This is a genomic window from Apilactobacillus waqarii (assembly GCF_019061205.1).
Taxonomy (GTDB): domain Bacteria; phylum Bacillota; class Bacilli; order Lactobacillales; family Lactobacillaceae; genus Apilactobacillus; species Apilactobacillus waqarii.
Genome location: NZ_JAHQYH010000004.1, coordinates 1 through 57671 on the forward strand (window position 1 = coordinate 1; position 57671 = coordinate 57671).

A 57671-nucleotide genomic window follows, 5' to 3' on the forward strand; every position below is an offset into this window, starting at 1 on the left:
TTTTCTAGCTACCATTTGAGATCCCATACCGTTTAGGTATGTGTTAATTACATTTAATTTATCTTCTACTTTATATTTAGACACAAAAACACCCCAAAGTTTTGTACAAACTTTGGGGTGCAGTGCACCATTTGGCTGTCTTTTTTATTTTCTAGTAACTAATGGCCTTGTATCCACTTCGTTTCCATAGCTTAGTTAATTCCTTAACTGTAATCGTCTTGTTCAAACCATCTTCTGGATCAAAGTAGAAGAAGACGCGGTGGTTAAAACCAAATAGGACAATACATTGATTGTCTCGTCTGCCCCATAACATCACCGGGCGGTTACGATTAATCTGGCTTCTCACACGACGGTATGACTTCTTGGTCAAATCCTTGTATGATCCAACACTGTTAACTAGGATGCTTTTAAAGGTTGCATCAGATAAGTTATCAGTAATATTGCCTAACTTATCGTAAACGTCAAAATCTGATCTAGAGAAATGAACCAATACTGATAACGCCTTTTCTTCATTAGAAGCTTCGGTATTATCCTTACTAGCCTGTAGATTTAAGATTCTGTAGTTCTTACGAATAAATTTGTTGGGAATCCATCCGGCATCATTTTCGTTTTCAAAGTGAAACCATAGATGTTTTTGGTAAAAACCGATTTGATCAATTTCAAATTTTGCTTTTTCGTCTGAATGATTGAATGCTTTGCGTTGATGCTTCCCCGCTTGCATTTCATTGACGTACCACTTTTCCATCTTACGGTGCTTTAAACGCACGTAAAAATGTGGCACATTTTCGTTTGCAATTGAATTGCTTTTCATTAATTCACCCTCATTTATTTAGGTATAGAATCCATTATAACAATAAAATGGTATAAAACGCACCCTAAATGGTGTTTTATATGATAATATCGTTTCACTGTCCTTATAAATATGGTAACATTGATATGTACCTTTTTGGGGGCGTTATGGATTCGACGGGTATAGTTCGAATTCGGATTGCGTTCGCAGCGGCGTCTGCTCAACCGTCCAGTTTTTAAATTATAACTGCAAACAATAATTCAAACAACGTCGCTTTAGCTGCCTAATAAGCAGTCTACGACAATCCAACTAGCTTTGCCTAGAGGCTAACTTGGGTTTTATAATTGATAGGCTTACGTTACTTGCTCACACCTGAAGTTAAGTAAAAGAGATTAATCAGGTTAGCTGATCATGTTAACCCCGGAATACGGTGCTTTGGTCAGTGAAACTTCAAATAGTATCCCTATGAGCGTAGATATTCGAATGGCGATATGCTCGGACGCGGGTTCGACTCCCGCCGCCTCCATAATATGTAAAAAGGATTGTAATCGTTGATTACAATCCTTTTTTGTTATATAAACCACATACTTCTAAAACGACAAAACTAATGGACGAGATACAGCAGATTTCCTAAACCTCATTGATATGACATACTAAGTTAAAATCAAACAATTAAGTTATTCCGAAAGTTTCATTTCTTGATCCCGCTATCGGGACAGTACATATATAAAGATGACTGCTAGTAACTAGCAGTCATCTTTTATACAAATCTCCATTTCCGCCCAATTATGATATACTTATTCTCATATAAGTATAAGGAAGCGATAATGTGAAGAAAATCATCACTGCTTGTTTAACCGCTGTTGTTGTACTATCAAGTGCTTTCTCGTTTGGGATTACATCATCAGCCAATAGTATTCAGGGTAACAAAGGTATGACATTGGATTGTGCGCGATCGTTTTACTCGCCTAGATTAATCCGTAAATACATTGATACCCTGTCCAAAAATCATGCCGAATTCATGCTGCTACATCTGACAGACAATGAACGATTTGGTGTTGAGAACAGCTATCTGGGTCAAACCACCAAAAAAGCCAAGGTCAAAAATGGTATCTATTTCAATCGAAAGACTCACAAGGCATTCCTAAGTAAAGCTCAACTAAAGAGTCTGATTAATTATGCCCAACAAAGACACATCGAGTTGATTCCAGAAATCGACCTTCCTGGCCACGACAAAGGGATTTTAAAACTGCTTAGTTATACCAAATCAGGTCGTCGTTTAAAGAAACAATTGGTATATCGAGACGGCTATAATGAGTTTAAACTGTCCAAGAAAGGCACTCTAACGCTTTCTAAGAAAATACTATCCGAATACCTACCACTATTGCCTAAGGGTAATCATATTGGCATGGGCGCTGATGAAATCTCTTTGGATAACAAGACTGAAGAAAATAACTTCGTTAAATACATCAACTCAATCGATTCATTTGTGAACCAAAAAGGTTATAAGCTAACCGCCTGGAATGATAGTTTTCATAAACGCACCATCAATAGATATCACAAAAACATTACCGTCTTCTACTGGAGCCAAAACGGCCAACAAAGTGATCCTGATGACAGGAAAGAACTAATCAGATTGAGAGCCACTCTTCCTCAATTAGTCCATCATGGTTTTAAAGTCATTAACTGTAATTTCTACTATCTATATGTAATTAATTTCCCCAAAATGTACACGGCACCATCTCGTTTTCATTGGAAGGAATTGCTGGATAAATGGAACGAACGCGTCTGGGACGACAACAATACATCCGATATTTATAAGGGAAATCAAAAGATTGATTCCGCCCTATGTATCTGGAGTGAACCACACGAAAAATACAGTTCATCCAAGGTATATCAACTATCACAAGAATATCTAAATGAGTTTTTGCAACATCAAGACTAATCTAGTCGATTATTAAATCTTTTGTGTAATAATTATTTTACCCAATAAAGGAGATTGCTTGCCATGCCAAACGATGAAGAAATCAAACCAAGTTCCTACAAAGAATATCTTTCTTACCTTGTCTTCTACAACGGTGATCTTACTGATACCCTAATAAATGATTTAGAAGAAGATTTCGAGTTTTACTACGCTTACGATATCAAGGATTCAAAAAAAGAATTAAACACTGACGACTTACAGACGGTTTACAAAAAAGTCGCTGATGGTGAGTATGAAGAAATCAACGATAAAGAATACAAAGAAGCTGCATTTGAAATCTATGACATCATCCCCAGCTGCATCTATGATTGGATGATTGATTTTTTCTTCTATGACGGCGATGACGTTGATGAATTAAACGAAGAGTTATTAAGAGACTTTCCTGCAATCAAAGCTGCTCATATGGACCGAGCATGGATGAATGAAGATTACACTACTATTCGTGAACACAACCTATTCGATATGCAAGAATTTCCACAACTATAAAAAAGAAGCCATTACGGCTTCTTTTTTATATTAGCAATTAAGTTAGAAAATTCATCTTTCTTTGGTTCGATTAGTAATAAATCTGCATTTTTCATAGTTAAATTCTTTCTTATTTTTAATATTTGAATGATAACATTATCAAGAATTTTATGATAACTGATATTGATAGAAGGAAGGGAAAAACGATTCGTAGAGACGTTGTTACAGGTGGGTTTCAACTCATCGGATCATTTATCAACCTATTCATATTTACATACATAGCATTACCATTAATTATTGGTGACAATACTAATCAAGAGACTATTCTATTGGGTGTATTAATCACCTTTATCAACTTGTTCCAGGTTATCTTTACCTTCATTTCTGCCAGTAAGAAGAAACTATTATCAGCATCGTTTATCATCTTATTGATTGAAATATTCATAATCGGTCTAGGTAGTCACTTTCCGTTTAAAGAAACACTTATCATATCACTATCAACAATTGTTCTAGCAATTCAGATAATGATGTTCGACTAAAAAAGAGCCAGTATGGCTCTTTTTTTAATACAAGCGATTAAAGTAATCCAAGTAGTATTGGTTATTCTTCAATCTAATCTTTGTCACGGAAGTGTTGTCCGGTTCAATCACAGACATTGGATCATCTTGTTGTTTCAATGCCACCAACATGGCTGACTTTACAGTGAAACCATGTGATACCAAGATGAACTTGCCATCTGGATACTTTGCAGCAACTTCTTCCATGAATTCACCGACTCGTTGTTCGACGTGTTCAAAGGTTTCACCATCGGCTAGCGGTGCATAACTAGGTAATACATCCTTTAGTTCTTCATCAAACACTTCCGGATATGTCTTCATCAATTCGGCATTGGATTGACCATCCCATTTGCCATATGATATTTCCAACAATCGTTCGTCTTTTTCGATTGGTAGGCCCACTCCTGCGTTTAAATAATCGGCAGTATCTTTAGTTCTTTGAAGTGGACTTACATAGATTTTATCAGCAAAACTAATGTCAAAATGATCATGTAAATGCTGTGCTTGTTGTTTCCCTAAATCGGATAAGTAGGTGATTTCAGAGTTAATTGTCCCCTGCTTTAACCCCTGTTGATTGGCGAATGTTTTACCGTGGCGAACAAAATAAAACTCAGTCAAAATAAAACTCTCCTTTCAATGAAACACGTATATTTTGATTTATTATAACATTTTTGTTTGCAAATTATTATATCTGTGTTAGAATTTGGTTAAATTAAAGGAGGAGGTAATTAAAAATGTTAAAAAATGCAAATATTAATAATTTAATTGTCTCTTCCTGGTCTACACATCCATTTATGTAGGCCTATTTATACGAAACTTATGCCCTGCATAGATGGTTAACATTTTGTGGGGTCGATAAGACAATACACTTGAACTAGTGGCCTCACAGAACTGTCTCTGTGGGGCTTTTTTATTTCGCTTAATCTATTTTTGGGAGTGAGAATTGTGACTGTATATAATTTTTCAGCTGGTCCAGCCGTAATGCCGAAACCAGTTATTGATCAGATTCAACGTGAGATGCCATCATTTGAAGATAGTGGCATGAGTATTTTGGAGATTTCACACCGCAGCACCCTGTTTGAAAATGTATTAAATGACGCTAAGCAAAACATCAAGGACCTAATGCACGTCCCTGATAACTACCATATTCTTTTCTGCCAAGGTGGTGGAACCGGTCAGTTTGCCGCTGTTCCGTTGAACTTAGCTAACCACAGAGAAAAGATTGCCTTTCTAGATAGTGGTCATTGGAACAAGAAGGCCTATCAAGAAGCAGAACAACTGGGTTATGGAATCGATGTCATCAAAGATGATGGGCAGCTTCCATATCCAAGCGATAACTTTGACGAAACCCTTTATGATTACTTGCATGTAACCATCAACAACACGATTGAAGGTTCTACATACCATCCCAATCATTTACCAAATGTCAAAGACATCCCATTAGTCGGTGATATGTCTTCCAACTTCATGGCTGAATCATATGATGTGAACGACTTTGGTCTTATCTTTGCGGGTGCGCAAAAGAACTTGGCTCCAGCTGGCCTAACAATCGTTATCGTAAGAGACGACCTAATCGACCCAGCCAAACATATCCCAACCATTCTAAACTACGAAGCATATGCCAAGAAGAACTCAATGTTCAACACCCCACCAGTCTTCCCGATTTATGCTGCCAAACTAACCACTCAATGGTTATTGGATAACGGTGGTATTCCTGCAATGGAAAAACAAGACCAACAAAAGAGCAATATGCTATACGACTATCTTGATCAATCAAGCTTATTCCATAACAACGTCAAAAAAGATGAACGCTCATATACCAACATCGTTTTTACAACTAATAACGATAACTTAGACACACAATTCGTCGACTTCGCGGCCGACCACGACCTAATCAGTCTAAAGGGTCACAGAAGCATCGGTGGACTTCGTGCCAGTCTATACAACGCAATGCCAGTCGAAGGTGTTGAAAAACTAATTGATGTCCTAACTAAATTCGAACAAACTCGGGGGTAATAATTATGTATAACGTTAAAACTTTTAATGCCATTTCACAGGATGGTTTAGATAAATTCAGTGACAAATACCAGATTAACCAAAGCGACAATCCAGACGCATACCTAATTCGATCAGCCAACATGTTAGACGCTGACTTCCCTGAAAACTTAAAGGTAATTGTCAGAGCCGGTGCTGGTTTTAATAACCTACCAATCGATCGATTATCCGAACTAGGCATCGCCGCCTTCAACACTCCCGGAAGTAACGCCAACGCCGTTAAGGAAGTCGTCTTATCCATGATCATCGCTTCTGTTCGTCACCTCTTCCCCGTTGCGAACTTCTCAGCCAACAACTTACACGCTGACATCTCAAAGATGAAGAAAATCGATCCTCGTTTCAAAGGAACCGAAATCAGAGATAAAACATTAGCCGTGATTGGTTTAGGCCATGTCGGTTCACTGGTGGCCAACGCCGCAAACGACCTAGGCATGGATGTTGTCGGATACGACCCCTACCTATCATCAGACGCTGCATGGCGCATCGAAAGTGATATCACTCGTGCAAACACCCTAGAAGATGCAATTAAGGATGCCGATATCGTCACTGTTCATGTTCCTAAGAACGATGAAACTACCAATTTAATTGATGAAGAAGCTATCAAACAAATGAAACCTGGTGTAAGTATTCTAAACTATGCCCGTCTAGGCATCGTCAATAACCAAGCAGTCGTTGATGCTTTAGATGAAGGAAAAGTTGCTTCATACATTACCGATTTCGGTGATGACGTCTTAATGAACCGCAAAGACGTTGTCATCACCCCCCACATCGGTGGATCAACTGTCGAAGCCGAAGGAAACGGTGCCGTCAGAGGTGCTAAGATTATCCAACGTTACCTAGAAACTGGTAACCTATCACAATCATTAAACCTTCCTAACATGAACGTTTCAATGCACTCACCTTTCCGTATCACCTTAATTCATAAGAACATCCCTAACATGGTTGGTCAAATCGCCACCAAGGCTGCCGACAACAACTTTAACATCAACCAAATGAGTAATGGTGCTAAAGGTGAAATGGCATACACAATGGTTGATTTTTGCGACGAACCAACTGAACAATTATTAAATGATTTAAAATCAATCAACGAAGTTATTCGTGTTCGTGTTATCAAACGCAAATAAAAAAAGGAAGTCCTCATGGACTTCCTTTTTTATTTATTTGTATTTAGTATCAGCTGATAGAATAACGATGTTTACTTGAACGGTAATGCTGGTTCTAATCACTCTTAGCCCAATTCCATAGTATCTTAATCCATCTGCCTCATTACCTAGTAGTTGGGTCTTGTGGCTATCACCAGAAGCACCATCATCGGTAATCATTTCGTTAAAGTACTTAACGTAATCTGAGATATGGTAGTAGTTCTTATCTAGTGTGGCATAGCCATTTGATTCGTATATGTCGTTTTGATTCTTAACAATCTTCATTCTTTGACCATCTAAGATAGCAGCTTCTTGACGATGACGTTTGCCGTCTCTGGTAGTGTAATGTGAAGCTTCCCCCATGGTTGGATCAACATAGTTGGCACGTTCCTGCGCCACCTTGTCTAATCCACGACTTAAAATCCATGAACCGTTGTCAGTCTTTTTTCTTTGTCCTTGGACGAAGTTAACAAACTTATCTCTAATTCTAGATTTGATTTGACTATCAGATAGTTGAGTGAGTTGGCGACTATCTAAGTCAGAAGAATCATTGATACGTGGTGATAGTTGGTATGTAGACTTGGTAGTCACCTTTCTTTTCACAACATAAAGATCTGATGATTTCATCCAACCCGATTTTTTACCACTCTTGCTTTGAATTAATTTATATGTAGTCTTTTTAACCTTAGCAGTTTTCTTTTCGTATAGTGATTCTTTTCCGAAGTATTTTTTAGCGGATTTAGTTTTAATCTTTTTAATTTTTTGTGTGTCATATAAGCTGGTATCTTTTTTCAAACTAACTTGTGCATCAGATGCATTATCCTCAGCTTTAGCGTGTTGTGTATTTGCCATCATTAGACCTGATGAAACAATTCCAATCATCATTATTGTTTTTAATGCTTTCAGGGGTACTTTCATTTAAGCCACTCTTTTCATTTCTTAATTTTTTCTTAAGTTAACAATTAGAGATTATATAGTGTTTTATAAGATTAAGAAAGATGTAAGATACTTAAATTTTATTTAAGGGTTTTGTATATTTTTATACAACAAATACAATAAATGATACGTTATGAACGTTTTTATAATGATTACCATTATTTTTTATACATTTTTCTAATGAAAAAGTTTTAAATTTTCCTAAATTTTTTTGCATATTTAGCACAAAAAAGACATCGTATTCAAACGATGTCTTTTTATTTATTAAATTCCACGTTGGTAAATCCAACCAATGAACTTACCTTCGTAATAACATTTGTAGTAATAAGTCTTCCAACCATCTTTAATTGCACGACCAGTAATGTGGACGGTCTTACCTGCGTATTCACTTGCTGTTCCCATTGCCTTGAAATCAGCAAAATGACTTTGAGTTACATGGTTATAGAATCTGTAATTACTATTTAGTTTAACTTTTTTGTGCATGTTAACTTTGGAATAACTAATGTGTGGACCTAATCCATTTTGATTGATCCAACCTAATAACTTACCATTTTCGTATGCACGGTAATAAGTACGATCATTTACGGTTGCCTTTAAATCTACCGTTACATTCTTACCATGGAATGTACGACCATAGTGAGTTCTGTGAAGTTCACTAAAGTAGTTGTTTCCAGGAACATGGTTGTAGAAGTTATACTTAACGGCTGTCTTCACAGTCAATGTCTTGTTTTCCTTTGTGTATGTCACATTGGACTTTGGCTTACTTGGCTTGTTATTGTTGCTGTTATTTGTAGCATCAATAAACCAAGAGCTACTCTTTTGTGTTAATACACTCGCATCGACATATTGGTTCAATGCTGGAGAATAAAAGTGATCTGTGTATTGCCATAAAACATGTTCTCTTTGTGGTTCATTTGTTTGGTAAGCTGCTAACCAGTAACCATCATATGAACTAACGGCATCGGCGGCATGAGAAACCATGAAGCTTTGGTATGAGTAGAAAAGAATCTTTCTATTACCAACTAGTGGTCTCAAGGCATCAACCCATGCTTTGGTAGCGGCATTAGTTCCACCTGATTTTACAGTTTGTTGTTCATAATCGTTAACATAGAATCTAGCTTCTGGAGCACGACTGTATAATGTCTTTGCTTCGCTAGCTGCATCTGAAGGACTGGTATATTGACTGAATGAATATACTCCGTATGGAACACCATACTTCTTCATTAAAGCAACGTTGTGGGCAAAGGTCTTATCATGGTAGGCACTACCGAATTGAACACGAAGAATTACGAAAGGAACTTCGTTCTTCAATGTCTTCACTTGATTATCGGTGAAGTTACCTTGCCATTCAGATAAATCGTAAACGTTGTTAGATACGGCATTACTCTTTACTGAAGTAAATGAAATACATAGTACCCCGATTAACGCGACCCCAAAACTCATCAATAAATACTTTAGTTTATACATACTCTCATCCTTTAACAATTATGATTATCTCTATTGTACAATCTAAATATTGCAAGAATGCTATACACAAGTTACAATTTTTCCCAATTTCTTTACAAATTATTAAATATTTGGTTACAAATTGTAAAATTTTTAATCTTGACATTTTTAAAAACAACAAAAGGACGCCAAATTGGCGCCCTTTTTACTTAACATTTAAGATAATTTTACCGGTGTTTTGTTTCTCACGCATGCATGATAAAGCTTGTTCTGACTGGGATAAATCAAACTCGTTGCTGACATGTAATCTGATCTTATTATCGGCTAACAGGTCATAAACATCATTACTGAAATCACTGATTAGTTTGGCCTTGTACTCATTACTTCTTGTTGATAATAATGTTCCGGTAATCGAGATTCTCTTACCAATAATATCCATGATATTAACGTCTTTAATCTCGCTTCCACCAAGGTTACCAATTAAGATAATTTGGCCATCCAGTGCTACTGATTGAATGTTTTGTTGATAGTAACTGGCACCAATGAAGTCTAATATTAAGTCAGCACCATGACCATTAGTAATTCTTTTTACCTCTTCAGCATAGTCAGTATTGCGATAGTCAATTGCGTAATCAGCACCATAGTCTAAACAAATATCGGTCTTTTTGGTACTAGAGGTTGTGATAACGGTTGCCTTAGTAAGTTGTTTAACCAATTGAATCGCTGCGGTACCCACTCCACTAGCTCCGGCATGAATTAATACTGTTTGATTATCTTGTAGCTTTCCAATCGTAAATAGAGTTTGATAAGCGGTTAGAAAACTCTCTGGAATCGTGGCAGCTTTCTTGTAATCAACGTTAGCTGGAATTGGCATTAATCGTTCTGCCGGAACAGCGATGTATTCGGCATATCCACCATCATCAATCAATCCCATTACGCGGCTTCCTTCATTATACTTTGTATTATTTCCGTCAACGACTTCCCCAGCCATTTCCAAACCTAAGACCGTATCGTCAGGTTTAACCTTTTGATCCGCCCATAACAAATCAACGTGATTAACGCCGACTGCATGGATTTTAACTAAAACATCCCCATCTTTTAGTTCTGGCATGGGTGCATCAACCAAGGAATTAGATTTTTTTACGCTGGCAATATTAACCACTTTCATATATATAAACCTCACTCTTTTATTTTTATTTAAGATAGACAACATGTCTAATCAGTGTATTTACTAGTTTCTAAAAAAATATATTAGCTACTTTTAACCCAGTGATTAAATTAAGTTCATTTCGTTTAATATTACGCCTAATATATCTTATACTTTGTTACTAAACTTTTATTTAACGATATCCTCACATCGTGCTATTATCGACTTGAAGCTGATAACTTGATACACCTTTTCAATTCAGCTTATTATCTTAACTTACAAACTAACTCTACATAAAAAGTGCGGCTCAATAACCGCACTTTTTTATTTTAGTGGACCATCAATAAATTGAGCGACTCCGTTTCCGAAGCTCCAGTCCTCATCGGTATTGGTAGTTAGGTTAATCATTAAGTCGGTCTTCTTGATGCCTAGCTTGTCCTCTAGTTGTTCAGCCAAGTCATGGTAGAATTTCAACTTTTGTTCCTTAGTTCTTGGTCTGGTAGTAAGACTAAATACGACAACGTCGTTCGTACGATCAAAGCCTAGTCCGGTATCTAAGATGTTCATTTCAAAATCTTCATGTTGAGTTAGAATTTGGTATCTATCTCCATCTGGAGCACCGAAACAGTCTAGCATGACATTGTAGGAAATATCCATTAGTTGCTTTAAGTAATCGCGGTCGTGCCCCTTGATTACGTCAATATTCATCTTTGGCATTTTGCGTTCTCCTTACATAAAATAAGTTATTTAATGAAACCATTATCCAATATGTACATATCTAATGCAATCAATACGCTTTTTTGTCTTTGACCTACTTTTATATTGTAATTAATGTCAAAATAGTGGTAATATTTAAATGTGAAAATAGTTAATATGATAGAACTATAAATACGGATGAGTAGTTAATGAATCTTATCAGCGAGTTAAGGATAGTGAGAGCTTAATAATACTTTCATCAATGAATAACACCTATTTGTTTTCGTTTTGAATCTTTAGTAGAAACGAACGCACATCAAAGCGTTATTTGATTGAGTGGCCTATTTATAGGCACTTTAGGTGGTACCGCGGAACTTTCGTCCTAATTTCGGACGGAAGTTTTTTATTTACCGCTATTTATAGTTTACGGAAAGGCGTGAATCACATGACACAACTAAGTGTTAAGGATCTATACACTAAAGATCTAGAAGATAACACAACAGTTTCTCTTGAAGGTTCAATTAAGACCATTCGTGGTTCAAAAAACATCAGTTTTATCGAATTAAACGATGGTTCTTGCTTCAAGAGTGCTCAAATTATCGTTAAAAAGAGTAACGAAAACTTTGAACAAATCAGCAAGCTTCCAATCGCTTCAACAATCACTGTTGAAGGTGCCTTTGTGAAGACTCCAGATGCTCCTCAACCTTTTGAAGTGCACGGAGAAAAAGTAGAACTAGTTGGTCGTTCAGACTCTGACTACCCTCTACAAAAGAAGAAGACTTCTTACGAATTCCTACGTACTATCGCTCACTTGCGTCCACGTACTAATACTTTCTACTCAGTATTTAGAATTCGTTCACTAGCTGCATTTGCAGTTCACGAATACCTACAACACAATGACTTTGTTTACGTTAACACCCCAATCATCACAAGTAGTGATACTGAAGGTGCCGGTGAAATGTTCAGAGTTACAACTATGGACATGGACAACCTTCCAAAGGATGACCAAGGTCACGTAGACAACTCAAAGGACTTCTTCAAGACTGAAACTAACCTAACTGTTAGTGGTCAACTTCCAGAAGAAGCATTCACTATGGCATTCAAGAATGTGTACACTTTCGGTCCTACTTTCAGAGCTGAAAACTCACACACTCCTCGTCATGCTTCAGAATTCTGGATGATTGAACCAGATATGGCATACACTCGCCTACCTGGTATGATGGATGTCGCTGAAGGTTTACTAAAATACGTTATCAACTATGTTTTAGATCATGCTAAGGATGAACTAGAATTCTTGGACGAAAACGTTAAACCAGGCCTAATTGAAAAACTACAAAAGACTGCTAGCGAAGACTTCGCTCGTGTTACTTACACTGACGCCGTTAAATTACTTCAAGAAGCAGATGTAGAATTCAAGGTTCCAGTTGAATGGGGAATTGATTTACAATCAGAACATGAAAGATACTTGTGTGAAGATGTATACAAACGCCCTACTTTCTTAACTGATTACCCAAGAGATATCAAGGCATTCTACATGCGTGATAACGACGATGGTAAGACTGTTGCCGCTGCTGACTGTTTAGTACCAGGTATTGGTGAAATTGTTGGTGGTAGTGAACGTGAAGAACGTTACGACGTCTTAAACGACAAGATTAAAGAATTTGACTTAAACCCAGAAGAATACGACTGGTACGAAGACCTACGTAAGTACGGTGAAATCAAGCATTCCGGTTTCGGTATTGGTTTCGAACGTCTAGTTATGTATGTTACTGGTATGGAAAACATCAGAGATGTTATCCCATTCCCACGTGAACCAGGTAGCGCTAAATTCTAGTAATTAAAAAGACAGGCAGATTATTCTGCCTGTCTTTTTATTTTGCCATCAGGATTAATCTCAAAGATGCCTAAATCACCCTCATTACCCAATTGAATCTCTTCTTTTGAGATTGCTTGGACAACGAATAATAAATCATCGACGTCAAAGCCACGTGGCACCATGATTAGTTGATCATCTTCTTTGGCTAAGTAATCCGATAATGCTCTTTCAGCATCAATAAACGTTTCAACTTTGCCTGATTGATTAACCAAGTTAGTGTCTGGAAAGAAGTAACCAAACTCACCTCTAAATTTAACCTTGATGAGATTTTTGTGACGTTCTAAAACTGTAATTACTCTACCCATGTTTTTCCCTTCAATCGTTTTTAATAATCACAATTATACCGATAATTCATGAATGTTTAAAATATTTTAGCTTTTCACCACAAACGTTAAAAATTCTTTAAATTACGCGTCATAATGATTTCGTCGTATTACTTTGAATTATAATTAAGATAAGCCAATTAAAAGAGGTGAAATTCATGAATAGAATCAATGAATTCGATCCATTCTCATTTATTGTCGGTATCTTAGGTGTAATTGCTGGAGTTATTTCAGTATCTAGACCTGATGTAGCATTTAGTACTGTCGTACTTATCGTTGCGGTATTCTCAATCATTAGAGGTATTTTCAAACTTACCCACATGACTGATATCTTCGACTCAAAGGGTTGGATTATTTTTAACAGTATTTTAGATATTTTAATCGGTGTTTTAATGCTATTCAACGGAGCATTCGGAATGCTATACATTGCAATCTTCTTTGCAATCATGTTCATCCTGGACTCATTAACTGCATTATCACTTGCCAAATACGTTAAAAACGTCAGCCACGGTTACTACATTATGGATGTAATCTTTGCTATCCTTGGTGTAATCGTTGGTATTTTATTACTAATTTCTCCAGTAGCATCTGCTCTATCAGTTGCTTTCTTGGTTGGAATTTTCTTCCTAGTGAGCGGTATCTTAATGATCGTTCATTCAATTTAAATCCAATAAAAAAGACCTGCCACTAACTGGCAGGTCTTTTTCTTGTATGTTTTATTATTCTAAGTGACCGATTAGGATTGCGGCAATCACAATCATTAGTAAACCGATAACTGTGAAGATAATTTCTTTTCTGTTTTTGTTTTCCTTTAGGATAATTAGACCACCTAAAGTTGAAACAACAACGTTCATTTGAGTTAATGGGAATGCGTTAGCAACACCGTTTAACTTCAATGAAGTTAAGTATGCTAGAGTACCTAGTCCACCTAGTAAACCAATGATTCCACTCTTAAATGTAACCTTTGATTTTAGGTAACCAAATGCTTCTTTGCCGTTCAATACGAATGTAACGATAACAGCACCCAAGAACATACCGAATGTTTGTGGTAGTAATCCAACTAATCCCGAAGCATTAGTAATTCTTGGGAATACTGAACATGCAGTGTATCCGAATGATCCGATGATTAGTAGAGGCATACCAGCCTTGTAATCAAGCTTCTTTCTAACAACACCCTTGTCCACGTAACTGGTACAAGTAGTTCCTAGAATTAATAGTGCGATACTTAAGAAACCAATTAACTTGGCTAATGGAGAACCCCATTCACCGAAGAAGATAACCCCACATAGTGGAATTTCAATTAATTGAAGACCAGTTGAGATAGGCATTGCAGTAGAAACATTCATCTTAGTGAATGAGCTGAATTGCATGTATTGAGCAACGGCCCATGCAACCCCACCTAAGAATGGCCATAGGAATTCTTGGAATGAAATAGCAGGTCTAGTAAATAGGTAGATAATAATACCAATTGCTAATTGACCATATCCAGTTCCTAACACTTGTTCAACAGGTTTACCACCAAACTTGGTAGCGATTAGTGGTCCTACCCCCCATAGAATAGCGGGTAATATTCCGATTAAGATATCCATCCTAACACTTCCTTTTTATACTCTGATTATAATTATAATATCTATTTTCATTTTAATGAAGTAAATCGAAAGTGATTACTCCACCGTTTAACATTTTTCATTATACATTTATCCTAATACATAGTAAAGCGCTTACATAAAAAATTACCATTTTTACTTTTTCTTAATATTTCCAGTCATTTTTTAGACTCGACCAAATAAAAAGCTAACTATGAAATGCATAATTAGCTCGTTACTCTATAAGTCGTGATGTTTCTTTAAGTAGTAAATCATCCAGTAGATAATAACTACGGTGATAACTAGTGTGAAGAACCATGACCAACTACTGTTAGCGAATGGTAAGACGTTAACGTTCATACCATAGAATCCACTAATAATTGGTGGAATTGCTAGAATTAATGACCAAACAGTCAACACTTTCATAACATCGTTTAGGTTGTTATTAATGATGTTACTGTATGTATCTTCAATTTGACTGACAATTTCGTCTAGCACATCGAACATGTACTTACTTTCTTCATATTCAACAGCGACGTCATCAATGTGTTGATCTTGACGTTGGTTAAATGAAATTGGAATTTCGAAGTTATCACTAGACTTTTGTAGCTGATTGATTGACATGATATTGGCAGCGGTAGCTGTCTTTAGGTATACCAAGTCGTTCTTTAGAATCGCAATTTCGTTTAGATGACGGTTGTTAACACTATTCTTACTACGCTTGTTTTGTAGATTTTCAACAGATTCGTTGATTTGATCTAGCTTGTTCATGTATGGCTTGTTGATTCTTTGTAGCATATTAAACACCATATCGAACTTGTTACATCTAGTTTCTTGTTTGATACGGTATCTTGAATCACTCTTAGTGATAATTAATTCATTGGTAAATGCAATGACAACCGGTGAAGTTTGTACGTTTTCATCCTGTCCACTGATCAGTGCGCGCATAATCATAACAGAATACTTTTTGACCGGATCATATTCGAAACGTGAATGTTCATGGGCATCTAGCATATACCCTTTTAAGATATTTGGTAATTTGTAGTCATCGATGGTTTCAACAACTTCCTTGGTGTTGGCATCGACCATTTCAACCCATGTTGAATCAGTTAGTTGATGAATTTTAATCAATTAAATTGCCCCCTTTTATTTCGCACGCCAATATAATTTATTATTCCAGTATCACTTTCATCAGTCAAACCATAACATTAATCTTAAAAAAAATTTATGATATACTTTTTTAGTATAAATATAGGAAAGGAACTGATTAATTATCAGCAATTATATCAAAGTCGCATTATTGATGGCTTCAAGTCTATTCATGCAATTTCTAGATGCGACAATCGTAACAACCGCCTTACCGTACATCGGAAGAAGTCTCAATGTGCCAACTTCTTCACTTTCATTAACGGTAAGTATCTACTTTATTACCATGGCAATCTTCATCCCATTAAGTGGATGGATTGCTAAACGAATTGGTAAGAAGAACGCCTGGTTATTAGCAACCTTACTATTCGTCTTAAGTTCATTAGGAGATGCTGTTGCACCGACCTTCTCATTTCTATTAGTGAGTCGTTTCATCCAAGGTTTCGCCGGATCACTAATGACTCCAACCGCTCGTTTAATCATGTTGGAAAAAACACCATCAAACCAATTACTTAGAATGGCTAACTACCTAGTATGGCCTGCACTAATCGCTCCTGCAATTGCACCTATCATTGGTGGGTTCTTCGTTAAGTATCTTACTTGGCAATGGATTTTCTTAATCAACGTTCCAATCGGTTTATTAGCAATTATTATCGGTATTAAATTAGTTGAAAAAGATACTCAAAAGAGCCGCACTAAGTTTGATTTCCTAGGTTTTATCGAAATCGCCATCTCATCTGGTTTCATCCTAATCGGAGCTGAAATCGCCACTTATGGTAGAGAATACTGGCCTACAGCTGGTATCTTGGTCCTAATCGGTTTACTAATGATCTTAGTGGTCGGCCATCATTTATCACATGTGGATAACCCACTATTTGATATCAAAGCCTTAAAGGTTAGCTCATTTAGAATCTATCAAACCGGTGGAACCTTCCTATGGCTATCTGTTGGTGCCCTTCCTTACCTATTAACAGTGTACTTACAAACAGTTTTCCACTGGTCAGCATTGGTTGCTGGATACTATGTCATTTTCGTTTTCATCGGAAACATTGGTATCAAGCCATTTACCAACGTAATTATCAGACATATTAAGTATAAAGCTTCATTATTAATAGCATTATTTACTGTCGGTATCAGTACCGCTGCATTGGCATGGATTCAACCCACTACAATCGGTTTCATTATTGCCGGTTTAGCATTCATTTCAGGTTGTGGTCGTTCACTAGCACTTACTTGCTACAACGCAGTTACATTCTCTGAAATTCCAATGGATGAAAGAAACTCAGCCAATACATTAAGTTCTGTATTACAAACCATGGCACAAGGTTTGGGAGTTTCATTAATCACCGTTGTTGTATCAGCACTATCCAGTTTTGTCAGTGTTAATACCGCATACGAATATGGATTTATCTTCTTAGGAATCCTAATGCTATACCCAATCATCGAAGTATTTATTCAACCTCGTGATTTCGGTAGCAAAGCATTATAAAATAAAAAAGATGGTATCTACTCGATACCATCTTTTTTTGTGGAATTTTATCCACGACCATCTTTAAATTCTGGGTATAGTTTCATACCACCATCAACATAAATGGTTTCACCAGTTACGTATGATGATTCTGTAGAAGCTAACCATGCAGCAGCAGCAGCCACTTCTTCTGGTTTACCAATACGATTCATTGGAACTAATTCAGCAGTCTGTGCGTATAGTTCAGGATCTGCGAACTTCTTAGCATTGATTGGTGTGTTAATTGCACCAGGAGCAATTCCGTTTACACGAATGCCTTGTTCAGCATATTCCTTAGCAACTGTTTCAGTGAATAGTTTGCTACCACCCTTAGATGCAGCATAGTCTGCAAAGTGTGGCCATGAAATCAATTGGTGAACTGAAGACATGTTGATAATGTTTCCTTCACGTTTGTGATCTAAGAAGTAATTCAATGCGGCCTTAGTTCCTAAGAAAGTACCAGTTAGGTTAACATCAATTACTCGTTTCCAATCTTCAAGCGCTAACTTGTGAGTTGGAGTTTCCTTTTCCATTCCAGCATTGTTAATGAATAAATCCATATCACCAAATTCTTCAACAGCTGTCTTAACTAACTTGTTGACATCTTCTTCTTTTGAAACGTCAGCTTGAACGGCAACTGCGTCTCCCCCGTTTTCACGAATTTGGTCAACGGCTTCTTGTGCCCCATTTTGATCTGAATGATAGTTGAACACTAACTTCATGTGTTCTTGTGCCAAACGAAGCGCAATGGCCTTTCCAATTCCCTTTGAGGCACCAGTAACTACTGCTACCTTTCCATTTAAATCTGTGTACATTAAAATCATTCCTTTACAAAATAATTCCTTATTTTAATTATGACACAATTTCCACAAAATGAAATTTTCTGACATCAAATTAAGATAATCTTTAACAATGACAACACTAACAATAATATTAAGTTGATTAAAGTAAAGTCCTTCAAGAATTTTCCACTCGCATGTGATGCATTTAGCGATACCTGTTTGTATGCCAATAAATTGGCCAATGAGGCAACCAAAGTCCCAAGTCCACCAATCGACACTCCATAATAGATGGACGTAAAATCAGCGGAAAATTTGGACAATAACACTGCTGAAGGAACATTACTGATGAACTGACTGGTTAGAATTGATGTTAAATAGGTATGAATGCCGTCTTGAGTGAATTGATGAATCAATGAAACCACCAGGTCAATGCGGCTTAACATCCCCACAATCAAGAAAAAGAACACAAACGACAATAGTAGTGAGTAATCAACATCGGCAATACTCTTTGGCGAAAATAATTCAACTACTACTAATGTAATTAATGTATCAATCCAAATTGAAAACAACGCGAACTGTGCTAGCAATACTAACACAAATAATCCGGCAATCATTAATAGATGGACTTTATTAATCCTGACGTCTTTTGTTGGTGTTTCTTGTAGCGGCTTATTTTCACTGAAGAAGATCAATACTGCCATTGAAATCATCCCCATTACCAACAATATTAATGAGTTGGCAAGAAACGATTGAATAGAGACATGGTAAAACTCAACTAAGAACACGTTTTGTGGATTCCCAATTGGTGTAAAAGCACTCCCTAAATTAGCTGCAATCGTAATTAATACGGTCGGATAAACTATCGATAGTTTTAACTGTTTAGCAATCAATATATATAGTGGCACTAGCGTAATGATGGAAACGTCATTGGTCACAAACATCGACAATACAAATGATGTGATTGTAATATAAGCAGTTATTTGGCGTGTTGTTTGGACATGGTTTATAATCGAGTTACTTATGTAAGCTAAAATCTTTGCTCGTTTAACTAGCGAGATGATTAACATTAGGTTAAACAAGATCATGATGGTGTCTAAATCAATGTCTTTAATGTTCATTGGTTTAAATATTAATAGGATTAAAAAGATTACAACTACAATCTTTAAGACCATATCTGAGATAATATTTTTGAAAATTGTTCGTATCAATTTTTGTACACCGTCCTGGTAATAATATTGATGTTACTAACCTATAATTTAACATTTAAAGGAATGTTTTTCAGATTTTTCTTTAAACTAGCTTAAATAAGTGGTAAATTGTACTTTATCAATGTGTGAATTTTACATAATTACTTTTGGAGGATTTAGTCATGAAAGCTAAATTTGATAAGATTTCCATTATGGGAATGCTAATCACCTTAGGAATTGTCTATGGTGATATCGGTACTTCACCTCTATATGTAATGAATTCAATTATTGGTAATGCTGGTAAGATGGCCAACATCAAACCATTCTACATAATTGGATCAATTTCATTAATCATATGGACATTAATGGTGATTACAACAATTAAATACGTATTGATTACAATGCGTGCTGATAACAACGGTGAAGGTGGTATTTTCGCCCTCTTCGCCTTAGTTAGAAGAAAAGCAAAATGGCTAGTTTGGCCTGCTTTAATCGGTGGTGCTGCATTGTTAGCCGACGGTACCCTAACCCCTGCGGTTTCCGTAACGTCCGCTCTTGAAGGTTTGAAAGGCCAACACTTTGGTCCGATTTCATTTAGTAATTCACAACAAAACGTCTTAATCATTACTTCATGTGTACTTTTGGTTTTGTTCTTAATCCAAAGATTTGGAACTGGAATCATTGGTAACTCATTTGGACCTGTAATGTTTATCTGGTTTACCTTCCTAGCCGTAATGGGAATTGTGAACCTACTAAAATACCCAGCCATCCTAGGTGCCTTTAACCCAGTATATGCGATTGAAATTCTATTCAGTCCCGTTAACAAAGCTGGTATTTTCATTCTAGGTAGTATCTTCTTGGCAACTACCGGTGCTGAAGCATTGTACTCAGACATGGGTCACGTTGGTAAGAAGAACATCTATGGTACTTGGCCATTCGTATACTTTGCCCTAATCATGAACTACTTAGGACAAGGTGCTTGGGTTATCAACAATGCTCATAACCCACAATTTGCTAACTTAAGTAACTTAAACCCATTCTATGAAATGCTTCCTGATTCACTTCGTGGATTTGCGATTGTAATTGCTGCTTTAGCCGCAATCATCGCTTCTCAAGCATTGATTACTGGATCATTTACTTTAGTTGATGAAGCAATTGGTCTTAAGTTCTTACCTCGAATGATTGTTAGACATCCAAGTAACGTTCGTAGCCAAATTTACATTTCAACTGTTAACTGGTTCCTATGTATCGTTACCTTCATCGTCGTTTGGTCATTCGGTAGTTCAGAAAGAATGGAATCTGCATATGGTTTAGCAATTACAATTACTATGCTTATGACTACTGTTCTTCTATTCGAATACCTATCAGGTAAGATGAGAAGACTATGGGCTTTCTTCATCGCTTCATTCTTTGCAGTTATCGAATTTACATTCTTCATTGCAAGTATTGTTAAGTTCGTTCATGGTGGTTTCGTTACTCTAATCATCATGGGTGCTATCCTAATCGTCATGATTTTATGGTACTTCGGTAACAAGCGTCGTGACCATTACGAAAAGGAAAGCGAATATGTTTCACTTACTCACTACAAGGATCAACTATCTGCTTTGAGTGAAGACGAATCAATTCCGCTATACACTTCTAACTTGGTATACATGACTAAGATTAAGAACGACTACCAAATCAAGCGTAGTACAATGTATTCAATCTTAGACAAGGAACCAAAGAGAGCTAAGGTATACTGGTTCGTTACTGTTAATGAAACAAGTAATCCTTATGAAAGTAACTACACTGTTGACTTATTGGATACTAAGAACGTTGTTGACGTTCAACTATACCTTGGATTTAGAAAGCAACAAAGTGTAAGTATCTACCTACACCAAATTGTTAACTACCTAATCAAACAAGGTGTTATTGATCCACAAAAGCAAAAGTATACTTCAAATGGTAAACCTGGTAACGTTGGGGACTTCAAGTTCGTTATTATCAACGAACGTCCTTCTGATTTAGCATTGAACTCAGAAATCAATGCCTTTGACAGACAATTAATCTCTGGACGTATCTTCCTACAAAACATCACTGCTTCCCCTATATCATGGTATGGTTTGGAATTCAGTAATGTTATCGAAGAATCTTCACCACTATTTATTACCATGCAACATGATCAATATTTAGTACAAAGAAAGATTTACCACTCAATTCATACAAGACATAACATATAAAATAAAAAGGACTTACCAAATTGGTAAGTCCTTTTTATTGTGCTTATTTCATCATTTCATCAATGGCTACGGCCATACGGCGAACACCTTCGTGAATTTGATCTGATTTCATGTTGGAGAAGTTCATTCTAAATGTTCCAGGAATTACTTCATCAGGATAGAATGGTTCACCTGGTACAAAGGCAACGTTATGCTTTACACAGTTGTTAAATAAGTCCATGGTATTAACGTTTCCAGGTACTTCTACCCAGATAAACATTCCACCTTCTGGATTACTATGCTTAACACCTGCTGGGAATTGTTCATCAATTTCCTTCAACATAAGAGATGCACGTTCGTAGTAAACGTCTGAAATTGCTTTAATATGTTTATCTAAGTCGTTGTCTTCCATGTATTGAGCAACGATAAATTGTGATAAATTATCTGAATGTAAGTCGGCAGATTGCTTCATAACAACGAACATATCGATAAATTTCTTATCAGCCACAATCCATCCTAATCTCATCCCTGGGGCTAAGATCTTTGAAAATGTGTTCATGTACACCACTGTTCCATTCTTATCAAAGTGTTTAACTGGTGGTACAGCAACACCTGAGTATCTGATTTCACCATATGGGTCATCTTCTAGAATGGTTACACCATGTGCTTCTGCTAATTCAACCATTTTAGCACGACGTTCAGCAGTCATGGTACGACCGGTTGGGTTTTGGAAGTTAGGAATTGTGTAGATGAACTTAGTATCTGGATATTCGCTTAGTTTTTCATCTAAGGCATCCATCTTCATTCCTTCTTCATCCATATCAACACCGACAACCTTGGCTCCATAACTTCTAAATACGTCTAACGCACAAAGATATGTTGGTTTTTCAACTAAGATAACATCACCTTTATCAACCATCATCTTAGCAACTAAGTCAATTGATTGTTCTGAACCAGTGGTAATACAAACATTATCCACAGTGGTTGTTACTTCTTTGTTGGTTTGCATTCGCTCAACGATTAATTCTCGTAAATGTGGATTACCGATTGCAGCGGTATATTGTAATGCTTCAGCGCCGTGTTTTTCAAAAACCTTATCGGCTGCTTCATGCATTTCCTTTACCGGAAATAATTCGGGTGCAGGTAGCCCTCCAGCAAATGAAATGATTTCTGGATCACCAGCTACCTTTAAAATTTCTCCCACCACATCATTATCTACATTCGGTACACGACTTGAAAACTTGAAATCCATACAAAATCACTCCATTCTTAATAAAAAAGTAAACGCCAAATTTTGCGTTAACATTAATATAGTACTGTGCGATTAAAATTTCAATAGTTTTCTAATCGTTTTCTAATAATAATATAAATTATCTATCGAAAACAACGTAAATACAGAATAGAAGGATAATTATTTCGATTATCAGTAAAATAATGCGATATAAGGCCCTTTCTCCTTTTTTATGGGTAAATATGTATGTTGTGTACATAAGCACCATTAGAACGCTAATAATTCCAGCTAGAATAAATCCAACGACATACATTACATTTGATCCACTGATTCCACTAATAATAAAAATGAGTGGAAAAATGTATAATGTGATATTTAATAATATTTCCTTAATAATTGTTTTCATGAATAATACTCTCCCATTGTTAATATCCCTAATCCCTTTGTCGATAAGTGATATCGAATTGTTTTAATAATAACACGACAAATGCCGTACTTTTTTAATTTTTTTCAAATTTTTTATTGTCATACTAAATATCATCATTTATAATAAATAGTACATATTCAAGTCATCCCACTAAATGTTGCTCGTTATTTAGCTATTATTTTTTCGCAGCATTAGAAGTGGACACATATTATAAAAGGAAGTCATCAACCTACCGATGACTTCCTTTTTTTGTTATCCAACGTGATTTTCTTTTAGAATCATGGCCACTTCTTTTTCCATTTCTGGTGTCTTAGTCCATTCTTCAAAATGATCCATGCTTTCATCAGGCATTTCAAAATTTTCGTTAATGTAGTTTTCGTAATTAATAACGTGTTCTGAATGCGGAATGTTTAGTTGCAAGATACGTACTTCCTTAATGAAGCCTCGTTCTGCAGCTAGTTCAGCTCTCCCATTTTGAACCATGTTACTAATTTCCATGTACTTGGTACCATCTAGTCTAGTAATTTGTTCAATTAAATCCAATGTTTCATGACTTTTCATTTCTTTAGCCATCTTAATTTAATCTCCCTTCGCAAAAAAAATCCGTTCAAAGAAAACGGATTTTTTTGATTATTTAATAGTTGCCTTTACTGATGATGTCTTCTTTTCAGTATCGGTCTTTTTATGATGTTTCTTTGTAGTCTTCTTGTTATCTTTAGCAACACCCTTAGGTAATACTAACTTCTTAGTTGGTTTTACGATTGATGCTGGGTGTTCAATAATGTGGCTTAGTGGATGTCCTGAAACGTTAACTAAGCAGAAGAATAAAGTAGCGATAGTTACTAACCAAGTAAATAGAACTGATGTCTTAGGCATCTTTTCACTAATTACTGAGCCGTAGAAACGCTTCTTAACCTTAGCGGCAACATGCTTGTCATCTGGATGTTGTGCTTGTTCTTCTTCAGTAACTTGTCTTTGGTATTCATCGATATCAAAGTCTTTTTGAATTTGTTTTTGTTCTGCTTCAAACTTAGCCTTATCTTTCTTAGATAGCTTCTTGAACCATTCAATAAATTCACGGTACTTAGTAGTTACTTCTTGAGTTTCACCGATCATTCTTAGCTTACCGTAGTTAATCCAAGCAACACGGTCACATAGGAATTCGATTTGTTTTAGTGAGTGAGAAACGAAGATAATAGTCTTACCTTGTTCTTTAAAATCAGCAATCTTGTCCACACACTTTTGGTAGAAAGTATCATCCCCAACAGATAATGCTTCATCAATAATCAAGATATCTGGGTTAATGTGGACGGCAATTGAGAATCCTAAACGTGATTTCATACCTGATGAGTAACTCTTAACAGGTTGGTCCACGAAGTCACCAATATCAGCAAATGAAACGATGTCGTCCATTAATGCATCGATTTCTTCGTTAGTTAAACCTTGCATTAATGACTTCAATCTGATGTTTTCTCTACCAGTTAGGTTTTTTCTTAGGCCTGCACTAATAGCAACGATTGAAGTGTCACCCTTTACATCAACATAACCAGTTGTTTGAGGAATAATTCCAGAAATAATGTTAGAAATAGTTGATTTACCTGAACCGTTAACACCGATTAAGCCAAGTGCCTCACCTGGTTTAACTTCAAAAGATACTCCCATTAGTGACCAGAAATGAGGAACATCAGTCTTAATGGAGAAAAATGATTTTAATTTATCAGCTTGTGTTTTGAACAAATCGTACTCTTTAGTTACGTTTTGAACCTTAATCTTATAATCTTCAGTCATTCTTAATACTTCCTATATTTTATTTCGATTTAATCATTATAAAACTAACTACTAATTATATCAAATTAATAAAAAAGTAGTGACTTGGCAGAAATCCAATAATTCTTATGATTTAAAACGATACGATACCAAGTAGTGTTGTACTCCGTTCTAATTCCCTTTAAATTAACGCTAACCTTGTAATCCTTTGGCACCTTCACTTGTGACCAAGCAGTCTTTTGAATGTGCTTAGAAGTACCAGGAATGTGGTTGTATAGAGCAAACTTACCGTAGTTGTTCAAATATGCATGACCTGATGCCTTTGAATAAACAGATGACTTAGTGGTTGTCTTCTTTTTTGCAACCTTCTTAGCCTTCTTTTTTGTAACTTTCTTTTTCGCTACTTTCTTTTCGGCCTTGTTATAAGTAACACCAGTCTTGTTTACCCAAACATCTCCTAGATTGGAAACATTAATACGATACCAAGTGTTTTCCTTACCGTGATAAGTGTAGGTAGCAATTTGGTTTACGTTAAATGTTTGATCCTTATAACTATTAGAGGAGCCTAGTGATTTAGCTAATGTTTGAGAATTGAAAACATTGCTGTATAGTCCACGGTTTGCATGACTTAGCTTGGCCTTCCCATTGTATTGCTTAACGTGAATGGTTGGAAAATCAATGGCCTTAGCACTTACCCAATAACTCTTGGCATTCTTACTAGCCTTGATTCGATACCATGTAGTACTTGCACCCTTGTAGGTACGCACAGCTAAACAATCCACGTAGACGTTACTGCCTTCCTTTAGGTGACTAGGCCAGTTGCCAGTCACATTCTTAGCTGTAGTATCTTTAACGTGAGTATATAAGTTGTAGTTTGCAAACTTAGATGATAATTGGAAAGTTTCTAGCGGATTACCATATGTATAAGTAGCAGTCGCTAGTGTTTTCTTAGGTTTTGTAGTTGTGGATTGAGTGTTAGTAGTATTGTTTGTGTTTGTTGTGTTGCTACTACTATTTGTACTTGGCGTACTTGGAGTATTTGTATTGGTATTAGTTGATGATGTATTACCGTCTAAGGCAGTTAGGTTATAAGTCTTAATTAGATTAATTAACTTAGTAGCATAACTTGGATCAGTTGCATAACCATCCTTTTGGATGTTGGTGGCAGCTTCGATTCCGTCCTTAGCTTGTGACTTAAATACGTTGGCATAACGTGAGTTAACAGTTAAGAAAGTGGCATATCCTTGAAGACTGTCCACCACACTGTTGTAACTCTTGAAATATGCATAGGTGCTGTAAGCCTGGCCCTTGGAGTTGTATTCCGAGGTCTTTAACTTAACACCGGTACCATCAAATGATTTAATACCAAACAAGTTATTGGCAATTTGCGTCAAGTAACTGGTTCCATAACCACTTTCTAGCGCTGCTTGAGCAACCATTGTTGAAGCATATAGATTATTGCTATTGGCAATAGATTGAGCAATTGGTGAAATTGTTGAAATAAAGTTGTCAGCAGTTAATTGTGATCCCAAAATGTTATTGATTGAAGAAGCAGCAGTAACATTTGTATTAACAGTAGCTGCAGTGGCAGTATTATTTGCACCATTGTCTAAATCATCCGCATGTGACACGTAAACATGTCCTGCTGAAATAACTGCACTCGCACTCAAGACATACAGCAATGATTTGACGATCGGTTTTCTTCTCATAATTATTCTCTCTCCATTAAAAATCTTTTTATTCTCTCTTATCTCTTTACGCCTCTTCGGCTAGCACTAAGGCGGTTTTGTTGCTCCTTGAACTTATTAAAAGTCTTGTCCGCCTTAGCTTGTTTATTCGAATTGTTTTTTGTTTTCTTGGTAAATTTCATCAAAAACACTCCCAGTTAATGATTATAACATGTCACAGTAAATTTTTATAAAATCTTATAAGAAAAATTAGTCTCTTTTTAATTTTAATCAAATAAAAAAGAGTGCTCAAGGCACCCTTTTGATTATTAAATTATTGAACAGTAACACTCTTAGCAAGGTTTCTTGGATGGTCAACATCTAAGCCCTTGTTCAAACTAGTGTAGTAAGCCAATAGTTGAGCAGGAATAACACTCAATAGTGGTGTTAATAGTTGATCAACGTCCGGAATAACGATGTCATCGTTATCCTTAGCAAGTGATTCAGTAGCAATGGTAATTGCCTTAGCACCACGCGCCATAGTTTCTTCTAAGTTACTTCTAGTCAAACCAGCAGTGTTTGATTGAGTAATGATACCAACAACTGGTGTGTTTTCTTCAATCAAAGCAATGGTTCCGTGTTTTAATTCTCCTGAAGCAAAACCTTCAGCTAGAATGTATGAAATTTCCTTTAGTTTCAATGATGATTCTAGTGAAACGAAGTAGTCAATTCCTCTACCAATGTAGAATGCACGGTTAGCATTTACGAAGTACTTCTTAGAAATTTCGTTAATCATTTCCTTTTCGTCAACGATTGATTGCATACCAGTAGCAACGAAACCTAATTGTTGCTTCAAGTTGAAGTCCTTAGCTGCCTTAACTTCTGATGATTCACCTAAAGCCTTAGCTAGGATTGCTTCAACAGTGATTTGAGCTGTGTATGCCTTAGTTGATGCAACTGAGATTTCTGGACCAGCATGTAATAGTAGTGTGTAGTTTGATTCACGTGAAAGTGTTGAGTTAGCAACGTTTGTAATTGTTAAACTCTTGTAGCCTAATTGGTTTAGGTTAACTAATACTTCACGACTATCAGCTGTTTCACCACTTTGACTTAGGAAGATAAAGAATGGTTTCTTTGAAAGTAGTGGCATGTTGTAAGCAAATTCTGAAGAAACGTGTACTTCAGTAGGTACTTGTGCCAACTTTTCGAATAGTTCCTTACCAACTAAACCGGCATGGTAACTAGTACCAGCAGCGATGATGTATAAACGGTCTGATTCTTTAATTGAGTCTAATAGGTCATCTTCAATTACTGGATCACCGTTTTCGTTTAGGTATTCAGCTGAAAGCTTTCTCATAACGTTTGGTTGTTCGTCAATTTCTTTTAGCATGTAGTATGGATAAGTACCCTTGTCGGTGTCACTAGCATCGATATCAACGTGGAATGGTTGTCTATCGGTTACGACTTCACCATCTTTGTTTTCGATAGTTACTGAATCTGGTTTAACAGTCACAAAGTCACCGTCGTCCAATTCTAGGAAGTCATGAGTAACATTTAGCATTGCTAGAGAATCTGAACATACAACGTTGCAGTCTTCACCTAGACCGATTAATAGCGGACTCTTGTTCTTAGCAACGTAGATAGTATTTGGTTCTTCTCTATCCATTAATTGGAATGCGTATGAAGCACCCTTTAGTAGTGATAGAGTCTTCTTAAATGCTTCCTTAGCATTTAGATTTTCAGTTACAGCGAAGTGATCAACTAATTGAACAACAACTTCTGTATCTGTTTGTGAAGTGAATTCAACGTCACTTAGGTATTTTTCCTTTAGATCACGGTAGTTTTCGATAACACCATTGTGAACTAGGTAGAATCTCTTGTCTTGTGAGAAGTGAGGATGTGCGTTTTCGACAGTTACTCCCCCATGAGTAGCCCATCTAGTATGCGCAATTCCTGCACTTCCGTTAATCTTCATATCATTTACGGCGTCTCTTAGATTACTAATCGCACCGGTTCTCTTTACAAGGTAATCTTTCTTACCTTCATCGTTTACGTATAATCCAGCAGAATCATAACCACGGTATTCTAGCTTTTGTAAACCATTAACTAAAATATCAACGGCATTTTTGTTCCCTGTTACACCAACAATTCCACACATATTATATTTTCCTTTCACTCTTTATTTATTAATTGTTTTAAATAAATTTATATCTTTTTTATCATTTTCGACATATTCTAGATTACAAGTTTTAATTATCAATGTCAATTGATAAATGTCAAATTGGTATAGTTTATGCAAAAAAAGTAAAAAATTGCGTCATGTTGGTATCAATAAGCATAATAGAAACAAAAATTAAGATTAAATTCGACTCATTTTATACCATTTATAAAATTGGTATGGACAAATTCACGGTAAAAAATGACAATAAAAAAAGCAATCTAATTAGATTGCTTTTAATTTTTTATTCAATTCCAAAACGTTCTTGAACAACGTCTGCAATACGTTTAGTGTAGCCATCTACTAATTCTTGTGTTGGGGCTTCTGCCATCACACGTAGAAGTGGTTCAGTACCACTAGGACGAACTAGAACACGACCGTCACCGTTCATTTCTTTTTCAACTTCAGCGATAACTGCTTTAACTTGATCATCAGCTTGAGCACCATCTTTGTCGCTAACCTTAACGTTGATTAGTTGTTGTGGATACTTAGTTACTTCACCAGCAAGTTCTGATAACTTCTTACCAGTGTCCTTCATTACGTGTAGTAATTGTAAACTGGTTAGTAATCCATCACCGGTAGTGTTGAAGTCTAAGAAGACGATGTGTCCTGATTGTTCTCCCCCTAAGTTGTAACCAGATTTGTTCATTTCTTCAACAACATATCTGTCTCCAACCTTGGTTTGAACATTGTGCATACCGTTTGCTTCCATTGCCTTGTACATACCTAAGTTACTCATAACTGTAGTTACCACAGTGTCTTGTTTTAAACGACCGTGATCTGACATGTACTTACCACAAATGTACATAATCTTGTCACCGTCGACTAGTTCACCGTTTTCATCAACAGCTAAACAACGGTCACCATCACCATCAAATGCTAGTCCAATTTCAGCACCTTGTTCGACAACCATCTTTTGTAGTTGTTCTGGGTGAGTTGAACCAACTTGGTCGTTAATGTTAATACCATTTGGCATAGTTGCCATGGTTTCAAATTCGATACCTAAGTCAGCGTATAAACGAGATACTAAATTGCTTGTTGCACCGTTTGCTGAGTCAACGCAAATCTTCATGCCTGATAAATCATCAGGAACAGTTTGTTCTAGGAAACGAATGTATTTTTGACTACCTTCTGAATAATCATCAACGCTACCTAGACCCTTAGCTGATGGACGTGGTAAATCATCCTTGTCAGCTTCTAGAATTGCTTCAATTTCTTCTTCTAATTCATCTGATAACTTGTAACCATCTGAACCGAAGAACTTGATACCGTTGTATTCCGCTGGGTTATGTGATGCTGTAATCATAACACCGGCAGCAGCACCTTGAGTTCTAACAAGGTATGCAACACCTGGAGTTGTAACAACACCCAATTGAAGAACTTCAATTCCGACTGATAGTAGACCAGCAATTAAAGCACTTTCTAGCATTTGACCAGAAATTCTTGTGTCTCTAGCAACTAATACTTGGGGTTGTCCTTCTGCTTGGCTGTGCTTGGTTAAAATGTAACCACCAGCACGTCCACATTTAAAAGCTAGTTCAGGGCTTAAATCTTTATTAGCTACCCCTCTAACTCCGTCTGTTCCAAAATACTTCATAATTTTATCTCCATTCATCATTCGATTCTTTAAAATCTATTGTGGAATAACTGTTACTTTAATATTTTCAGGATCGAAACCAGTAACGTTATTTAGATTCTTATCTAATTCCACATTAACCACTTTCTTTGATGTAATTCCAGAAACATCAACATAAGCGACTACATTATCAATTGATTCTAGCTCTTTTTTCGTTCCAAAAACCTTCACCTTATCAGTGTCTGATGTTAGTTCATAGTTTTGGTTACTAGAGCCATTTTCAACTTTTAGTTTTAGTGAAACGTTTTTATTATTTCCACTACTTATTGGCAAATTAACAGAAGTTGTTGATGGCGTCAAGATGACGTTAACAATTCGACCCTTTGAGTCTAATGCTTCTAAAACAGCTGAAGAGCTAACTGACTTCTTGGTGTTTTGTGGAATGCTTAGCTTAGCAACAACTTGCTTAATCTTAGCAATTTCGTTGGCTGCTCCAGTCACTTTGACCTTGTTAGTTCCTAGGACTGGTTTGCCAGCTGAATAACCGTCAGCAATGTTAGCTGATTCGTATTCGGCTTTAACTGGGAATTCCACTGTCTTTCTAGGTTGAATATTAACGTAGATATAACTTGGGTTCATGTAGTATCTTAATTCGTTATTTAAACCATCTTGATACAAACGAACCTTATGAGTTCCCACACCTAGTCTGGAAAGATCAGCGTAAACCTTAAAGTTTTGTGTATTGACTGTGGTAGTAACTAACGCTGTGGGTCCTACAATCTTAACTGATACCTTTTCAGGATATCCGGTAACAAAGTATTTGCTGTTATCAACGTTTAATTGTAGTGGCACTGAGATATTAGCTGACTTGTTAGAAGTCAATTGAGTAATGTCTTCAGAGCTACCATAGTTACTGCCTGAACCAAAAAGTTTTGATTGGTTAACATAAGCAAATAATAAGATTGCAAAAATCAATGCCAATAATCTTAGGTACCATGGGCTATTAAACTTCTTCATTACTTTTGCCCCCCTGTTGATTGCTTGATTTTGTCGAACCAATTAAAGATGGTTGTAAATAAGTTCTTATTCATTGAATCTTGCTTAGTAATCAATTGATCACGTAAGAACTTCATATAGTCGTCCTTATTCATTCCACGTAATAACTCGTTGTTCTTCGTAATTGATACTTCCCCTGTTTCTTCAGAGATAACAATGGTTAAGGCATCAGTTACTTCAGAAATACCAACGGCTGCACGGTGTCTAGTTCCCAATTCCTTTGGAATTAGGTTACTTTGTGACAATGGTAGGTATGCAGCTGCTACGGCGACACGGTTATTACTGATAATAACGGCACCATCATGCAATGGTGTGTTTGGAATAAATGTATTAATCAAAAGTTCACCAGTGATATCAGCATCTAACTTAATTCCAGTTTCGATGTAGTCTTCCAATCCGGTATCCATTTGAATGGTCATTAAAGCACCAATTCTACGCTTTGACATATATTGGATGGCTTTATCAAGTTCCAAAATCATCTTTTCATTTTCAACGTTTTGATTTTGTGCGTGCTTAATAATTGAACCACGACCTAAATGTTCTAGGCCACGTCTGATTTCAGGTTGGAAAATAATAATAATCGCGATAACTCCCCAGTTAATAACTTGGTCAGTTAAGTATGATACGGTTGTGAATCCGAAGATTACACTGATAATTTTGACAATGGCAATTACTAAAACACCACGGAATAATTGGACAGCTTTTGTGCCCTTAAGTAAGATAATCACCTCATAGATAATGAACCAAACAACTAAGATATCTAAAAGGTTGCTTAGTGTTAAGATGTTACTCCAATTTATCCCCATACCTATTCCTCCATAATTTCATTCATACTCTATATTATATCACTCATTTTCGTTTATTTTTAGCATTATCATTTTTGATAGAATTTTTAAGTAATAATCATTCAATATTTGCCGTTTAAGGTTTAAAATAGGGTTAACAATATATTGAGGGGTCCAAATCATGTTTAAAAACGCACGTTGGCAAGTACGCCTATTTTTCATTTTGTGGATAATATTTTTATTCGTGGTCGCAAAGCCACCGTTTGAATTTTTAGTATTAAACACCTTCTTGGGTTACATCCCCATTGAACTGAGTTTGGAACTAACAAATAAGTACGTTGAAAAGTCATGGATTTTTTGGCCAATCTTTGCACTTTGGTTAATTTTCTATCCAAATGCTCCCTACCTATTGACCGACTTATTCCATTTATCACTACTTCAACCATATGGAACGAACGGACTACTAAGATTATCAGCTCACATGTGGATGAACTATTCATTCTTAATGATTAGTGCTTTAGGATGTTCAATGCTTGGTTTCTACGGATTATTCCAAATCGTAAACCGTTGCTTCGCATTCTTCTCAATCCATTCTAAAGTGGCGAAAGTGTTGCTAATCTTTGCTTTAAACGTCGTTTCATCAATTGGAATTTACGTTGGTAGATTCCTTAGATTCCACACCATCTACTTATTATTCTCACCTCGCTTGGTGATCAAACAATTAACTGAGATGTGGACGTTGAAAATGTTAGTATTTGTCGTAATCATGACAATCGTTCAATGCTTTATCTACTGGATTTTATACCTAATTCTAAAAGATGTGAAAGAATCAAAAGAATCATAAAAAGACAGTCAATATGGCTGTCTTTTTTTAGTCTGTGCTTAATTCATTATTTTCAACGTAGTTAACCTCTTGTCTTAACTTAGAAGCAAGTTTCAAACTAATCTTATCGTTGATCAATAATTCTTGAATGCCCTTACGGTAAGCTTCTAGTTCACGTTCTTTGGCAATACGGTAGTATTTTTCGTAATCCAATGAACGAGTTCTTAAAGCCAAACTAAGGTTGGTGTATTCATCCACAATTGAGTTAATTACTTTAGAATCACCATGTTCTTTTAGCTTTTGAACGGTATAGTCATTGATCATAATCAACGCCTTTTGAATCTTTAGTTTTTGTTTCTTGTCAGAACGTTGTTTGAATAGCCATAACTTGGTTGTTTGAATGGCTGACATGAATTCTAGTTTTAAGTTGAAATCGTTAAATGCAACTAGGTTCTTCAATTCACGGTGGTTAATTTGATAGTTAATCGCATTGGCTTCCTTGCTAGTAACAACCTTGTCTGCGACTAATTTCTTAACAGCTTGGTGTTCATATTCAACGGCCAATGAACGAATACTCTTCTCTAACTCATCCGGTTTGATTGAAGATAGTTGTCTAATCATCAATTCGCATTGATCGATTAAAATATTGCAAATGTGTTTGTCCGAATGGTCCATTTTTTTAATGTCATCAATCACGTAGTTTAACACGTAGATACGCGCCTTTTCTTCACTCCAATGGTTATCATTGTTGTAAGAAACGACCGGATCGTTTTTTGAAATCAATGGCAACACAATTACCGCAGCTAGTAAACTTAAAACGATGACAATCGATGCAATGAATAGTACTAATTCACGATCAGGAAACGCCTCGTTTTGGACGGTAATCAATGGAATGGAAAGAATTCCGGCCATGGTGATGGCACCACGAACACCTGAAAAACCAACAATATTTGCTGTTCTAATGTCGATTGGTCCAACCTTCTTAGTGGTAATTAGGTTGTGACAGATTTCGTATAGAATAATCCACACAATTCGGATAATTAGAATAATTAACCATGTCACAACGGCATAACCAATTGATTGGAAGGTGTTGAACTTCATGTCGTTAATAACGGCTTCCATCGCAAATGGAAGTTCAATCCCTAGAATCAAGAACACGATTCCGTTTAATAGGTAAACGATAATGTTCCAGGCTTGTTCACTAATCAGTTGTAATTCAGCTGATGATGATTGCGTTGATGTGTTGTTCACATGGTAGACAATTCCGGCTGTGACCACCGCAATTACCCCCGAAGCATGGAAAACGTCTTCAGATAGTAAGTAAATAACGAATGGTGAAACGATTTGTAGAACCACGTTAAATACTAAGTTGGTTAAACCGTTCTTGTACAACCATTTACGAACTAATGAGATAACTAGCATTGTAACTACCCCAATGATGGCACCAACGATACTGATGTAGAAGAAATCTCCTACGGCACTCTTCAATGAAAAGGCACCATAAACGGTTGCGGCAATGGCATACTTAAAACCAATCAAACCACTAGCATCATTGATTAAACTTTCTCCGTTTACCAAGTGCAAAATGTTTTTGGGTAAACGTACTTTTTTGGCGATTGATTCAACGGCAATTGGATCGGTTGGTGATAAAATTGCAGCTAATGAGAATGCTACTGGAAGTGGCATTGATGGAATTAATTTATAAATTAACACACCACCAAAGAACATGGTGATAAATACTAAGATGATTGCATTTGCGAAGATGGGCCATCTCAATTCCCAAAGTTCATCCTTTGGAAAACGACGCCCGTCATTAAATAGCAACGGTGCAATGAATAATAGTAAAAACCAGTCTGTACTTAGGTTAATGCTAAAGTTACCAATCAATGCTAATCCACATCCGAAAACGACCTGGATTAAACTAACCGGAATGGCCTTAACATAGTGATTAATGATTGTTGATAGAAGCAGTAGTAACGTTAAAAATAAAATAATTTCAATAAGCTGCATGGATTATCCCCCTATTTGTCTTGTCCGATAATTCTTACTTCCGTTTCTAGATGTACTTTGTTTTTAGCGTAAACAGTTTCTTGCACATGCTTAATTACGTCTAAGTAATCGGTAGCAGTAGCGTTGTCAATGTTCACAATGAACCCAGCATGTTTCTTAGATACTTGGGCACCACCTGATTGGTATCCTTGAAGACCTGCATCATGAATTAACTTACCAGCAAAGTAACCCTCTGGTCTCTTGAAGACACTTCCACATGATGGTAGATCAAGTGGTTGCTTGGATTCACGTAATTCATTTAGATGATTCATTTCTGCTTGGATTTCGTCTTTATCCCCAGTGGATAACTTAAATGTCGCTTCCAAAACGATGTCGTCTTGGTCTTGAACAGCACTGTGTCTGTAACCGAAATCTAGTTCACTATTTGATAGTGTCTTGATTTCGTTTTCTGGTGTTAAAACAGTGACTGAATCAATCACTTCGGCGGTTTCCCCACCATAAGCACCAGCATTCATGAAGACTGCTCCTCCAATACTACCTGGAATTCCGGCAGCGAATTCCATCCCGGTTAAACCGTGTTGTTGAGCAACAATGGTAGTATCAATGTATCTAGCCCCTGCTTGAGCAATTACTAAATCATCGTGAGATGTAATTTCGTTCATCTCAGTTAAGATGATGACTAATCCCCTAATGCCACCATCCTTGATGATTAAATTACTAGCATTTCCTAAAACGGTAATTGGTAGATCATCACGTTTTGCAATTGATAGTAATTCTCTGACTTCATCTGTATTTTTCGGAAAGGCAACCAAGTCAGCAGGTCCACCAGTTTCTGTAAATGTATATTTTGATAATGGTTCATTTTTTAAAAGCTTAATTTTTTCCATTTTAATCATTTTCCTTAATTATCATAATTTATACGAGTTTATTCATAGAAATCACATACTTTTAATATTTAAAACGAGTAAACTCGTATTAGTACATTTTTAATTTTACCACGATATCATATACTAAGACCATGTTATAATGTTGAAAGAATAAAACGAAAGGACGTTATTAATGAACTTCGTTGCAATTGATTTTGAAACTGCCAATAATCAACGAGCTAGTGCCTGTTCATTAGCGCTGACCGTTGTGCGCGATAACAAGGTTGTTGATGAATTCTATACTCTAATTAATCCGGAAACCGATTTTAATTATCGAAACGTTGATATTCACGGCATTCACGAAAGCGATGTCGCTGACGCGCCTACCTTTCCTGAAATCTGGCCGGTAATCAAGCAATTCTTTACCAAGGATCAATTAGTAGTTGCTCACAATAACTCATTCGATAATAGTGTATTGGCACGTACCCTAATGCGTTATGGCCTAACCGTTCCAATCTATAAAACATTAGACACGGTTAAGACTTGTAAGTATCTTTTTCCTGAGTTTAAGAATCACAAGCTAAATACGGTTTGTGCCAACTTAGGAATTAGACTTCACCATCATCACAATGCGCTAGATGATAGTTTAGCTTGCGCTAATATTTTAATTTATCAACAAGAAAACTTTGACGATGAAGTCATCAAGTCATTCATCAAGGTAAAAAAATAAGCATCCATCTGGGTGCTTATTTTTTTAGGTTATATTGCATTTCTTGTGTGGATAAAACACTACCAAGTGCATTAATTACCCTTTTCTTTACCACGGTAAAGCCACTTTTTTCGTATAAGTGAATTGCGTGTTCGTTGGTCTTTTTCACAACCAGTGCCAATGTGGATAAGTTACTGTCATAGGTTGCCCAATCAATGACAAAGTCCATCAACTGGCCACCGATTCCCTGATGACTATATTGATTCAAGACGGCAATCCCTAACTCACCAATTCCGGAATCTTGTAGTTCTTGAACTTGAATCATCCCTACCGGTTGATCATCCAAAAATGCTAGGCCAATGATAAAACTACGGGTTTGATTAACCAACATAATCTGTTGAGCTTGGTCATCTAAGGATAAATTACCGATATTTGGATCAATCGTGTATTGGTCTGATTCTTGTTTTAATTGTGCAATCAATTCGATTAACTTAGCTGCATCGTCTGGTTGTGCACAACGCACCTCTAAATTACACATCGCTACTTTTCCACCTGTGGAAAAATTTGCTTAACGATGTCTTCAAAACGTTTGCCGCTTGGTTCAAATGAAATGGTTCTGAAATCTTCACCCTTCTCGTCATCACGACGGAAAACAATTTTCAAGTAGTCGTCGGGTAGTTCATCGGCAATGAATTCAGACCATTCGATAACGTTAACACCGTCACCGTTGAAGTATTCTTCTAGTCCTAGTTCATCCCCACTACCATCATCTAAACGATAGATATCCATGTGGTAAAGCGGCAATCTGCCACCTTGATACTCACGGATAATGGTAAATGTAGGACTCTTGATATTACGTTTAATACCCAAGCCCTTGGCTAATCCTTTGGTGAAAGTAGTCTTACCAGCACCTAAGTCACCATCCAATAAGATGACGTCCTTAGCCTTTAATAATGGTGCCAATTGTTCACCATATTCTTTTGTTTCATCAGGTGATCCTACGTTAACTTTAACCAAGAATCATCCCTCCTTTTGCTTATAGAGATTGGATTGCGTTAATAATTGCAACGTTGTAAACATCTTCAGCGACACATCCACGTGAAAGGTCTGATACTGGTTTTGCCAAACCTTGTAGTAGTGGACCAAATGCTTCAAAGCCACCTAGACGTTGAGCAATCTTGTAACCAATGTTTCCTGATTGTAGTTCAGGGAATACGAAAACGTTAGCTTGTCCAGCAACTTCTGAACCAGGTGCCTTCTTGTTAGCAACTTCTGGTACTAATGCAGCATCAAATTGTAGTTCACCGTCTGAAGGAACATCTAGTTCATCTTTGGCCATTGAAGCTGCTTCTTGAACCTTGGTTACCATGTCACCCTTAGCTGAACCCTTAGTTGAAAAACTTAGGAATGCAACCTTGGGATCGATGTTGAATTGTTTAGCAGTGATAACACTTTGCTTAGCAACTTCAACCATTCCCTTAGCATCTAGTTCGATGTTAATGGCACAGTCGGCAAAGATGTATCTAGTGTCACCCTTTTGCATCAAGAATGAACCTGAGATACGACGCATGCCTTCTTGGGTCTTGATGATTTGAAGAGCTGGTCTAACAGTATCTCCAGTAGCATGAGCTGCACCTGATACCATTCCATCGGCCTTGTCCATGTATACCAGCATAGTACCGAAGTAGTTAGCATCCTTTAGCCATTCAGCTAATTGTTCACGGGTGTTCTTACCGTTACGACGTTCTTCTAATGCATCTAGCATTTCTTCGAAATCTTTTTCTGGGTAGTTGTTAATGTCGACAATTTCAACGTTTGATAGGTTGAAGTCACCGGCATTTTGTTTAATTTCTTCTGGGTCACCTAATAGGACTGGGTGGATTAGTTGTTCGTCAGCTAAACGACTAGCTGCTTCGATAATTCTGATATCGTCTCCTTCTGGGAAAACGATTTTCTTGTTTAAACCACTAATCTTTTCTTTTAATTCATCTAGTAAACTCATATTTTTCCTCCTAATGGATTGTAACGTGTTCTGGTAGTTGCCAATCAATTGGCTTTTCGCCTAATGATTCTAAGGCAATATTAGTCTTTGAAAATGGTTTGGATCCGAAGAAACCACGGTGCGCTGACAATGGACTTGGATGAGCTGATTCAATCACAATATTGGTCTTGGCATTAATCAACTTCACCTTGTCCCTAGCCGCTCTCCCCCAAAGGATAAATACGACTGGTTCAGGTCGTTGTGATAACTTTTCAATTGCAGTATCGGTTAATTTTTCCCATCCCTTTGATTTGTGGGAAAATGCAATTCCATCCCTTACGGTCAGTACTGAGTTCAACAATAGAACTCCTTGTTTGGCCCACTTTTCAAGATAGCCATGATTAACCGGTTTGATGCCTAAATCACTTTCTAATTCCTTATAGATATTTCTAAGCGAAGGTGGCACCTTCACTCCAGGTAGGACTGAAAAGCTCAAACCATGTGCTTGATTGGGTTCATGGTATGGGTCTTGTCCTAAAATAACCACTTTTACTTTTGAGAATGGGGTCCATTCAAATGCTTCATAGATTTGGTTAGCGTTTGGATGGATTTCATGATTTTCATATTCTTCAACTAAAAATTTACGTAAATCTTGGTAATACTCTTTTTCAAATTCTGGCTTCAATACATCCCACCAGTCATTGTGAATAAAAGGTTTCATTTATAACACCTCTATATATGATTTTATCATATATACAATAAATTCACATCGCAAAAAAGCGCCCCATAACGGGACGCTTTTTTTAGTAGTGTTTTAAAACACGTGAGATTTCACGTTCTTGATCACGTTTCTTCATTGTTTCACGTTTATCGTATTCATGCTTACCTTCAGCGACACCAATCAAGACCTTAGCAAAACCTTTCTTAAGGTACATCTTCAAAGGGACGATTGTAACTCCCTTTTTGTCTGTTTCCTTTGCTAGGCGCTTGATTTCTTGTTTGTGTAAAAGCAATTTACGATTTCTAAGTGGATCATGATTGAACTGATTACCTTGTTCATATTCACTAATGTGAACATTCATCAATGTTGCTTGGCCATCTCTGATTTGGGCGAACCCATCCTTTAGATTAACACGACTCGCACGAACGGACTTAATTTCAGTCCCGGTCAATGCAATTCCCGCTTCATAGGTTTGTAAAACACGGTAATCATGACGAGCTTTGCGATTTTGCGCAACCAAGTTATCGTCTTTATTAGTTGGTTTCTTCTTAACCATTATCAATCACCTCTCAACCAATTAATGTTTTGAATTGGAATGATTACGACCATTACGGTTGTTGTTTCTTGAATGGCGGTTATTGTTGTTTCTACCAAACTTACCATTCTTGTTGTCGTTTCTTCTGTTGTTACGACGACCACCGTTGTTTCTTCCACCACGACCGTGAGCACCATTACTGTGGCTTTCAGGTTTTAGTTTAGACATTGGTGTGTCTTCTGGATTAACAATATCAAAGTCGACAGCACTTTGGTCAACGTCAACGTTAACCACCTTAACACGAACTGGTTGACCAATTCTGTAAGTACGGTGAGTATTTCTACCAACAAGTGCTAGGTACTTTTCAATGTATTCATAGTAGTCATCCTTCATACGACTAATGTGAACTAATCCTTCAACAGTGTTTTCAAGTTCGATAAACATACCAAACTTAAGCACTGAACTAACAGTTGCATCGAATTCTTCTCCGATGTGGTCTGCCATGTATTCAGCCTTCTTCATTGCATCAGTATCACGTTCTGCATCGATTGATCGACGTTCTGCCTTTGATGAATGGTCTGAAATTTCTTCAAGTAATCCGGCGTATTTGGCCTTTGATTCCTTGTTGATACCGTTGTCTTCATAGTGGTGAATTAAACGGTGAACAGTTGTATCTGGGTATCTTCTGATTGGAGAAGTGAAATGAGTATAGAATTCAGCACCTAGACCAAAGTGACCAAGTGGTTGGTCAGTATATCTAGCTTGCTTCAAGCTCCTAAGCATCATAACTGATACGGCAGGTTCTTCTGGCTTACCAGCAACCTTCTTCAATACGTTTTGTAATACCTTTGGCTTCAAGTGATCTGGGTCACCTTTAACTTCTACACCGAATGCAGTTAAGAATTCGAAGAAGTTCTTCACACGTTCTCCATCTGGTGTTTCGTGAACACGATAGATGAATGGTGCATGAGCTTTGCAGTAATGTTCAGCAACGGTTTCATTGGCAGCCAACATGAATGATTCAATCATTCTTTCAGCAGTACCACGAACTCTTAGCTTAATGTCGATTGGGTGACCAGTTTCATCAACGATGATTTCTGATTCGTTATCATCGAAGTCAATGGCACCACGACGGCGACGTTGTTTGTATAGAATCTTGTGTAGTTCGCCCATTTCTTCAAACATAGGAACTAAGTCTTTGTAACGTTCCATAGTGTTTTCATCATGTGCTTCTAGGATGTCATTTACAGCCTTGTAAGTCATTCTAGCCTTAGATTTCATCACACTTGGGTGAATACGATGGTTAACAACATTTCCGGCTGGGTTAATTTCCATATCACAACTCATACATAGACGAAGTTCACCTTCGTTCAATGAACAAATTCCGTTTGATAATCTTCTTGGAAGCATTGGGATAACTCTGTCAGTTAAGTAAACAGAAGTACCACGCTTGTATGCTTCTTCGTCTAATAGACTACCTGGTTTTACGTAATGAGAAACGTCGGCAATGTGCACACCTAAGTGGTAGTTACCATTTGGTAATTTCCATACAGTAACGGCGTCATCCAAGTCCTTTGATGATTCCCCATCAATAGTAACTAGTGTTTGATCAGTAATGTCTTCTCGACCTTGCTTTTCTTCTTCACTAATTTCTTCTGGAATCGCGTCTGCTTCTTGCAATACGTCTTCTGGGAATTGAGCTGGAATATCGTGAGCGTATACGATTTGTAGGATGTCGATTCCAGGGTCATCAACGCTTCCGATTACTTCCTTAGCGATACCAACCATATAATCTGGGTGGTCAGCATTTGGGTATTCAGTAATTTCGGCAGTAATTACTTCACCTGGTGTAGGTTTTAGACCAACACCTGTAACGTAAAACTTGTAGTTAATAAGCTTCTTTTCTTTTAGCTTAACTTGACCAACGTAGCCATGATCGTCGTCAGTACGGGTGAATTCCCCAACTACTTGTTCATAGTTTCTTTCAACGATGTTTACAACCTTACCTTCTGGACCTTTACCAGAGTTTTGGTCGGCACGTCTTACAATTTCAATTTGAACAGTATCACCGTTCATTGCTTGTAGTGTGTTGTCAGGTGCGATGAATGCATCTTCTAGGTTTTCGTCATAGTTAACAAATCCGAACCCCTTTGGATTTGCATGAAAAGTACCTTCGATTGTTTCACCTTGCACGTTTAACTTAAAATTGCCTGTTTCAGTAACCATAACTGTCTTTTCGCGTTCTAACACAGCTAATGATTGGACAATTAGTTTAAATGCATTTGCACCATGGTATCCTAATTCATCTGCTAGTTCTTCTACTGAAAATTCGCGATTGGGGAATTTTTGAAGAGCAGCATGAATTTCTTGTTTTAAACTATTATCTTCCACGATTTACTCCTTAAGTTTTAAATTTTCGATCTTAAATCAAATTCGATAACTCATATCTAGTATTCTAACATTTTTATACCGTCTATCCTAAACGGTTTTTCGATTTCACATAAAAAAAGCTCCTGTAAAAATTACAGGAGTCTTATCAACTAGTGTGATGATAACCAAACTAATCCTAATGCTGATGCAAAGAAAATAATCAATAATACAACTGTTACTTTTTGCATAAAGGCTTCAAAACCACGTGGCTTAGAGTTGGCAAACAAATCATCAGCACCACCGGTTAAAGAAGACATTGCATCGTTGTTAGTCTTTGCTGGTTGCATCAAGACAGCGATGATAATTAATACACTGTCAATCCAAATTATATTCATTAAGAAATTATACAATTCGTTGCCTCCTACCTAAAATACATAGGTTTCATCTTTAACTTTATCTTTACTGTTTAGTTTATCATAATACTTTCTAACATGCCAATTAATCAAAATTTTAATTATCTAATGTTAGTTTTTCCACATGTGTATATACATAACCACGGTTGTCGTAGTTTGTGGATATTTCAATGTTATCCCCAGCTCTTAGAACTGTATCTCCATCTGGGATAATGTATTGTTCATTTCTTTTGATGGAACTAATCAAACAACCATCTGGCCAATTGATTGATTTAACGGCTTTACCATCCATATCTGATCCCAATTGAACTGAGAAATATAGGTTGCTTAGTTGTCCACTTGTTGACAACTTTTGTGGGCTCAACATCTTTTGCAACATTTCATTGTAAATTGGGCTACCACCTAATAAGTCGGTAACTTCGTATGCAACCAATGTGACGAATGCCAGTGACATTAGATTTTGCAATGATCCAACCATTTCAGTGATTAAGAGGATGGCTGTGAATGGTGCCTTTCCGACACAGGCGAAGAACCCACTCATCGAGATGATGATGAAGTTAACAAAATAACTTTGTGGTAATACGCCCAATTGAATCAATACCTCTGAATAAATCGCCCCAATCAAAGCCCCTAATGAAAGCATTGGTAGGAAAATACCACCAGGTAATCCAGTTGAATAGGATAGTATTGACATTACGAAACGAATCAACAAGAACCATAGCAATACCGTAATGGTTGGTGCAGCCTTGGCAATCGTTAATACCATTGTGCTACCTCCACCTACGATTGTGGGTAGATACATTTCAAATGGAATGACTAGGATAAATGGAATCAATACCCAGACAATGTTTGGTACCCAGTCTATTTTTTCATACCAATTGTTGACATGAAGTGTGGCATACTCATAAATTAATCCACCGATTCCAATCACGATTCCTAATCCGATTAAGTATGGATAAATATGTAGTGGAATCACATGTGAATAATTCATGTGTAATACCGGCACTTTACCAAAGACCGCAGTTGAAACGAAGTTCGCACTGATTGCAGCTGAAAGTGAAGTTAACCAGACTGATGTTGAAAAGTTGTGATAAATTTCTTCTAGCACAAACAAGGTACTGGCGATTGGAGCGTTAAATGCTGCTGATAAACCAGCGGCCGCCCCACCAGAGATAATCGTTTTACGTGCTTGTTTTGTTTGTTTAAGGGTATCTGCTAGTCCCTGAGCGGTAGCAGCACCCAATTGAATTGAGGGACCTTCACGGCCTAAAAATAGCCCACTGGAAATGGCAAGCACCCCACCAATGAACTTCTTGCTTAAGACAGAGAACCATGAATAATCTAATTCACCGTTTAACTGCCCTTCAACCTGTGGAATCCCTGATCCCTTAATGTTTTTATCTCGTTTTACTAAGTAATATACGAAAAATGCGATTAGTAAATTCAAGATGATTAAAATAATTAGTACAAATAAATTAGTTCGCGCTACCTTCGCTAGTTTTAAGAATTGGTCCGATAGTCCTTCAATCGATACTCTAAATAGACTAACCACCATTCCGACTGCCAGTCCAATTAATAAACCGTACAGCACTGATTTAAATCGTCTTAAATTATCACTTTGCAATATGTTCGCCTTCTTTTAGTTGGTATAACAATCATACCATATAATTTTATGTACAAAAAAAGCATTGAAATAATTCAATGCTTTTTTAGTAACAGTTAGTTATTATTTGTTAATAACGTTGTTACGAGCTTCTTCAGTTAGGTTGTAGAATGAGTTGATACCCTTGTATTCTGCAACTGAAGCTAATTGATCTTCAATTCTCATTAGTTGGTTGTACTTAGCGATACGTTCGCCACGACTCATTGAACCAGTCTTAATTTGACCAGCGTTTAGAGCAACAACTAAGTCAGAAATTGTAGTATCTTCAGTTTCACCAGAACGGTGTGAGATGATAGCTGTGTAGTTAGCTTCTTTAGCCATTTCAACAGCGTTTACAGTTTCTGTTAAAGTACCAATTTGGTTTAGCTTGATAAGGATTGCGTTAGCAACACCCATCTTAATACCCTTTTGTAGGTAATCAGTGTTAGTTACGAATAAATCGTCACCAACGATTTGAACTTTCTTACCTAGACGTTCAGTAGCCATTTGCCAATCTGCCCATTCGTTTTCATCCAATGGATCTTCGATTGAGATAATTGGGTACTTGTCAACTAATTGTTCTAGTAATGTAACAAATTCATCAGCAGAGTATGACTTACCATCACCTACTAAGTTGTACTTCTTAGTTTCTGCATCGTAGAATTCTGAAGCAGCACAGTCAAAGGCGATTGAAACGTCTTTACCTGGCTTGTAACCAGCACGTTGGATAGCTTCTACTAAGATTTCGAATGGTTCTTCGTTGTTCTTCAAGTCAGGAGCAAAACCACCTTCGTCACCTACGGCAGTTGAGTAACCCTTTTCGTTCAAGATAGCTTTTAGGTTGTGGAAAGTTTCTGAACCCATACGAACGGCTTCTTTAACAGTTTCCGCACCAACAGGCATAATCATGAATTCTTGGAAGTCAACTTTGTTGTTGGCATGCTTACCACCATTGATAACGTTCATCATTGGTGTTGGTAATACGTGTCCGTTGAAACCACCTAAGTAGTTGTATAAAGGAACACCTAGTTCATCGGCAGCAGCACGTGCAGCAGCTAATGAAACACCTAAAATAGCGTTGGCACCTAACTTACCTTTGTTAGGAGTACCATCTAATTTAATCATAGCTTCATCAATAGCAACTTGATCAGTTACGTCGTAACCTACGATTTCCTTAGCGATAATGTTATTAACGTTGTTAACAGCCTTAGTAACACCTTTACCCATGAAACGGTTTTTATCACCGTCACGTAATTCAACGGCTTCGTGTTCACCAGTAGATGCACCTGAAGGAACGATACCGCGTCCCATTGCACCTGCTTCAGTATATAGTTCTACTTCAACTGTAGGATTTCCACGAGAATCTAGTACTTCTCGAGCATAAATATCTGAAATAATTGACATTTTATTCTCTCCTTAATGAAAGTTGTTACCTCGGAATCAAGGCTACTTTCATTTTATTATTTTACAGACCAAGTTTCAATAAAAAACTGTTCAATCTGTTAATTATTTTGGTAATTGACAATTTTGATGAATTCTTTGGCCTTTAAACTGCTCTTTCCAGGTAAGACCCCATCAACATCGTCTTGACTCATAATTTCTGAAACATTTCTGGCGTTAACGCTTCCCCCGTAAACGATTCTGATTTGGTTGGCAATATCATCACCATACAAATCTTTCAATGTTTCACGAATTAGAAAACATGCTTCTTGAACTTCAGCACCACTGGCTGATTTCCCAGTTCCAATTGCCCAACTTGGTTCATAACCAATAACAATCTTTTTAGCATCGTCTTCTGAAATTCCCTTTAATGCTTCAATGACTGGATTTACCACCCAGTTCATTTCATCATAGGTCTTTCGCTTGGCCATTGTTTCATCACAACAAATAATTGGCACCATATTGTTAGCTAAAACGGCCTTAACCTTTTTGTTAATCATCTTATTGGTTTCGCCAAAGTATTTGCGACGTTCTGAATGACCTAACATAACGTAATTAACACCCATATCAGCAAGTGCCATCGGGCTTACTTCGCCGGTGTATGCACCTGAATCTTTGTAGAAACAGTTTTGGGCGGCAGTTTTTAGATTTGTTTCTTCTTTACAAAATCTAGTTAATACATCCATGTAAATTGATGATGCAGCGATTGCGCATTCAACTTCTTTAGGATCTGGTAGGTTCCCTTTGACTGCATCTAAGAATTCTTCAACTTCATGTAATGTTAAATTCATTTTCCAATTTCCAACGATAAAAGGAGTTCTCATTTTTTACCTCCTATTCTTTTAAACAGATTATTACAAATCGCTATATACCAATGATATCACTAAACAATTGATATTAACAAATTGCGCCTCTTTTTTAATAAAAATTTCACTCCTTTTATTATACAAAAAAAAGACCCGATGTTATACATCGAATCTTAAAAAGATATTATTCTTATTTATCAGTAATAGCGGCGATACCTGGAAGAGTCTTACCTTCCATGTATTCTAGTGAAGCACCACCACCGGTTGAAACGTGTGATAGCTTGTCAGCTACACCTAGTTCGTTACATGCGGCAGTTGAGTCACCACCACCAACAACAGTAGTAGCGTCAGTTAAGTCACCTAAGAACTTACCAATAGCTAGAGTACCCTTAGCAAAGTTACTCATTTCGAATACACCCATAGGTCCGTTCCAAACTACAGTCTTAGCGTCTCTTAGAACGTTTTCGAATAGTTCGATACTCTTAGGACCAATGTCTAGAGCCATTTGGCCATCAGGAATGTTTTCACCAACTACTTGAGTAGGTGCATCATTGTTGAATTCTGGAGCAACAACTGAGTCAACAGGTAGAACGATCTTGTCGCCACCCTTTGCTAGGATTTCCTTAGCAGTGTCAATCTTGTCCTTTTCAACTAATGAGTTACCGATAGTGAAACCTTTAGCTGCGTAGAATGTGTAAGTCATACCACCACCAATGATGATGTGGTCAGCCTTGTCTAATAGGTTATCGATAACACCAATCTTATCTGAAACCTTTGCACCACCTAAGATGGCAACAAATGGACGTTTAGGATTGTTTACGGCACCACCGATAAACTTAATTTCTTTTTCCATTAGGAAACCAGCGGCAACTGGCTTGTTTTCTGCTTCCATTGCACGTGCAATACCAACGTTTGAAGCATGTTCACGGTGAGCAGTACCGAATGCATCGTTTACGAAGCAATCACCTAGTGAAGCCCAGTATTGACCTAACTTAGGATCGTTACCAGATTCACGTTTTACGTTTTCACCATTTACAACATCTTCAAAACGAGTGTTTTCGACAACAACGATGTCACCATCATTCATGTTGTTGATAGCTTCTTCAAGCTTTGGACCTTCAGTTTCGGGAACGAAAGTAACAGGTTTGTCAATTAGTTCAGAAAGCTTTGCAGCAACTGGACGTAATGATAGTTCCTTCTTGTCATCTTCAGTCTTGATACGACCAAGGTGAGAGAATAGAACTGCCTTTCCACCATGTTCGATTACGTATTTGATTGTTGGAATAGCACCAACGATACGACTTGTGTCACCAACAACACCGTCTTTAATAGGAACGTTGAAGTCGACACGCATTAAAACTTTTTTGCCTTTTAAATCTAAATCAGAAACAACTGTCTTAGCCAATCTAGATTACCTCCCAAAAATTATTTAAAATTGATGTAACAATTTCAATATACTTCATTTATTTCTTTATTTCAAAGAATTTCTAAGCCGAAAGTAATTGTTATAAAAAATGGAGGAGGCAATTGCCTCCTCCACCTTATGCCTTGCTAAATTATAATTTAGATTATAGTTGAGCGAAGTGTAGTAAAGTACGAACCATGTTGCAAGTGAAGCCCCATTCGTTATCGTACCATGACCATACCTTAACAAGTTGGTCATCACCAAAAGTAGTAACATCAGTTTGAGTAGCATCAAATACTGATCCGTGAGTATCACCAATGATATCACTTGAAACGATTGGTTCGTCATTGTAACCAAATGCTTCGTTACCTTCAGTGTATTCTTTCATCTTAGCGTTAACTTCGTCAGCAGTAACGTTCTTCTTGTCAACGATAGCAGTTAATTCAGTTAATGAACCGTCAACGATACCAACACGTTGAGCCACACCGTTTAACTTACCATCAAGTTCTGGAACAACAAGACCTAAGGCCTTAGCAGCACCAGTTGAGTGAGGAATAGTGTTAGTTGAAGCAGTACGGTTGTTTCTGAACTTCTTACCACGAGGGCCATCTAGGATAGCTTGAGTTGAAGTGAATGCGTGGATAGTAGTCATAGTACCAACTTTGATACCAAAGTCTTTGTTTAAGAAGTATGCTGTAGGAGCGATACTACTTGTAGTACATGAACCAGCTGAAACGATCTTGTCGTCAGCAGTTAGAGTATCCAAGTTAACACCAGGAACAACAGTCTTGATTTGACCTGCAGGTGCAGAGATTAGAACACGCTTTGCACCAGCGTCTAAGTGAGCTTGTGATTTTTCTTCTGAAGTGTAGAAACCAGTACATTCTAGTACAAAGTCAACACCATCATTTTTAACCCATGGTAGGTCAGCGGCATTGCGTTCAGCGTAAACTGGAACTTCCTTACCGTCAACAACGATTCCGTTATCGGTTGAAGTAACTTCACCTGGGAATTTACCATGTGTTGAATCATATTTTAATAAGTATGCAAGCATTGAAGGAGTTGTTAAATCATTAATAGCAGCAACTTCAATATCGTCTGAGTTTAGTTCGTGGATACGTTTGAAAGCCAAACGACCAATACGACCAAAACCGTTAATACCAATTTTTACAGTCATAACTGTTTTCCTCCTAGAGAAATAAATTTGAGTACTACGTACGGATTAAATACTACTACTTTTTTACCGATCAGTCTATAATACATGCTCAGTAATTTTAAAAAAATAACCAGTACTAATTTGTAACAGTTATTTTCTGTATAAAATCCTTACGCTCTAAGTATATCAGTGCTAATTTTAGTTTGCAAATCAATTACCTCAGTGTGTTTCTTGAATTTAACCCCCTTTTCATTTATAGTTTAATCTGTTGAAATGCATCTGTAGTGTAATGGATAGCACTAAAGATTCCGGTTCTTTCGATGGGGGTTCGATTCCCTCCAGATGCATTGGTGATTAAGTCAAATAAAATCATTTGACCTTAATTGACCATTGAGATAAAATTAATATAATTCAAATTGAATTGAAAGCAAGGGAGGATAAAATTATGAATTTAGTCCCAACTGTCATTGAACAATCATCAAATGGTGAACGCGCATATGACATTTACTCAAGATTATTAAAAGACAGAATTATTATGTTATCTGGTCCAATTGAAGACAACATGGCAAACACCATCATTGCTCAATTATTATTCCTAGATGCACAAGATTCTGAAAAAGACATCTACTTATACATCAACTCACCTGGTGGTGTTGTAACAGCCGGTATGGCCATCTACGATACTATGCAATTTATCAAAGCTGATGTTCAAACTATCGTTATGGGTATGGCTGCATCAATGGCCAGTGTCTTGGCTTCTTCAGGTACTAAGGGTAAGCGTTTTGCTTTACCTCACTCTGAAGTATTGATTCACCAACCTTCTGGTGGTGCTCAAGGTCAACAAACTGAAATTGCTATTGCTGCCGAATCAATCTTAAAGACTAGAAAGATGATCAACGAAATCTTAGCTCAAAACTCAGGTCAATCAATTGAAAAGGTTAACCTAGATACTGAACGTGATAAGTACTTAAGCGCTCAAGAAGCTGTCGACTATGGATTGATTGATAGCATCATGACTAACAGTTCTGAAAGAAAATAATTAAATAATAAAAAAGACGTTAACTTCGGTTAACGTCTTTTTTTTGTGCCCTTTTATGAAACGGCTTCTTCTCTGATTTTATCGGCGAATTCATTTATCTTTCTCAAACGGTGATTAATACCTGACTTAGAAATTGCCCCACTTGGCAATGATTCACTTAATTCCTTCAAACTAACTTCCGGCATCTTCATTCTGGTAATGGCCACTTCGTATAGTTTTTCAGGTAACTTGTCCAATCCAACGGTGTCATCAATGAATTGAATATTAGAAATTTGCTTGGTTGAAGCATTAGCAACCTTGTTCATATTAGCATTTTCACAGTTTACTAATCTATTCACAGAGTTTCTCATATCACGCATGATTCTGACATCTTCGAATTTCAACATCGCATTGGTTGCACCAATTAATTGCAAGAAGTTAGCAATCTTTTCAGCTTCCTTCAAGTATGTGATGTATCCGCTTCTTCGATCGGTCGTTCTTGAATTTAATTCGTATTTGTTCATCATTTCAGAAATCATGTCATTATGTTCTTCGTACAATGAGTAGATTTCTAGATGGTATCTTGAAGTTTCTGGATTGTTCACAGAACCCCCAGCTAAAAAGGCCCCTCTTAGATATGATCTCACTTGAGAATCATCCTTTAATAATTCGATTGGCACTCTTTCCACGATTTGGTAGTTATCAAAAATCCCTAAATCATCTAGGATTGCTTGGGCTTGGTTAGCAATTCTTACGACGTAGACATTGTTCTTGTTTAACTTCATTTTCTTTCTAACAACAAGTTTACTTTCCACCTCGTAGAATTCTAAAATCAACTTATAGATACGACGAGCGATGGCTGGATTTTCGGTTTGAATATTTAAAATAATTTTGCGATTAGCTAACGAAATCGAACCGTTCATTCGAATTAGCGCCATTAGTTCTGCCTTGGCGTTTTCCTTATGAACTTCTAAAGTCGTTAGCTCCTTTTTTACGTCACTTGCGTATGACATTTTTAATCATCCTATCTTTTTGAAACCAGTTTGAATAATGTATCGGCAACCTTTTTTCCATCATGGAATGCCCCTTGGTGGCTTAACATTAAGAAGTCATCATAGATGCATTCACATCCCATTGCCTGAATTGCTTTTTCATCGTGTTTAACCGGATTTTCAATCTCGTTAAACACTTCTCGATTAATTAAATCGGTATCAACTGGTTGTTTGTTTACGATTACGACATCAATGAAGTTTGACTTCATGTGACGGTTCAACACTTCAACGTGTTGAGCGTCTGAAAAATGGTCAGTTTCGCCCTTTTGCGTCATGATATTACAAATGTATACCACCTGCGCTTTAGACGCTAAAACAGCCTCTCCTAGGTTCTTAATCATTAGATTTGGCAAGATGCTGGTGAATAGACTGCCTGGCCCTAACACAATCTGGTCAGCAGCCAAAATGGCATCAATGACCTTTTGATTAGCATGTGGGATTTCGTCTTGATTATCACTGGATTCTACCCAAACACGGTTAATCTTTTTATCCGCATAGGTAATTTCATATTCACCAGTCATGGTTGAACCATCCTCGAATTCAGCGCATAGCTGTAACTTCTCGTTAGTGGCTGGATAAATCTTCCCAGTGATTTCCATCATCTGACTTAGTGCTTCAACGGCGATGTTTACATCACCCTTCATTTCTGTCATCGCAGCAATGATTAAGTTCCCTAACGAATGTTCAGACAAGAAATGATCGCCCTTTTTGAAACGATATTGAAATAAGTCCAGTTTGTCCTTTGACAAATTAGATAATGACACTAAGACATTTCGAATATCTCCAGGAGGAACAATATTAATTTCATTGCGTAAACGACCTGATGATCCACCGTCATCCGAGATATTAACAATCGCGGTAATGTCGACATTTACGTTCTTTAGGTTATTTAAGATAACTGGTAAACCAGTTCCGCCACCGATGACAACGACGTTTTTTCTGGCTTGATTGTCTTTCATCAAATCGTTTCCTCCTTTCAATTTTTTCAACTAAGAAAGTATAACACACATACCCGGGCGTGTCATTTCAAAGGCAAATAAAAAAGCGTGTCACCACGCTTTTTTTATTTTCTTGCTTCTTTAGTTCGTTTGGTATCACGTTCTAAGACTGGCTTTAAGTATTGACCAGTATAGCTTTCCTTGACCTTCACGATTTCTTCAGGAGTTCCAGTAGCGATGATTTCACCACCACCATCTCCTCCTTCAGGTCCTAGGTCGATAATATGATCAGCTGTCTTAATCACGTCTAGGTTGTGTTCAATAATTAAAACAGTATTACCTTGTTCGACTAGTTCGTGTAGGACGACTAGCAAACGGTTGATATCATCTGTGTGTAAACCAATGGTTGGTTCATCTAAGATGTATAAATTGTTTCCAGCTGACTTCTTGTATAGTTCAGAAGCTAACTTCATTCTTTGAGCTTCCCCACCAGACAAAGTAGTTGCTGATTGGCCAAGTTGAACATATCCTAGTCCTACTTCATCAATGGTTTCTAGTTTTCTAGTAATCTTTGGAATTGATGAGAAGAAATCAAGTGCTTGATCGACAGTCATGTCCAAGACATCAGAAATGTTCTTACCCTTGTATTCAACTTCCAGTGTTTCGGCGTTGTAACGTTTACCATGGCAAACTTCACAAGGCACGTAAACGTCAGGTAGGAAGTTCATTTCAATCTTTAGAATTCCATCCCCATGACAGGTTTCACAACGACCACCCTTAACATTAAAACTGAAACGACCCTTTTGGTATCCACGAAGTTTAGCTTCGTTAGTTTCAGCAAACAACGTTCTAATGTCGTCAAATACTCCGGTATAGGTAGCAGGATTACTACGAGGAGTTCTTCCGATTGGGCTTTGGTCAATGTTAATTAGCTTATCGATGTTCTTGTAACCAGAGATTGATTTATACTTACCTGGCTTTTCGGAGTTATGGTTTAGTTTTTGTGCAATCGCACGTTTAACAATACGGTTAATCAATGTTGATTTACCTGAACCAGAAACCCCTGTTACAACGTTAAATTCACCTAATGGAATTTCGGCAGTAACGTTCTTCAAGTTGTTTTCAGAAGCTCCGGTAACCTTAATCTTCTTACCGTTACCCTTACGACGTTTGAATGGAACCGGAACAAACTTTTTACCTGATAGGTATTGACCAGTTAATGAGTTATCGTTTTGAGCGACTTCATCTGGAGTTCCAACTGCCATAACATTACCACCATTGGTTCCGGCACCTGGTCCGATATCAACGATGTAGTCGGCAGAACGTTGGGTGTCTTCGCCGTGTTCTACGACAACTAGTGTATTACCCAAGTCACGCATTGATTTTAGTGAAGAAATTAAACGGTCGTTATCACGTTGGTGTAAACCAATTGATGGTTCGTCCAACACGTATAGCACTCCTGATAGGTTTGAACCAATTTGAGTAGCTAAACGAATACGTTGTGATTCCCCACCGGATAGTGTTCCGGCAGTTCTGGAAAGTGTTAGGTAATCCAACCCCACGTTCTTTAGGAAAGTTAATCGATCGATAATTTCCTTTAGGATTGGCTTAGCAACGACGCTATCCTTTTCACCGAATTTCAATTGAGAGAAGAAGTTTAATTCTTTGACAACGTCTAGGTCGGTAGCTTCACTGATGTTTAATCCGTCGACCTTCACACTTAGTGCTTCTTTGTTTAAACGAAAGCCGTGACAGGTTTGACATGTTAATTCAGTCATATATAGACGCATTTGGTCTCTAGTGAAGTCACTGTTAGTTTCCTTGTAACGACGGTCGATGTTGTTAATAACTCCTTCAAAAGGTGCGTCGGTGTCTCTAATGCCACCGAAGTTACTGTTGAAGTGGAAGTGGAATTCTTTTCCGTTTGAACCGTATAAAATTAGGTCACGTTGCTTCTTAGGAAGCTTTTTAAATGGAGTATCCATATCAATACCAAATGCTTCACAGGCTTGTTCTAGCAAGCTTGGGTAGAATTTAGAACTAATTGGATTCCAGGGTTCAATTGCCCCTTCGTTTAATGTTTTATTCTTGTCAGGAATAACCAAACTTTCGTCTACTTCTAATTTCATCCCTAAACCATCACAGCTTGGACAAGCGCCAATTGGTGAGTTAAATGAGAATAGACGTGGTTCCAATTCACTAACGGTAAATCCACAAAGTGGACATGCATAGTGTTCGGAGAAGATTAGATTGTCACCCTTCCCCATCAAGTCGGCAACGGCATAACCATCACTTAGTCTTAATGCAGTTTCAAGTGAGTCTGATAAACGAGACTTAATACCATCTTTAACGATGATTCTATCAACCACGATTTCGATGTCGTGGTACTTGTTCTTGTCTAGTTGAACGTCATCTTCGATTTCGTGAACTTCACCGTCAACACGGTATCTAACGAAACCTTCACGCTTAATCTTATCGATGACATTCTTGTGTTGACCACGTTGTTGTCTAACGACTGGTGATAAGATTTGAAGCTTAGTTCTTTCAGGTAAAGCAAGGACTTCATCAATCATTTGATCAATTGATTGTCTGGTAATCTTGGTGCCATCGTTTGGACAGATTGGTGTTCCAACACGCGCCCATAGCAATCTAAAGTAGTCGTTAATTTCAGTAACGGTCCCAACTGTTGAACGCGGATTCTTGGAAGTGGTCTTTTGGTCAATCGCAATCGCTGGGCTCAATCCTTCGATTGAATCAACATCTGGTTTGTCCATTTGACCCAAGAATTGACGTGCATATGAAGACAAACTTTCTACGTATCGACGTTGTCCTTCAGCATATAGTGTATCGAATGCCAATGAACTCTTTCCCGAACCTGATAAACCGGTCATAACAGTCAATTTATTCTTAGGAATTTCAACACTGATGTCTTTTAAGTTATGTGCTCTTGCACCTTTAATGACAATTTTATCGTTTTGCAAGTTTTTGCCCCCTTACATTTGACCCTTTAATTCCATGACAGTATCACGCAAAGCTGCCGCCTTTTCGAAATCAAGTTTAGCAGCTGCATGCTTCATTTCCTTGGTCAATGTTTCAATCATTTGCTTTTGATCCTTCTTAGATAGCTTTTGGAAGTCTGATTCAACAAATGAGTGATCTTTAGATGAATCGTCGTTCTTATTATTGTCGTAACTAATAAGGTCTCTAATTGGCTTTTTAATGGTATGTGGTGTAATACCATGGTCTTCGTTGTATTTCTTTTGAATACTTCTTCTTCTAGCGGTTTCATCAATCGCCTTTTGCATTGAATCAGTCATGTTATCGGCATACATAATAACCGCACCATTTTCATTTCTGGCGGCACGACCGATGGTTTGAATTAATGAACGTTCATTTCTTAGGAAACCTTCCTTATCGGCATCTAAGATGGCTACCAAGGAGACTTCAGGAACGTCAATCCCTTCTCTTAGAAGGTTAATCCCAACCAATACATCGTATTTACCTAAACGAAGGTCACGAATAATCTTGGTACGTTCTAGTGTCTTAACATCAGAATGTAGGTATGCAACCTTGATTCCCAAGTCCTTTAGATAGTCGGTTAAATCTTCGGACATCTTCTTGGTCAAGGTGGTTACAAACGTTCTTTCATTTTTGGCAATTCGTTCGTTGATTTCACCAACCAAATCATCCATTTGACCCATGATTGGACGCACTTCAACAGTTGGATCCAATAGTCCGGTTGGACGAATGATTTGTTGAACGATGTTCTTTTCAGCGGTTTCTTCTAGTTCACGTGGACCAGGAGTGGCTGACATGTAGATTGCTTGGTTAACACGTTCTTTGAATTCAGGCATCTTCAATGGACGGTTGTCCAAAGCACTTGGAAGTCTGAATCCATATTCGATTAGACGTTCTTTTCTGGCCTTATCACCGTTGTACATTCCACCAACTTGTGGCAATGTTTGGTGAGATTCATCGACAACTAATAGGTAATCGTCGGGGAAGAAATCTAGTAATGTGTAAGGGGCTTCACCCGGTTGTCTGTTATCCATGTATCTGGAATAATTTTCAATTCCGTTGGTGTAACCCATTTCAGCCATCATTTCGATATCGTAAGTTGTACGTTGCTTCAAACGTTGGGCTTCTAGTAACTTACCCTCTTTTTCAAATTCGGCAACTTGTTCCTTCATTTCTTCCTTAATACCCTTCAAAGCGTGGTCCATGTTTTGATCATCGGTCAAGAAGTGGGTCGCGGGGAAGATGATGATGTCGTCTTTCTTACCAATGAACTCGCCAGTCAATGTATCGATTTCTTTGATTGAATCAATTTCATCACCGAAGAATTCAACTCGGTATGCATGTTGATCCCCAGAAGCTGGAAAAATGTCGACAACATCCCCGTGGACTCTGAAACGACCACGTTGGAAGTCGATATCGTTTCTATCAAATTGAATTTCGACTAACTTTCTAAGTAGTTCATCTCTTTCAATTTGTTGACCAACACTCAATGGAATGGTGTGCTTGTAGTATTCCTTAGGACTACCTAATCCAAAGATTGATGAAACGGAAGCAACGATAATAACATCATTTCTGGTAAGCAATGAGTTAGTAGCCGCATGACGAAGCTTATCAATTTCATCATTAATTGAAGAATCCTTTTCAATATAGGTATCACTTGATGGAACGTAAGCTTCAGGTTGGTAGTAATCATAATAACTGACGAAGTATTCAACCGCATTGTTAGGGAAGAATTCCTTAAATTCACTGTATAATTGTCCAGCAAGTGTCTTATTATGTGACAAAATCAATGTGGGCTTATTAACGTTTTTAATCACATTAGAAATGGTAAAGGTCTTACCAGTCCCAGTGGCACCTAATAAGATTTGGTTCTTTTGACCATCTAAAACACCTTTAGTTAACTTACTAATTGCTTCAGGTTGGTCACCAGTAGGTTTGTATTTCGAAACTAAATCAAATTTATTGTTCTCTTCACGTTTTATTTCCAAACAAAGTCCTCCTTTGTTTTTAACTCGGAGCTATAGGCTCATTCACTGTAGTTTAATAATATTCTAACATACGAACAAACTTTCTAAAACTAATGTTCTCCTTGTAGGCACAAAAAAGACTGGCCATTTGACCAGTCTTTTTAATCACGCTTTTTAGTGTAATGAAGATACGTATTCGAATGCGTTTTGACCAGCAATACCACCGTCACCAACAGCAGTAGTTACTTGTC

General features: G+C 37.2%; 49 protein-coding genes, 1 tRNA gene, 1 other RNA gene, 1 pseudogene and 1 other annotated feature (1 of these 53 running past the window's edge). Of the genes and pseudogenes, 14 read left to right on the forward strand and 38 right to left on the reverse strand.

All coding sequences use genetic code 11. From position 1 onward, the window contains the following. Window positions 1-151 precede the first annotated feature (151 nt). On the reverse strand, window positions 152-811 hold the full coding sequence (locus KTJ72_RS03660) for a cysteine peptidase family C39 domain-containing protein (protein ID WP_217304168.1): 660 nt from the start codon (window positions 809-811) through the stop codon (window positions 152-154). Window positions 812-948: 137 nt separating this feature from the next. On the opposite strand from KTJ72_RS03660, the gene ssrA reads away from it, so the two are divergent. From ssrA to KTJ72_RS03680, 4 genes are all read left to right on the forward strand, one after another. Beyond that, window positions 949-1319: a transfer-messenger RNA gene (gene ssrA, locus KTJ72_RS03665) on the forward strand. Window positions 1320-1619: 300 nt separating this feature from the next. Further along, on the forward strand, window positions 1620-2735 hold the full coding sequence (locus KTJ72_RS03670; RefSeq protein ID WP_217304169.1) for a family 20 glycosylhydrolase: 1116 nt from the start codon (window positions 1620-1622) through the stop codon (window positions 2733-2735). Between the two features lie 63 nt (window positions 2736-2798). After that, on the forward strand, window positions 2799-3260 hold the full coding sequence (locus KTJ72_RS03675) for a hypothetical protein (protein ID WP_217304170.1): 462 nt from the start codon (window positions 2799-2801) through the stop codon (window positions 3258-3260). 149 nt (window positions 3261-3409) lie between these two features. Beyond that, entirely contained in the window at window positions 3410-3778 is a 369-nt protein-coding gene (locus tag KTJ72_RS03680; protein ID WP_217304171.1) for a hypothetical protein, read from the forward strand. A 24-nt stretch (window positions 3779-3802) separates the two neighbouring features. On the opposite strand, the gene KTJ72_RS03685 is transcribed toward KTJ72_RS03680, so the two are convergent. After that, the gene (locus KTJ72_RS03685; protein ID WP_217304172.1) at window positions 3803-4414 is read right to left on the reverse strand and encodes a histidine phosphatase family protein; all 612 of its coding nucleotides are present in this window, start codon (window positions 4412-4414) and stop codon (window positions 3803-3805) included. A 327-nt stretch (window positions 4415-4741) separates the two neighbouring features. Between KTJ72_RS03685 and serC the strand changes: the two genes are divergently transcribed. After that, window positions 4742-5812: a 3-phosphoserine/phosphohydroxythreonine transaminase gene (gene serC / locus KTJ72_RS03690; RefSeq protein WP_217304173.1), complete on the forward strand. Its 1071-nt coding sequence runs from the start codon at window positions 4742-4744 to the stop codon at window positions 5810-5812. Window positions 5813-5817: 5 nt separating this feature from the next. Continuing rightward, window positions 5818-6975 carry a phosphoglycerate dehydrogenase gene (locus KTJ72_RS03695; protein ID WP_217304174.1) on the forward strand — a complete coding sequence of 386 codons (1158 nt, stop codon included), beginning with the start codon at window positions 5818-5820 and terminating at the stop codon, window positions 6973-6975. A gap of 33 nt (window positions 6976-7008) precedes the next feature. Here the strand turns inward: KTJ72_RS03695 and KTJ72_RS03700 are convergent, their stop codons facing one another. The 4 genes from KTJ72_RS03700 to KTJ72_RS03715 all read right to left on the reverse strand — a co-directional run bounded on the left by KTJ72_RS03700 (window position 7009) and on the right by KTJ72_RS03715 (window position 11239). Further along, on the reverse strand, window positions 7009-7911 hold the full coding sequence (locus KTJ72_RS03700; protein WP_041152569.1) for a hypothetical protein: 903 nt from the start codon (window positions 7909-7911) through the stop codon (window positions 7009-7011). A 282-nt stretch (window positions 7912-8193) separates the two neighbouring features. Further along, on the reverse strand, window positions 8194-9396 hold the full coding sequence (locus tag KTJ72_RS03705) for a GH25 family lysozyme (protein ID WP_217304175.1): 1203 nt from the start codon (window positions 9394-9396) through the stop codon (window positions 8194-8196). A 184-nt stretch (window positions 9397-9580) separates the two neighbouring features. After that, entirely contained in the window at window positions 9581-10543 is a 963-nt protein-coding gene (locus KTJ72_RS03710; RefSeq protein ID WP_217304176.1) for an NAD(P)H-quinone oxidoreductase, read from the reverse strand. 303 nt (window positions 10544-10846) lie between these two features. Then, a complete protein-coding gene (locus tag KTJ72_RS03715) occupies window positions 10847-11239 on the reverse strand; it encodes a tautomerase family protein (RefSeq protein ID WP_217304177.1) in 393 nt (130 codons plus the stop codon). Window positions 11240-11397: 158 nt separating this feature from the next. After that, window positions 11398-11606, forward strand: a binding site (T-box leader). A 57-nt stretch (window positions 11607-11663) separates the two neighbouring features. Here KTJ72_RS03715 and asnS point away from each other — a divergent pair. Further along, window positions 11664-13052, forward strand: coding sequence for an asparagine--tRNA ligase (asnS, locus tag KTJ72_RS03720; RefSeq protein ID WP_041152566.1), 1389 nt, complete (start codon window positions 11664-11666; stop codon window positions 13050-13052). A gap of 20 nt (window positions 13053-13072) precedes the next feature. Here asnS and KTJ72_RS03725 read toward each other — a convergent pair whose 3' ends face one another. Next, the gene (locus KTJ72_RS03725) at window positions 13073-13399 is read right to left on the reverse strand and encodes a hypothetical protein (RefSeq protein ID WP_217304178.1); all 327 of its coding nucleotides are present in this window, start codon (window positions 13397-13399) and stop codon (window positions 13073-13075) included. A gap of 176 nt (window positions 13400-13575) precedes the next feature. Between KTJ72_RS03725 and KTJ72_RS03730 the strand changes: the two genes are divergently transcribed. Further along, entirely contained in the window at window positions 13576-14082 is a 507-nt protein-coding gene (locus KTJ72_RS03730) for an HdeD family acid-resistance protein (RefSeq protein ID WP_041152564.1), read from the forward strand. 54 nt (window positions 14083-14136) lie between these two features. Here the strand turns inward: KTJ72_RS03730 and KTJ72_RS03735 are convergent, their stop codons facing one another. After that, a complete protein-coding gene (locus KTJ72_RS03735; RefSeq protein ID WP_057197613.1) occupies window positions 14137-15006 on the reverse strand; it encodes a GRP family sugar transporter in 870 nt (289 codons plus the stop codon). A gap of 237 nt (window positions 15007-15243) precedes the next feature. Further along, the gene (locus KTJ72_RS03740; RefSeq protein ID WP_053792538.1) at window positions 15244-16134 is read right to left on the reverse strand and encodes a magnesium transporter CorA family protein; all 891 of its coding nucleotides are present in this window, start codon (window positions 16132-16134) and stop codon (window positions 15244-15246) included. Window positions 16135-16306: 172 nt separating this feature from the next. Between KTJ72_RS03740 and KTJ72_RS03745 the strand changes: the two genes are divergently transcribed. Then, on the forward strand, window positions 16307-17638 hold the full coding sequence (locus KTJ72_RS03745) for an MFS transporter (protein WP_238337255.1): 1332 nt from the start codon (window positions 16307-16309) through the stop codon (window positions 17636-17638). 47 nt (window positions 17639-17685) lie between these two features. Here KTJ72_RS03745 and KTJ72_RS03750 read toward each other — a convergent pair whose 3' ends face one another. Both KTJ72_RS03750 and KTJ72_RS03755 read right to left on the reverse strand, forming a co-directional pair. Further along, window positions 17686-18471 (reverse strand): glucose-1-dehydrogenase, encoded by a 786-nt coding sequence (locus KTJ72_RS03750; RefSeq protein WP_054605434.1) that lies wholly within the window; start codon window positions 18469-18471, stop codon window positions 17686-17688. A 74-nt stretch (window positions 18472-18545) separates the two neighbouring features. Continuing rightward, window positions 18546-19610, reverse strand: coding sequence for an SLC13 family permease (locus tag KTJ72_RS03755; protein ID WP_283249211.1), 1065 nt, complete (start codon window positions 19608-19610; stop codon window positions 18546-18548). 197 nt (window positions 19611-19807) lie between these two features. Between KTJ72_RS03755 and KTJ72_RS03760 the strand changes: the two genes are divergently transcribed. Then, window positions 19808-21844, forward strand: coding sequence for a KUP/HAK/KT family potassium transporter (locus tag KTJ72_RS03760; RefSeq protein ID WP_094751128.1), 2037 nt, complete (start codon window positions 19808-19810; stop codon window positions 21842-21844). A 43-nt stretch (window positions 21845-21887) separates the two neighbouring features. On the opposite strand, the gene KTJ72_RS03765 is transcribed toward KTJ72_RS03760, so the two are convergent. The 8 genes and pseudogenes from KTJ72_RS03765 to cdaA all read right to left on the reverse strand — a co-directional run bounded on the left by KTJ72_RS03765 (window position 21888) and on the right by cdaA (window position 32571). After that, window positions 21888-23075, reverse strand: a complete 1188-nt coding sequence (locus KTJ72_RS03765) for an aminotransferase-like domain-containing protein (protein ID WP_057197607.1) — start codon at window positions 23073-23075, stop codon at window positions 21888-21890. A 658-nt stretch (window positions 23076-23733) separates the two neighbouring features. Further along, window positions 23734-24042 carry a hypothetical protein gene (locus KTJ72_RS03770; protein ID WP_034532024.1) on the reverse strand — a complete coding sequence of 103 codons (309 nt, stop codon included), beginning with the start codon at window positions 24040-24042 and terminating at the stop codon, window positions 23734-23736. Between the two features lie 189 nt (window positions 24043-24231). After that, window positions 24232-25269: pseudogene (locus KTJ72_RS03775) on the reverse strand (ABC transporter ATP-binding protein); the annotation flags it as partial. A gap of 65 nt (window positions 25270-25334) precedes the next feature. Then, window positions 25335-26957: a glycoside hydrolase family 73 protein gene (locus KTJ72_RS03780; protein ID WP_217304181.1), complete on the reverse strand. Its 1623-nt coding sequence runs from the start codon at window positions 26955-26957 to the stop codon at window positions 25335-25337. Window positions 26958-27249: 292 nt separating this feature from the next. After that, complete coding sequence (glmS, locus tag KTJ72_RS03785; RefSeq protein WP_041152558.1) at window positions 27250-29073, reverse strand: glutamine--fructose-6-phosphate transaminase (isomerizing); 1824 nt, start codon at window positions 29071-29073, stop codon at window positions 27250-27252. Window positions 29074-29377: 304 nt separating this feature from the next. Beyond that, the gene (glmM, locus tag KTJ72_RS03790) at window positions 29378-30730 is read right to left on the reverse strand and encodes a phosphoglucosamine mutase (protein ID WP_053791578.1); all 1353 of its coding nucleotides are present in this window, start codon (window positions 30728-30730) and stop codon (window positions 29378-29380) included. A 36-nt stretch (window positions 30731-30766) separates the two neighbouring features. Further along, window positions 30767-31726 carry a CdaR family protein gene (locus KTJ72_RS03795; RefSeq protein WP_057197600.1) on the reverse strand — a complete coding sequence of 320 codons (960 nt, stop codon included), beginning with the start codon at window positions 31724-31726 and terminating at the stop codon, window positions 30767-30769. Continuing rightward, window positions 31726-32571 carry a diadenylate cyclase CdaA gene (gene cdaA, locus KTJ72_RS03800; RefSeq protein ID WP_041152555.1) on the reverse strand — a complete coding sequence of 282 codons (846 nt, stop codon included), beginning with the start codon at window positions 32569-32571 and terminating at the stop codon, window positions 31726-31728. The genes KTJ72_RS03795 and cdaA overlap by 1 nt, the downstream gene beginning before the upstream one ends. 160 nt (window positions 32572-32731) lie before the next feature. Here cdaA and KTJ72_RS03805 point away from each other — a divergent pair, with 160 nt between their 5' ends. After that, the gene (locus tag KTJ72_RS03805) at window positions 32732-33394 is read left to right on the forward strand and encodes a DUF1361 domain-containing protein (protein ID WP_094751123.1); all 663 of its coding nucleotides are present in this window, start codon (window positions 32732-32734) and stop codon (window positions 33392-33394) included. 27 nt (window positions 33395-33421) lie between these two features. On the opposite strand, the gene KTJ72_RS03810 is transcribed toward KTJ72_RS03805, so the two are convergent. Both KTJ72_RS03810 and murB read right to left on the reverse strand, forming a co-directional pair. Next, window positions 33422-35383, reverse strand: a complete 1962-nt coding sequence (locus KTJ72_RS03810; protein WP_217304182.1) for a cation:proton antiporter — start codon at window positions 35381-35383, stop codon at window positions 33422-33424. A gap of 11 nt (window positions 35384-35394) precedes the next feature. Further along, the gene (gene murB, locus KTJ72_RS03815; RefSeq protein ID WP_217304183.1) at window positions 35395-36279 is read right to left on the reverse strand and encodes a UDP-N-acetylmuramate dehydrogenase; all 885 of its coding nucleotides are present in this window, start codon (window positions 36277-36279) and stop codon (window positions 35395-35397) included. A gap of 163 nt (window positions 36280-36442) precedes the next feature. Here murB and KTJ72_RS03820 point away from each other — a divergent pair, with 163 nt between their 5' ends. Further along, window positions 36443-36979, forward strand: coding sequence for a 3'-5' exonuclease (locus KTJ72_RS03820; protein WP_041152551.1), 537 nt, complete (start codon window positions 36443-36445; stop codon window positions 36977-36979). A 16-nt stretch (window positions 36980-36995) separates the two neighbouring features. On the opposite strand, the gene KTJ72_RS03825 is transcribed toward KTJ72_RS03820, so the two are convergent. From KTJ72_RS03825 to gap, 12 genes are all read right to left on the reverse strand, one after another. After that, the gene (locus KTJ72_RS03825; protein WP_057197595.1) at window positions 36996-37496 is read right to left on the reverse strand and encodes a GNAT family N-acetyltransferase; all 501 of its coding nucleotides are present in this window, start codon (window positions 37494-37496) and stop codon (window positions 36996-36998) included. 2 nt (window positions 37497-37498) lie between these two features. Next, window positions 37499-37975: a tRNA (adenosine(37)-N6)-threonylcarbamoyltransferase complex ATPase subunit type 1 TsaE gene (gene tsaE / locus KTJ72_RS03830; RefSeq protein WP_217304184.1), complete on the reverse strand. Its 477-nt coding sequence runs from the start codon at window positions 37973-37975 to the stop codon at window positions 37499-37501. 19 nt (window positions 37976-37994) lie between these two features. After that, window positions 37995-38960 (reverse strand): phosphate acetyltransferase, encoded by a 966-nt coding sequence (gene pta / locus KTJ72_RS03835; protein ID WP_057197592.1) that lies wholly within the window; start codon window positions 38958-38960, stop codon window positions 37995-37997. 10 nt (window positions 38961-38970) lie between these two features. Continuing rightward, entirely contained in the window at window positions 38971-39660 is a 690-nt protein-coding gene (locus KTJ72_RS03840) for a uracil-DNA glycosylase (RefSeq protein WP_217304185.1), read from the reverse strand. Window positions 39661-39742: 82 nt separating this feature from the next. Continuing rightward, window positions 39743-40216, reverse strand: a complete 474-nt coding sequence (gene smpB, locus KTJ72_RS03845) for an SsrA-binding protein SmpB (protein WP_041152547.1) — start codon at window positions 40214-40216, stop codon at window positions 39743-39745. A gap of 21 nt (window positions 40217-40237) precedes the next feature. Further along, window positions 40238-42586: a ribonuclease R gene (gene rnr / locus KTJ72_RS03850; protein ID WP_217304186.1), complete on the reverse strand. Its 2349-nt coding sequence runs from the start codon at window positions 42584-42586 to the stop codon at window positions 40238-40240. 149 nt (window positions 42587-42735) lie between these two features. Beyond that, a complete protein-coding gene (secG, locus tag KTJ72_RS03855) occupies window positions 42736-42975 on the reverse strand; it encodes a preprotein translocase subunit SecG (protein ID WP_034531960.1) in 240 nt (79 codons plus the stop codon). A 100-nt stretch (window positions 42976-43075) separates the two neighbouring features. Next, on the reverse strand, window positions 43076-44602 hold the full coding sequence (locus tag KTJ72_RS03860) for a ClC family H(+)/Cl(-) exchange transporter (RefSeq protein ID WP_249419554.1): 1527 nt from the start codon (window positions 44600-44602) through the stop codon (window positions 43076-43078). Between the two features lie 102 nt (window positions 44603-44704). Then, entirely contained in the window at window positions 44705-46024 is a 1320-nt protein-coding gene (gene eno / locus KTJ72_RS03865) for a phosphopyruvate hydratase (protein ID WP_034531957.1), read from the reverse strand. A gap of 98 nt (window positions 46025-46122) precedes the next feature. After that, a complete protein-coding gene (gene tpiA / locus KTJ72_RS03870) occupies window positions 46123-46884 on the reverse strand; it encodes a triose-phosphate isomerase (RefSeq protein WP_217304187.1) in 762 nt (253 codons plus the stop codon). A 172-nt stretch (window positions 46885-47056) separates the two neighbouring features. Continuing rightward, complete coding sequence (locus KTJ72_RS03875) at window positions 47057-48271, reverse strand: phosphoglycerate kinase (RefSeq protein ID WP_041152543.1); 1215 nt, start codon at window positions 48269-48271, stop codon at window positions 47057-47059. A gap of 163 nt (window positions 48272-48434) precedes the next feature. After that, window positions 48435-49448, reverse strand: a complete 1014-nt coding sequence (gap, locus tag KTJ72_RS03880; protein WP_034531952.1) for a type I glyceraldehyde-3-phosphate dehydrogenase — start codon at window positions 49446-49448, stop codon at window positions 48435-48437. 254 nt (window positions 49449-49702) lie between these two features. Here gap and KTJ72_RS03885 point away from each other — a divergent pair. Both KTJ72_RS03885 and clpP read left to right on the forward strand, forming a co-directional pair. Beyond that, a tRNA-Arg gene (locus KTJ72_RS03885) sits at window positions 49703-49774 on the forward strand. 98 nt (window positions 49775-49872) lie between these two features. Continuing rightward, window positions 49873-50466, forward strand: coding sequence for an ATP-dependent Clp endopeptidase proteolytic subunit ClpP (gene clpP / locus KTJ72_RS03890; protein WP_034531950.1), 594 nt, complete (start codon window positions 49873-49875; stop codon window positions 50464-50466). A 53-nt stretch (window positions 50467-50519) separates the two neighbouring features. On the opposite strand, the gene whiA is transcribed toward clpP, so the two are convergent. The 5 genes from whiA to trxB form a co-directional block, all read right to left on the reverse strand. Next, window positions 50520-51458, reverse strand: coding sequence for a DNA-binding protein WhiA (gene whiA, locus KTJ72_RS03895; RefSeq protein WP_034534634.1), 939 nt, complete (start codon window positions 51456-51458; stop codon window positions 50520-50522). Window positions 51459-51469: 11 nt separating this feature from the next. Then, a complete protein-coding gene (locus tag KTJ72_RS03900) occupies window positions 51470-52456 on the reverse strand; it encodes a gluconeogenesis factor YvcK family protein (protein WP_217304210.1) in 987 nt (328 codons plus the stop codon). Window positions 52457-52560: 104 nt separating this feature from the next. Further along, window positions 52561-55416 carry an excinuclease ABC subunit UvrA gene (uvrA, locus tag KTJ72_RS03905; protein WP_217304188.1) on the reverse strand — a complete coding sequence of 952 codons (2856 nt, stop codon included), beginning with the start codon at window positions 55414-55416 and terminating at the stop codon, window positions 52561-52563. Between the two features lie 12 nt (window positions 55417-55428). After that, window positions 55429-57435, reverse strand: coding sequence for an excinuclease ABC subunit UvrB (gene uvrB / locus KTJ72_RS03910; RefSeq protein ID WP_217304211.1), 2007 nt, complete (start codon window positions 57433-57435; stop codon window positions 55429-55431). Window positions 57436-57594: 159 nt separating this feature from the next. Then, window positions 57595-57671, reverse strand: the 3' end of a protein-coding gene (gene trxB, locus KTJ72_RS03915; RefSeq protein WP_057197581.1) for a thioredoxin-disulfide reductase. It continues 847 nt past the right edge of the window; only the last 77 of its 924 coding nucleotides appear in the window; its start codon lies beyond the right edge, outside the window; its stop codon occupies window positions 57595-57597.

What these genes read in the sequence shown, in the direction of transcription:
- KTJ72_RS03660 (WP_217304168.1), bottom strand. Translation starts at nt 811, where the DNA reads ATGAAAAGCAATTCAATTGCAAACGAAAATGTGCCACATTTTTACGTG.
- KTJ72_RS03675 (WP_217304170.1), top strand. Translation starts at nt 2,799, where the DNA reads ATGCCAAACGATGAAGAAATCAAACCAAGTTCCTACAAAGAATATCTT.
- KTJ72_RS03680 (WP_217304171.1), top strand. Translation starts at nt 3,410, where the DNA reads ATGATAACTGATATTGATAGAAGGAAGGGAAAAACGATTCGTAGAGAC.
- KTJ72_RS03695 (WP_217304174.1), top strand. Translation starts at nt 5,818, where the DNA reads ATGTATAACGTTAAAACTTTTAATGCCATTTCACAGGATGGTTTAGAT.
- KTJ72_RS03700 (WP_041152569.1), bottom strand. Translation starts at nt 7,911, where the DNA reads ATGAAAGTACCCCTGAAAGCATTAAAAACAATAATGATGATTGGAATT.
- KTJ72_RS03705 (WP_217304175.1), bottom strand. Translation starts at nt 9,396, where the DNA reads ATGTATAAACTAAAGTATTTATTGATGAGTTTTGGGGTCGCGTTAATC.
- KTJ72_RS03710 (WP_217304176.1), bottom strand. Translation starts at nt 10,543, where the DNA reads ATGAAAGTGGTTAATATTGCCAGCGTAAAAAAATCTAATTCCTTGGTT.
- KTJ72_RS03715 (WP_217304177.1), bottom strand. Translation starts at nt 11,239, where the DNA reads ATGCCAAAGATGAATATTGACGTAATCAAGGGGCACGACCGCGATTAC.
- asnS (WP_041152566.1), top strand. Translation starts at nt 11,664, where the DNA reads ATGACACAACTAAGTGTTAAGGATCTATACACTAAAGATCTAGAAGAT.
- KTJ72_RS03725 (WP_217304178.1), bottom strand. Translation starts at nt 13,399, where the DNA reads ATGGGTAGAGTAATTACAGTTTTAGAACGTCACAAAAATCTCATCAAG.
- KTJ72_RS03730 (WP_041152564.1), top strand. Translation starts at nt 13,576, where the DNA reads ATGAATAGAATCAATGAATTCGATCCATTCTCATTTATTGTCGGTATC.
- KTJ72_RS03735 (WP_057197613.1), bottom strand. Translation starts at nt 15,006, where the DNA reads ATGGATATCTTAATCGGAATATTACCCGCTATTCTATGGGGGGTAGGA.
- KTJ72_RS03745 (WP_238337255.1), top strand. Translation starts at nt 16,307, where the DNA reads ATGGCTTCAAGTCTATTCATGCAATTTCTAGATGCGACAATCGTAACA.
- KTJ72_RS03750 (WP_054605434.1), bottom strand. Translation starts at nt 18,471, where the DNA reads ATGTACACAGATTTAAATGGAAAGGTAGCAGTAGTTACTGGTGCCTCA.
- KTJ72_RS03755 (WP_283249211.1), bottom strand. Translation starts at nt 19,610, where the DNA reads ATGGTCTTAAAGATTGTAGTTGTAATCTTTTTAATCCTATTAATATTT.
- KTJ72_RS03760 (WP_094751128.1), top strand. Translation starts at nt 19,808, where the DNA reads ATGAAAGCTAAATTTGATAAGATTTCCATTATGGGAATGCTAATCACC.
- KTJ72_RS03765 (WP_057197607.1), bottom strand. Translation starts at nt 23,075, where the DNA reads ATGGATTTCAAGTTTTCAAGTCGTGTACCGAATGTAGATAATGATGTG.
- KTJ72_RS03770 (WP_034532024.1), bottom strand. Translation starts at nt 24,042, where the DNA reads ATGAAAAGTCATGAAACATTGGATTTAATTGAACAAATTACTAGACTA.
- KTJ72_RS03780 (WP_217304181.1), bottom strand. Translation starts at nt 26,957, where the DNA reads ATGAGAAGAAAACCGATCGTCAAATCATTGCTGTATGTCTTGAGTGCG.
- glmS (WP_041152558.1), bottom strand. Translation starts at nt 29,073, where the DNA reads ATGTGTGGAATTGTTGGTGTAACAGGGAACAAAAATGCCGTTGATATT.
- glmM (WP_053791578.1), bottom strand. Translation starts at nt 30,730, where the DNA reads ATGAAGTATTTTGGAACAGACGGAGTTAGAGGGGTAGCTAATAAAGAT.
- KTJ72_RS03795 (WP_057197600.1), bottom strand. Translation starts at nt 31,726, where the DNA reads ATGAAGAAGTTTAATAGCCCATGGTACCTAAGATTATTGGCATTGATT.
- cdaA (WP_041152555.1), bottom strand. Translation starts at nt 32,571, where the DNA reads ATGGGGATAAATTGGAGTAACATCTTAACACTAAGCAACCTTTTAGAT.
- KTJ72_RS03805 (WP_094751123.1), top strand. Translation starts at nt 32,732, where the DNA reads ATGTTTAAAAACGCACGTTGGCAAGTACGCCTATTTTTCATTTTGTGG.
- KTJ72_RS03810 (WP_217304182.1), bottom strand. Translation starts at nt 35,383, where the DNA reads ATGCAGCTTATTGAAATTATTTTATTTTTAACGTTACTACTGCTTCTA.
- murB (WP_217304183.1), bottom strand. Translation starts at nt 36,279, where the DNA reads ATGATTAAAATGGAAAAAATTAAGCTTTTAAAAAATGAACCATTATCA.
- KTJ72_RS03820 (WP_041152551.1), top strand. Translation starts at nt 36,443, where the DNA reads ATGAACTTCGTTGCAATTGATTTTGAAACTGCCAATAATCAACGAGCT.
- KTJ72_RS03825 (WP_057197595.1), bottom strand. Translation starts at nt 37,496, where the DNA reads ATGTGTAATTTAGAGGTGCGTTGTGCACAACCAGACGATGCAGCTAAG.
- pta (WP_057197592.1), bottom strand. Translation starts at nt 38,960, where the DNA reads ATGAGTTTACTAGATGAATTAAAAGAAAAGATTAGTGGTTTAAACAAG.
- KTJ72_RS03840 (WP_217304185.1), bottom strand. Translation starts at nt 39,660, where the DNA reads ATGAAACCTTTTATTCACAATGACTGGTGGGATGTATTGAAGCCAGAA.
- smpB (WP_041152547.1), bottom strand. Translation starts at nt 40,216, where the DNA reads ATGGTTAAGAAGAAACCAACTAATAAAGACGATAACTTGGTTGCGCAA.
- eno (WP_034531957.1), bottom strand. Translation starts at nt 46,024, where the DNA reads ATGTCAATTATTTCAGATATTTATGCTCGAGAAGTACTAGATTCTCGT.
- tpiA (WP_217304187.1), bottom strand. Translation starts at nt 46,884, where the DNA reads ATGAGAACTCCTTTTATCGTTGGAAATTGGAAAATGAATTTAACATTA.
- gap (WP_034531952.1), bottom strand. Translation starts at nt 49,448, where the DNA reads ATGACTGTAAAAATTGGTATTAACGGTTTTGGTCGTATTGGTCGTTTG.
- clpP (WP_034531950.1), top strand. Translation starts at nt 49,873, where the DNA reads ATGAATTTAGTCCCAACTGTCATTGAACAATCATCAAATGGTGAACGC.
- whiA (WP_034534634.1), bottom strand. Translation starts at nt 51,458, where the DNA reads ATGTCATACGCAAGTGACGTAAAAAAGGAGCTAACGACTTTAGAAGTT.
- KTJ72_RS03900 (WP_217304210.1), bottom strand. Translation starts at nt 52,456, where the DNA reads ATGAAAGACAATCAAGCCAGAAAAAACGTCGTTGTCATCGGTGGCGGA.